Source organism: Polaromonas sp. YR568, from assembly GCF_943372955.1.
Lineage (GTDB): Bacteria > Pseudomonadota > Gammaproteobacteria > Burkholderiales > Burkholderiaceae_C > Polaromonas.
This window is the reverse complement of record NZ_CALSAL010000004.1, coordinates 170,477-228,147: the sequence shown is the minus strand read 5'-3', so window position 1 is coordinate 228,147 and position 57,671 is coordinate 170,477. Positions and strand designations below refer to the sequence as shown.

Genomic DNA, 57,671 nt, shown 5'->3' with positions numbered 1-57,671 from the left:
CGTTCTCGCTGCGCGGCCACGAGCAGGTGACAGGCATGTGGCACATGCTGTGCGACGCCACCAAAGCCCGCGGCATGGACGCGTGGAAACTCAGCTTTGACGGCATCGAATCCGACGAGCGCACGGGCAAGGCACACTGGCAGGCGTGGTACCGCTTCAGCGCCACCGGCCGACTGGTGCACAACCGCATCGACGCGCAGTTCGAGTTCAACGACCAAGGTCTGATTTACCGCCACCGCGACCGCTTTGATTTCTGGGCCTGGAGCCGCCAGGCACTGGGCCTGCCCGGCCTGCTGCTGGGCTGGACACCCTGGCTGCGCGGCAAGGTCCGGGGGCAGGCGGCAGCGAACTTGCAGAAATACCTGGCCCAACGCCGACGTTGAGCCTCAACCCGGGGAGAGCATCCATGACATGGTTTGACGGTTTCGATCAGCGCAGCTTCGAGGTCAATGGCACCACCATCAACGCACGGGTCTCCCGAACTGTTCTGGGTGAGCCGCTGCGCCCGCCCCTGCTGCTGTTGCACGGCTTCCCTCAGTCGCACGTGATGTGGCACCGCGTGGCAAAGCAGCTGGCGCCGCACTATTTTCTGGTCATGCCCGACCTGCGCGGCTACGGCGATTCTTCCAAGACCGCCGGGCTGCCCGACCACAGCAACTACAGCAAGCGCAACATGGCGCATGACATGGTGAGCGTGATGGACGCGCTGGGTGTGAGCACCTTCTTTCTCGGCGCCCACGACCGTGGCGGGCGGGTCGCGCACCGGCTGGCGCTGGACCACCCCACACGCGTGCAGAAACTGTGCGTGATCGACATCGCCCCCACGCTGGACATGTACGAAGGCCGAGGCATGACCGAACCCTACATGGCTTTTGCGCAGGCCTACTACCACTGGTTTCACATGCTGCAGCCGGCGCCGCTGCCGGAGATCATGATGGGTGCCAACCATCCCGAGACCGCGCGCGCCTACCTTCACGCCAAGCTCGGCGGCTGGGGCAGTGCCGGACTGAGCTACATCGAGCCGCAGGCGCTGGCCGAGTACGAGCGATGCTTCTGCAACGCCGAGGCACTGCACTCGGCCTGCGAAGACTACCGCGCCAGCGGCGGCATTGACCTGGAGCACGACAGGGACAGCCGCGCCCGCCACGCCAAGGTGGCCTGCGACATGCTGGTGCTGTGGGGCGAGCGCGGCGTGGTGCACCGGCTGTTTGATCCGCTGGCGCTGTGGGTTGCCCAGTGCAGCGGCGAAGTCTCTGGCCACGCGATGCCTGCAGGGCATTTCATTCCAGAAGAACTGCCCGAGGCCACAGCGAAAGCCCTGCGCCATTTCTTCAACTGAGCTGAATCATTGCAACCCTGGAGCCCTTGATGTCACGCTACACCGCAGAAGTCACCTGGAGCCGCGAGGGCGGCGACTTTTTGGGCAACCGCTACAGCCGCAAGCACCTGCTGCGTTTTGACGGCGGCCTCGAAATCCCAGGTTCCTCGTCGCCGCAGGTGGTGCCGCTGCCGATGTCTGATGCATCGGCACTGGACCCGGAAGAAGCCTTTGTCGCCTCGCTGTCGAGCTGCCACATGCTGTGGTTCCTGTCGATTGCCGTCAAGCACCGTTTCTGCGTGGAGCACTACACCGATGCCGCTGTTGGCGTGATGGAGAAAAACGCCGAAGGCAAGATCGCGATGACCGTTGTCACCCTGTATCCCGAGGCCACCTTCTCCGGTAGTCGCGTGCCGACAAAAGAGGAACTCGAAGCCATGCACCACGAAGCGCATGAGGCCTGTTTCATCGCCAGCTCCGTCAAGACAGAAGTGCGCTGTGAACCAGCGATGCGCACTGCATGATCTGACCCACATGAGCGCGCCCGCATGAACCGCTGGCCTCTGCTACTGGGGCTGAACCTGTCGGTACTGGTGGCGCTGGTGTGCTCAGGCCTCTCGCCACACGACCGTGCCACCTGGGCACTCGAAGTGGCACCAGCGGTGATTGCCGCACCCATCCTTTGGATGACTGGCAAGCGCTACCCCATCACCACGCTGCTGTACATCCTGATCGCTGCGCACATGCTGGTGCTGATCCTAGGCGGCACCTACACCTATGCGCGGGTCCCGCTGGGGTTCTGGCTCCAGGACCTGTTTCACCTGAGCCGCAACCCCTACGACAAGATCGGCCACTTCATGCAGGGGCTGGTACCCGCGATGGTGGCGCGCGAGGTGCTGCTGCAACGCGGCGACCTGAGCCACCGGGGCATGACGGCTTTCCTGTCAATTTGCGTGGCGATGGCAATCAGCGCGGTCTATGAATTGCTGGAGTGGTGGACGGCTCTGGCCATCGGCCAGGGGGCTGATGCGTTTCTGGGGACGCAAGGTGATCCATGGGATACGCAGTCCGACATGTTTCTGGCGTTGATTGGGGCGGTGGTGGGGATGGTTTTGTTGGCGCGGTGGCAGGATAGGCAGATGAGGGGGTTTGCCGTTACGTGGCGGCGGTCGTTGGCTTTGAACTGATTTTGGGTTGCTTGCTGAGGCCTGAGGCCGGGACTCGCCCCGGCGGGCGAGGCACTTTTCTTTGCTTCGCCAAAGAAAAGTTCCCAAAAGAAAGGCGACCCGAAGTCTGGGTCCCTGCGCTGCGCTACGGGCAACCTGTGCTGCTCGATTACGGCGGCAGTCCGCACAACTCGCCTTCGGCTCAAACAAGTGCGGCCTGACCCTCCGCCTCCATCTGCGCTGCTCGGCCCAGCCACACGGGGCAATCGGGAGCGGATACCCGAAAGCGAATACAACAAGGACACGCCAAGGCGTGTCCTTGGGAAGTTCGGTATTTGTCTTATGTCTTGTTGCCTCCAACCCTTGTGAATGCGCCGAGGAGCGGAGGTTCAGGCGGATCAGGGCTGGCGTTGTCTGAGCGAAGCGAGTTTAGCCAGACCCCGCCTGGACCGAGCACCGCAGGTTGCCCCGTAGCGCAGCGGAGGGGACGCAGGCACCAGGGTCGCCTTTTCTTTTGCTTACTTTTCTTTTGGCGACGCAAAAGAAAAGTGAGTTGCTGCCGGGCAACCCCCGGCTCCGAATCTCAGCAATGCACCGAGCCCTCGGACCCCCCCCAAAACCTAGGCCTTCAAAAACTCCGCCTTCCCCCCCAACCACCGCAAAACATGCCTCTGCGCCAGATCCCCCCGCTGATCCAGCATCACCGGCGCCAGCGCACGCGCCCAGGCCAGCAGTTCGGTGTCGGTCGCCAGATCGGCAAAACGCAGCAGGGGCGCACCCGACTGCCGGGCGCCGAGGAATTCGCCGGGGCCGCGGATTTCCAGATCGCGGCGGGCGATCTCGAAGCCGTCGTTGGTCTGGGCCATGGCCTTGAGGCGCTCGCGCGCCATCTCGCCCAGCCGGGGGGCGTCGCCAGTGGAATACAGCAGCACGCAGGCCGATGCCGCCGCGCCGCGCCCGACCCGGCCGCGCAGCTGGTGCAGCTGGCTGAGACCAAACCGCTCGGCGTGCTCGATCACCATCAGCGAGGCATTGGGCACATCCACCCCGACCTCGATCACCGTGGTGCTGACCAGCACGCCCATTTTTCCGCTGGTGAACTCGGCCATCACCGCCTTCTTCTCGGCCACCGGCATGCGCGAATGCAGCAGGCCCACCGCCACGCCCGGCAGTGCGGCGCTCAGCGTCTCATGGGTCTGAGTGGCATTGACAAGATCGATCGATTCACTTTCTTCAATCAACGGACAGACCCAGTAAATCTGTCGCCCTTCAGCGAGTTGTCCGCGGATACGTTCGACCACCTCATCGCGCCGCGCGTCGTTGACCACCTTGGTCACGATGGGCGTGCGCCCGGGCGGCAGTTCGTCGATGGTGGAAACGTCCAGATCAGCGTAATAACTCATCGCCAGCGTGCGCGGAATCGGCGTGGCGGTCATCATCAACAAATGAGGCTCCACCCCCGTTGTGGGCTCACTGCGTGTATCCGCCTCCCCCCTCGAGGGGGCGACACCCTGCGGCCCGGCTGAGCCGGTTCCGCGGTGTCCCTGGTTCAACTCCCCCACACCCACGACGTCTGTCATCTTGCTGCGCAGTGCCAGACGCTGGGCCACGCCAAAGCGGTGCTGCTCGTCGATGATGGCCAGCGCGAGGTTCTTGAACACCACCTTGTCCTGGATCACGGCATGGGTGCCTACCACCAGCGCGGCCGCACCGCTTTCAATCAGCGCCAGCGCTTCGCGCCGCTCCTTGGTCTTTTGGCTGCCGGTGAGCCAGGCGGTGGTGATGCCCAGCGGCTCCAGCCAGCTGATGAGCTTGCGGAAATGCTGCTCGGCCAGAATCTCCGTCGGCGCCATCAGCGCGCACTGCCAGCCGGCGTCAATGCAACGCGCAGCCGCCAGCGCCGCGACCACGGTCTTGCCCGCGCCCACATCGCCCTGCAGCAGCCGGTGCATGGGCACGTTTTTCTTCAGATCGGCCTCAATCTCGGTACACACCCGCTGCTGCGCCGCCGTGAGCCGGAACGGCAGGCGTTCGAGCAACTGGTCATGCAGCGTGCACTGGGTGCCACGCAGCGCGAGACCTGCCAGCGACGGTGCCCGCATGGCCGCGCGGATGCGCCGCGCCTGCAGCTGCGACAGCTGCTGGGCCAGCAGTTCCTCGGCCTTCAGGCGCTGCCAGGCCGGGTGGCTGCGGTCTTCCAGCGTGGCGAGCGACACGTCGGGCGTGGGGTGATGCAGAAACTGCAGCGCGTCGCGCAGGCTCCAGAGGGGTTGTTGCAAAGACGCGGTCGAGGGAATGGTTTCGCTCAGGTCGGCGCGGGCCACACCGCCCAGCACCGCCTTGCGCAGATAGGCCTGCGGAAGACCGGCGACGGTCGGGTACACCGGCGTCAGTGCGCCCGGCAGCTCACCGCCGGCCAGCTTGAAACTGGGGTGCACCATCTCGCGGCTGATGAAGCCGCCGCGAATCTCGCCGCGCACCCGCACATGCGCTCCCACGCTCAGGGTCTTCTGGTGCGAAGGGTAGAAGTTGATGAAGCGCAGCACGCAGGTATCGCTGCCATCATCGACCGTCACACGCAATTGGCGGCGCGGGCGGAAGGTGACTTCGCTGTGGGTTACCCGGGCTTCGATCTGCACCAGATCACCGTCGCGGGCGTCAGCCAGGCGGACGATGCGGGTTTCGTCTTCGTAGCGAAGCGGCAGGTGCAGGGCCAGATCAATATCGCGGCGCAGGCCGAGCTTTTCCAGTGCCTTCTGGGCCGGCGACTTGGGTTCAGCCTTCGAAGGTTTCGCGGACGTGTCTGCCGGCGGGGAAGGCTGCGCCCCGGCGGCGGGTACCGCTTTTTTTCGGGGGGAAGTGCCGGAAGGGGGCATGGGACAATTGTGCCGTTAACCCCATGTCGTTAACCCAGTGTTTATGAAGACGTCTTTCACCCTCAGCGATTTTGACTTTGAGCTCCCTGAGGAACTCATCGCCCAGCACCCCGCACCGCAGCGCAGCGCCTCGCGCCTGCTGGACGGCCGTACCGCCGGCGAGGCCCATGACCGCCGCTTTGCCGAACTGCCCGCCCTGCTCAACCCCGGCGACCTGCTGGTGTTCAACGACACCAAGGTAGTGAAGGCACGCCTCTTTGGCAAGAAGGCCAGCGGCGGGCAACTGGAGCTGCTGATAGAGCGGGTGCTGTCGCCGCATGCCGACGAGGGACACGAAGTCGCGGCCCACATGAAGGTCAGCAAGAAGCCGCTGCCGGGCGCGGTACTTCAGATGGACGGCGGCTTCACCGCCACCCTGCTGGGCCGCTGGCCGGCAGAAGACGGGCCGCTCTACCATTTCAAGCTCAGCAGCGACCCGTATGCGCTGATGGCGAAATACGGCCATGTGCCGCTGCCCCCCTACATCACCCACACCGACTCGGCCGATGACGAGCAGCGCTACCAAACGGTGTTTGCCAAGCACCCGGGCGCGGTGGCCGCCCCCACGGCGGCGCTGCATTTTGATGAAACGGTGCTGAGCGACTTGGCCGCACGCGGCATTGCCACCGCCAGCGTCACGCTGCATGTAGGCGCCGGCACCTTCCAGCCGGTGAAGACCGAACGCATCAGCGAACACACCATGCACTTCGAGCGTTTCGAGGTGCCGCAAGCCACCCACGATGCAATCGCCGCCTGCAAGGCCCGGGGGGGCCGCGTGGTCGCCGTAGGCACCACCACCGTGCGGGCATTGGAGTCCAGCGCCAAGTTCGGCCCCGGCTGTAACGACACCAACATCTTCATCACGCCCGGTTTTCAATTCGAAGTGGTCGATGTGCTGCTGACCAATTTCCACCTGCCGAAAAGCACGCTGATGATGCTGGTGAGCGCCTTTTCGGGCTACGAGCACATCATGGCGCTGTACCGGCACGCGATTGCGCAGCGTTACCGCTTTTTCAGCTATGGCGATGCGATGCTGCTGGCACGCCAGCCCACCCCTTTCGCCGGGCGCTGAGCCATCCAGGGCGGAAAACACACCTGCGACAATCACGGGATGCTCGAATTTGAAGTTTTGAAGACCGATGCGCCGGTGGGCGGCGGGATCGGAAGCCACGCCCGGCGCGGTCGCCTGACGCTCAACCACGGCGTGGTGCAGACGCCCATCTTCATGCCGGTGGGTACTTATGGCACGGTCAAGGGCGTGATGCCGCAGTCGCTGCACGACATGGGCGCGCAGATCATCCTGGGCAACACCTTTCACCTGTGGATGCGGCCTGGTCTCGACGTGATGCAGCAATTTGGCGGCCTGCACGGTTTCGAGAACTGGCACAAGCCCATCCTCACCGACAGCGGCGGCTTCCAGGTCTGGTCGCTGGGCGAAATGCGCAAGATTTCGGAAGAGGGCGTGAAGTTCGCTTCACCCGTCAACGGCGACAAGCTGTTCCTGACACCTGAAATCTCGATGCAGATCCAGACCGTGCTGAACAGCGACATCGTGATGCAGTTCGACGAGTGCACACCCTACGACACCAAAGGCCACATCACCACCGAAAGCGAAGCCCGCAGTTCGATGGAGCTGAGCCTGCGCTGGGCCAAACGCTGCATTGACAAGTTCACCAAGCTTGAGAATCCCAACGCACTGTTTGGCATCGTGCAGGGCGGCATGTTCGAGAACCTGCGCCAGGAATCGCTCGACGCGCTGGTGGCGCTCGACCTGCCCGGCTACGCGGTCGGCGGCGTCAGCGTCGGTGAGCCCAAGGAAGAAATGCAGCGCATCATGGCGCACACGCCGCACCGCCTGCCGGCCGACAAGCCGCGCTACCTGATGGGCGTGGGCACGCCGGAAGACCTGGTCGAGGGCGTGGCCTCGGGCGTCGACATGTTCGACTGCGTGATGCCGACCCGCAACGCGCGCAACGGCCACATGTTCACCCGCTTCGGCGACCTGAAAATCCGCAACGCCCGCTACAAGACCGACGATCTGCCGGTGGACCCGACCTGCACCTGCTACACCTGCCGTGGCCGCGCGCAGGCCGACGGCACCACCACCGGTGGCTTCAGCCGCGCCTACATGCACCACCTGGACCGCTGCGGCGAAATGCTGGGCCCCATGCTGGCCAGCATCCACAACCTGCACTACTACCTGAACCTGATGCAGGAAATCCGCGATGCGCTCGACGCCGGCCGCTTCGGGGAATTCGCCGCGCAGTTCCGCGCTGACCGGCAGCGGGGCATCTGAGCCATGAACATCAATCTTCAACGCTGGATTGACCGCTGGGCCGGCATTCCGCTGTGCGCGGCAGTCTCCGGCTTTGACGCCGTAGTGCGCACCCTCAGCCCCAAGGCATCAGCCGACCAGGCGCCGCGCGCCATCGTTGTGATCCTGCTTTCGGAAATGGGCAGCCTGGTGCTGGCGCACGACATGTTTGCGCGCCTCAAGCAACGCTACCCGCAGGCCGAGCTGCACGCCCTGCTGTTCGGCAAGAACCGCGAAATCCTCGACCTGATGCAGGTGATGGATCCGGCCCATGTGCACACGGTGGATGACAAATCGCTTTCCGGCCTGCTCACCAGCCTGTGGCGCGCGATTGGCGAATTGCGGCGCGCCAAGGTCGATGTCGCGATTGACTGCGAACTTTTTTCGCGCATCAGCAGCCTACTGTCTTATGCCAGCGGCGCCTCAGTGCGCGTGGGCTTTCACCGCCACACACAGGAGGGCTTGTACCGCGGCTCGCACATCAACCGGCCGGTGCCCTACAACCCCTATCACCACATCAGCGCGCAGTTCCTCACGCTCGCGCGGGCGATTGATTCCACGGCAGTGCCCAAGTCGAAACTGCCGGCATCCACACCACCGGTCGTCAGCACGGTGAAGCCCCCACCGCATGTGCAGCTGGATACGGCGTTGAAAGACGGCATCCGGCAACGCCTTGCGCAGGACTTCCCCGCGATTGCGGGCAAGCCGCTGGTGCTGGTGTATCCGGGCGGTGGCATCCTGCCGATTCGCGCCTGGCCGCTGGCCTCTTACACCGCGCTGTGCGAAGGCCTGGTGGCCGACGGCTGCGCTGTGGCGGTGATTGGCCTGAAGGACGACCGCGAACTGGCCCAGCAACTGGTCCGCGCAGTCCAGACAGGGGACGGCGTATCACATGCCGTTGGGAGCGCGGGGGCCAGTGGAGCCGCGGAACCGGCTTTGCCGGGCCGCAGGCGGACGGCCCCCTCGGGGGGCAGCGAACCACACGCAGTGGGGAGCGTGGGGGCCATCATTGATCTGACGGGTTACACGCGGTCTATTTCGGAGCTGCTGGCGCTGTTCCATGTGGCGCGCCTGCTGGTGACGAACGATGGCGGCCCTGGCCAGTTTGCGGCCCTTACGCCGATCTGGACGCTGATGCTCTTCGGCCCCGAAACACCCAGCCTCTACGCGCCACTCACGCCGAAGTGCTATTCGTTCTACAGCCAATGGCCCTGCTCGCCCTGCCTCACGGCCTACAACCACCGCGCCTCGTTCTGCGACGGTGACAACCAGTGCCTGAAGGTCATTGCACCCGACACCGTGCTGGCCAAGGCACGTGAGTGCCTTGCGGCGCCGGAAAGCGCCTGATGCCCACTTTGCGCGGCTTTGCCGAAGCGGTGATTCGCCGCCTGCCCGAGCGCCTGCAGCCCATGGTGCGCTGGCGCTTCATCAAGTTCGGCGTGGTCGGCGCCAGTGGCACCGTGGTCAACATCGCGGTGCTTTACCTGATGCAGGAGTTCCTGCTCAAGGGCATTGAAGACTTTCATGTGCGGCTCAACTACTCGATTGCGATTGCCATCACGCTGGCCACCATCAACAACTTCTACTGGAACCGGCGCCTGACCTGGCGCGACCGCCGGCACGAGGTGCACCACTCCACGCTGTACCTGTTCGCTAAATACGTGATGGCGGCCGGCCTGTCGATTGCCGTGCAGTCGCTGCTGACCAAATGGCTGGCGCTGCACATGCATTACATCCTGGCCAACCTGCTGTCCATCGTGCTGGCAAGTGTGTGCAACTTCGTGGCCAATGACCGCCTGACATTTCGCAAGCGGCGCGCCAAAATAGCCCCCAGCCCGGCCGAAACCCCTGTGCCCGCACCCGCAGCCCGGGACGACGCTCCCTGAAACCCGACGATGTCCACTCCGCAAGCCGACTCCATCTCATCCCGCTACCCGGTTCACCTGTTCTGGCTCGCCGCTGCCGTGCTGGTGGCGCTGGGCTATCTGTTTGGCCTTGGTGGCGACCACATTCCGCGCAACGGCGACGAACTGGTCTATGCCCACATCGCCCGCCTGACCGCCGCCACCGACCAGTGGCTGCCACTGGTCAGCTCCTACGACTTCATGCGCAACACCAAGCCGCCGGTGCTGTTCTGGCAGGCCATGGTGGCCGGTGGCTGGGGCGACCAATGGACGCTGCTCAACCTGCGATTGCCCAGTCTTGTTTACTCCTGGGGTATCGCGCTGATGGTCGGCTTGCTGACGTGGAAAACCGTGCGCGAGAGCGATTCGCAATCGACCCGCTCGGCGTTCAACGGCACGGCCGCAGCCGACCACGCCCACCAGGCCGTCATGCTCGGCGCGGTGGCCGCCATTGCCTACCTGTCCTTCTTCAGCAGCTACCGCTATGGCCGGCCTTACCTGACCAGCGCGCCTGAAACCTTCTGGCTGTTCGGCGTGTTCTTTGCCATCGCCTGGTCACCGACGAAGCTGCTGGCCTCGCGCTGGAAGTTCCCGCTGCTGGCGGGCGTGGCCGTCGGCATCGGCTGCCTCTACAAGTCGTTTGCCATGGTGGTGCCGGTGGGCCTGGGCCTGGCGCTGTGCTACCAGACGGTGGGCGCACGCAAGGCGCCATGGCAGGTTTTCCGGCGCGGCGTGGTGGGCGACGGCATCAAGGTGGCGGCCATCTGTGTGCTGGCCCTCGTCGTGTTCGGCCTGTGGTTCGCGGTGGACCCGCAGCCGGGCGAGGTGTGGCGCGAGTTTGTGGTCGGCGAGAACGCTGGCAAGTTCAAATCATCGCCCGGCTACTTCAATGTGGCTTTCAGCGGCAACAGCGGCTTTCTGGTGATCCTCACCGGCTACTTCTCCAACGCGGGCCTGCTGCTGCCGGTGTCGATTGGCTGCTTCTGGGCGGCGTGGCGCAGCTACCGGCAGGGCGCAGCGGTCAGCCCGGCCGAGAAGGTGCTGTGGCTGTGGATGCTGGCGCTTGCGCTGGTGTTCATGCTGCCCAACCAGCGCTCCACCCGCTACCTGATTCCCGCGATGCCTGCGCTCGGCATCCTGATTGCGCTGTACTGGCACCACATCGGTCGCATCTGGTTCGGCATCACGCTGGTGTTCTGCCTGATCGGCACGCTGGCCATGGTGCTGATTGCCTACGGCGCGATCCGCGCCACGCAAGACCCATGGCTGTACTCGCCGCTGTTCTGGATTTTTGTCGCGGGCACGGCCGTGGCCTGCGTGGCAGGCATCTTCCGCAAGGGGCTGACGAAACCCGTGGGCACACTGGCCAGCTTTGCGGTGCTGTTCTCGCTGGCCTGGGTGACCCAGCCTTTCAACGGCAGCATGGGCGAGTTCAAGCCATCGACGCTGCAGTTGCTGAAGGGGCAGGACGTCTCGGTGCCGAGCAACTTCAACGGCCACTTCGAGCGTTACGAGTTCATCATCACCGGCGCCAAAGTGGTGCCCTACTTTGCCGCGCAGCCGGTGGACTACACCGACGTCGACGCACTCTTCAAGAACACCCGCTACGCGCTGGTGCAGCGCCGCGTCGGCCAGAAGCCCTGCGAGGCCTGCCGCATCATTGACGAGCGCTGGGACTTGCGCTCACGACAGGACCAGAAGGAAGGCACGCTGGGCGCGTTCCGCTCGCCAGAGACCTACTGGTTTGCCAAAGAGTATCTGGTCGAGCGCGTAGCGCCCTGACGAGCACATCAGACTCACCATTTCTCCGGAAGGATTCCACATGCAGTACCGCCGATTGGGCAGCAGCAATCTCAAGGTCTCAGCCCTGTGCCTGGGCACCATGATGTTTGGCAAGCAGACGCCGTTCGAAGACGCAGCGCGCATCGTCGAGTCGGCGCGCGAACACGGCATCAACTTTGTCGACACCGCCGATGTGTACAACAAGGGCCAGTCTGAGATTGATCTCGGCCACATCCTGAAAGGCCAGCGCGACCACTGGGTGCTGGCCAGCAAGCTGGGCAACCCGGTGAGCGATGCACTGAACGAAGGCCACTACTCGCGGCGCTGGCTGATGCAGGAGACCGACGCCATCCTGGCGCGGCTGCAGACCGATTACCTCGACATCCTCTACCTGCACCGCGACTACCACGAGACCAATCTCGACGAAGCCGTGCGCGCGGTCGGCGACCTGATTCGCGCCGGCAAGATCCGCAGCTTTGGCCTGTCGAACTTTCGCGGCTGGCGCATTGCCGAAGTCGTGCGCCTGTGCGAGAAAGCCGGCGTGCCACAGCCCGTGGTGTGCCAGCCCTACTACAACCTGCTCAACCGCGAACCCGAGACCGACATCCTGCCGGCCTGCGGCCACTACGGTCTGGGCGTGGTGCCTTACAGCCCGCTGGCGCGCGGCGTGCTCACCGGCAAGTACCCACCGGGCCAGCCGCCAGCTGAAGGCACACGCGCCGGCAGCGGCGACAAGCGCATTCTGGAAACCGAGTTCCGTGAAGAGTCGCTGGTGATTGCGCAGAAGATCAAGGCCCGCTGCGAAGCCAAGGGCTGGGTGCCCGGGCAGTTTGCTGCTGCGTGGGTGCTGGCCAATCCGCTGATCAGCTCGGTCATCGTCGGGCCGCGTACGCTGTCACATCTGGAAGACGTGTACGGCGCGACCGACCTCACGCTGGACGCTGAAGACGAAGCCTTCATCAACGCACTGGTGGTGCCAGGGCATTCATCGAGCGCTGGCTACAACGACCCGGCCTATCCGTTCTTCGGTCGCCCGGTCTGAACAGGGGGCGTTGCCAGGCAACGCCCTGCCGCCCAAGCTCTCCCGCTTTAACCCTGCTTCTGGAACAGCACCAAGCGCGATTCGGTCTTGAGCGGCGCCTTGTTGGACACCATGTCAATTTCATAGCGCGTACCGGGCATCGGGAACCGTGGCGAGAACGTGAAGTTGAAGTTACCCGCACCGTCGGCCTGCACGCGCTCGTTCAGCACTTCCTGCGTCACGCCGAAAAGGCCAGCCAGCGGCGCAATCGCCTGCACCTTCACATCCACCGTGGCGCCGGGCGCCGTACGTCCGCGTACGGTCGTGCTGTTGCCTTCCACGATGGCGTTGTTGGCATGGCTTGTGGCTTCCAGTGGAAGGGTCACCGGCAGCGCGGCAGCCGCACTGGCCACCTCGAAGTTCCAGGCCCTGTTCACACTGTTGCCCACCATGTCTTTGGCCGACACATCAACGGTGTAGCGGCCTGGTGGCAGATCGGCACGGTAACTGAAGAACTGCGCCGTGATGTTGCTCTCGGCGGTCACGTTGCGGCCACCCAGCAGAATGCGGACGCTTCTCGGGTCCACGCCCACACCGCCAGCATCGTCGAACGAGGCAGACACCGAGGTGGTGGTGTTGCCCGCCAGCAATTCACCCTCACGCGGGCTGAGGTTGCGCAGCACCGGCGGCTTCGCATCGCTGGTGAGTGGCTGGCTCAAATTGGACGCCACGGCCTTGTCGCCCATGCGCAGCGTGGCCACGATGGGGCGCGAGGGCGCGATGACATCAAGCCGGCGGATGGTGTAGCTGCCTTCATACACGCCGGGCCTTACTTCGCGCATCGGCACGTTGTCGACCACACCGGGAATGCCGAAGCTGGCCACCGCACCGGGCATGCCGTTGAGCATGAAACGCAGTTCGGCACCGGGTTCGATTTTGTCCACCGGAGCCACGGCGAAGCGGTCAATCTTCAGAACAGCAGGCGCGGGCGCAGCAGCTACTGGCGCGCCCGAAAAGCCTGCAGGAAAACTGTAGACGCCGGCCACATTGCGATTGCGCAGCCGGGCTGTCGCGCGGATCTGGCTGGTGTCGGTGACACGGTCCTGCCGCTTGAGGGTGTACTCGGCGGTGTAAACACCACGCGCGGTTTCCTTCAGCGAAATGTTGCGCTGAATGCCCTGAATGCGCAGATTGACCTGCGCGCGCGGCGTGGCCTCCACGGTGAACTGCAGGTCGGCACCAGCCGTCAGGCCGCCATCCGAAGTAACCTGCAGCGAGCGCAGCTCAGGCCCGGCCTGCTGGGCGCGCACGCTGACGGGCGAGGCCAGCATCACGGCGGCGATGGGCAGCAGCACAAACGCCGGGGAGGCGATCCAGGCGGTGGACAAGGACAGGGCCGCCACGCGCTGACGAAGAAATGATTTCATGATGGAGACCTTTGACTTGTAAGTGAAGTCTCCAAATGTGCGCCCGCCCCCCGACCCCGTCTGTAGGCGGACAGGGCGAAGCAGGGTAAGGCTTCAGGGGCCGGGCCCCGTTGGACGAACAGGCGAGGCTCAGGGCGCAGACGCGGCAGGTGATCTGTGCTTGGTCATGCCGTCACCGTTGCCTTCGTCCGTGCGGTCATGTGGTCACGTAACCAGCAGGATCGCCACCCGTTCCCGCAAGACCTCTGGCTGAACGTCAGCCGCCTGCATGGGCGCGCCCACATTCAGCCCCACCCGGCTGAAAAGGCCGCGCCGGAACGGGCGCACCATGGCGTTGCCCTTTTCGACGCGGCTGAAGTAGCTGCCCCACAGGTTGGTGAGGGCCATCGGGATCACCGGAGCGTTCACGCCGTCAGCTTTGACGCGCTCCAGAATTTTCAGGATGCCGGCCTTGAAGGGCTGCAGTTCGCCGTCTTTGGTGATGCCGCCCTCCGGGAAGATGGCGAGCAAATCGCCCTCACGCAGCACTTGCGCGGCACGCTCAAAGGCGGCCTCGTAAACGGCGGGGTCTTCCTTCTGCGGCGCTACCGGAATCGCCTTGGCCAGCTTGAACAGCCAGCCCAGCACCGGCAGTTTGAAGATGCGGTGGTCCATCACAAAGTAAATCGGGCGCGGGCTGGCCGCCATCAGCAGCACGGCATCAACAAAGCTCACGTGGTTGCAGGCCAGCACCGCTGCGCCCTGCGTGGGAATGTACTCGTCGCCACGCACCTTGAAGCGGTACACGCAACGCGACGCCATCAGCGCGACGAAACGGATCAGGTATTCAGGCACCAGCATGAAGATGTAGAAGGCCACCACCGCATTGGCCAAACCGACGAACAGGAAGATCTGCGGAATGCTGAAATCAGCCTTGAGCAGCGCACCGGCCAGCATGGCGCTGACAATCATGAACAGCGCATTGAGGATGTTGTTGGCGGCGATGATGCGGGCACGATGCGTGGTCTGGCTGCGCAGCTGGATCAGCGCATACATGGGTACGCTGTAAAGCCCCGCAAACAGGCTGAGCAGCGCCAGGTCGGCCATCACGCGCCAGTGGACGGGCTGGGCGAGGAAGGCGGCGGCATTCATCACCTCTGCGGGCGGCAGGCCGCGCGATGAGAAATACAAGTCGACTGCAAACACGCTCATGCCGATGGCGCCCAGCGGCACCAGGCCGATTTCGACATGGCGGCGGCTGAGCACTTCGCACAGGAGCGAGCCGGTGGCGATGCCGATGGAAAACACCACCAGCAGCAGCGAGGCGACCTGCTCGTTGCCGTGCAGCACTTCCTTGGCGAAGCTGGGGAACTGGCTGAGAAACACCGCACCAAAAAACCACATCCAGCTGATGCCCAGCATGGAGCGGAACACCACGATGTTGTCGTGCGCGAGCTTGAGGTTGCGCACCGTCTCGGTGAACGGGTTCCAATTGATCTTCAGCCCCGGATCGGTGGCCGGGGCCAGCGGGATGAATTGTGCCGCCACACGCCCTGTCAGCGCCACCAGCACGCAGGCCAGCGCCACATAGTGCGGCCCGACACCCGGAATGGCCACGATCAGGCCGCCCACCACATTGCCCATCAGGATGGCGACAAAGGTGCCCATCTCGACCATGCCGTTGCCACCGGTCAGCTCGCGCTCGTTCAGCGCCTGCGGCAGGTAGGCAAACTTGACCGGGCCAAACAGCGTGGAGTGCAAGCCCATCAGGAAGGTGCAGGCCAGCAGGATGACCGCCTGCAGGTTGACATCAGACGCCAGGAAGCCGAAGGCTGCGACCCCCATGATGGCGATTTCGAGGTTCTTCACGAAGCGGATCACCCGGGTCTTTTCAAACTTGTCGGTGAGCTGGCCACTGGTGGCCGAGAACAGCAGAAAGGGCAGGATGAACAGCGCGCCAATCGCCAGCCCGGCCAGCGCTGGCGGCAACCAGCTCACGCTGAGCTGGTAGGTCACCATCACGGTGAAGGCGAACTTGAACAGGTTGTCGTTGGCGGCGCCGGAGAACTGCGTCCAGAAGAAAGGCGCAAAGCGGCGCTGCTTCAACAGGGCGAACTGGTTGGGGTGCTCTGAATGGGGAGGCGGTGCCGCTGACGCAGAGGCCGAAGTCGTAGCCCCCGCGGTGGCAGCCGATGGGGCTGAATCAACGCTCATGAAGGAATCCTCTCCGTGGTGCTGGATGGCAAGCGCTCTGACGGCGCTCTGGCGGCGGCCTCTGGGTGGTCTTTGCCCGGTGTGCGGATTCTGCCGGATTTACGTGTCATCCCCTGGACAAGCGCAGTAAGGAGTTCTGAGCCTTGGCCGCGCCTCAGTGTTGAAGCGCGAAGGCCCTAGCACCCCACCAGCGATCAGCGTGTCAGCGTGGTGCAGAGCGCAGCCTGCGCCTTGACACATCCGCCGGTGCACACCGCGTCGCCATACTGGCCCCGCGCGGCCGCACCGCCCGGCTCTTTGGAGCAGAAGGGATCACCGCGCACATCAAGCACGCAGCGGCCCGGGCCGCATTGCAAGCCACCATACCGGTCGGTAACGATGCCGCCGTCAACCGGCGAGCACTTCACCTGACGGCTGCTGCTGTCGAGCAGGCACAGCGTTTTGGCGGGTGGGCAGACGGTGTTGTTGTAGCGGTCGACCACGCATTCGCTGGACTGGGCCTGGCTGACTGCAGGCGCCACCGACAGCACCACCACGATAACCAACAGCAACACACTGCAGGCGATGGACTTCAAAGCCTTCATACTAGAGCCTTCACGTGCCGGCCTCTTCCAGTGAAGTGAATACCGTCAGCACGCCGGTGTAACCATACAAATGGTGGCGTGCAATTTCGCCGCCCGCAAAAAAACCAACCAGCGGCACATCACCCAGAGCGCGTCGCACGATCTGCAACTCGGCACTGGGCGCGCCGAAATGCGGGCCGCCACGGCCGGAGCAGCTGACGTAAATCGCGCCAGCAATGCGCCGCGCTGCGTGGGGGCGAGACTCTGCCTCGGGCGCGTTCAGCGCACCAGCCACTTCCAGCGTGACCTCCTCCGGTTCCAGCTCCTCACGGATCTCGGCACAGACCCGAATCAGGTCGGCGCGGGCGGCTTCGCGGTGGCGCTCGCAAAACGCCAGCGTCATGCCGACGGCAGGCACATCGGCAATCGCGATGCCCTTGCGTGATGGGTCCAGCCCGATCAGGTGGCGCACGAACACATCGGCGCCGAACTGACCGGCGCGCTTATGCGAGGCATCGTTGAGCCCCTCACCGGGCCGGCTCAGGCCCACCAGCGTGGTGCGCACTTTGGCCAGCGCTTCACGCGGCTGATCAAGTGAGACCTTCAGGTCAGCGAGCAGCACCTCCAGCGCAGGCTGGCCATCCAGCTCGGTGACCACGTTGGCGTCGCAGGCGGTGATGACATGGTCTGCCGAGACGGGTCGGCAGCCCTGGGTGACGCGCGACATCAGCCCGGTCTTGCCCGAAGCATCGCGCGCAAACGCCACGCCGCTCAGGCCACCGCTGAACACGCCGCCCGCCGCACCCTGCCCCTTCACATTGCCATGGCCGCTGAGCGCAAACTGCACCGTGCGCGAACGGCTGGAGGCCAGGCCACCGAACACATAGCCGCTGTCGGTGCGCTGGGCCATCTCGTCGATCAGTTCGGCCACATCGGGTGTGCTGGCATCGGCATGCACCAGCGCGGTATGCGCCTTGAAGCGGCCCGGGCCTGCGGCGGGCAGTGGCGACACGCCGGAGAAAACGCGGTACTGGTCATGCGGCAGCTCGCACAGCATCACCGCCATCGCGGGCTCGTCGAAGTACTCGACGTTGTTCGACGCAATGCCGACGCCAACCGTGCCGCTCCAGTCGGTGATGTCGGGCAGCTCGGCGCTCAGGTGGTCGAGGATTTCCTGCGCATCGCCCGCGTAATGGTCGGTGATGTAAAGCAGCGCCAGCGTAGGCGACTGGGCGTAATCGGGCAGTGCCAGATAGGCCCGCAGCTGGGCCAGCACCAGGCCGGCCGCCATCTGCCATTGCGGATGCGTGGCGTGGCCGTAGGGGAAGAGTTTCATGCCCCCATGTTAATGATTTCAGCCTGCTTGCGCAGCCGAAATCAGTGCGGTGGGGCGCCGGCCGTGCGGTTATTTTCGGGTCGTCGTGCGCGCGCGCTTGGCGGGCGCTTTGCGAGCAGGGGCTTTGGCAGCCACCTTGTTTTTGGCGGAAGCAATCGCCTTGCCCGGGGTGGGCCAGGCCTGGCTGGTGCGCAGCGCTGTGTTCATCGCGGCGCGGGCGCCACCCGCCATGGTTTTGCCCGCCGTCTCAGCCATGTTTTTCGCCATACCGGTGGCCATGCCCGTCGCGCTTTTCATCGCGTCCTTGGCCAGCCCCGTGGCCAGGGTCTTGGTGGTGTCCATGGCCGTTTTTTTGGCGGCGTCTTTCATGGCGTCGGCGGCAATGGTCTGGAACTGCTGCGTCAGCGCGCCCCACCACTGCATCGGGTCGACCACGCCACCAGCGGCTGGGGCTGCTGTGCTGGCCTTGGGTTGTGCCTTTGGTTTGGCCCGCGGCGCACGCGGCTTGGCCGCTGGCGCGGCGCTTTCGGCCTCAGCCCGGGCCGCGTCAAAAGCCGATGGGGGAATCTCCAGCCCGGAGAAGGTGCGCGCTTTGTCGGCGACTTTCTGCACCCCACCGGCCACACTGTCGGCCACCTTGAGCTTGAAGGCATTGGCCACATCGCCCATGTTGAAGTTCATGCCCTTGAGCGTGGCCAGCGTCATCTTCTGAACCTCCAGCGCCTGGATGGTGGCCTTCAGCGCAGTGGCGTTCTGGTCAAGCCAGAACTGCACGGCCTTCAGTTCGTCAATGCGCTTTTCGAGGTCTTCCACGTTCAGCGTGGGCGCTACCCAGTTGCCGAGGTTGGGCAGCTGCGGAATGCTCTGGCTGGCATTGCCCGCCGCCTGTTTGGCCAGGTTCTGCAGGAAGTCAAAGCCGGGAACCAGCTTGCCAAAACCTGCAAATGAAGAATTGTCAGCGTCGCTCATGGGTGTCTCCTGGCGTGGGCCTTGTTTTGTGCGGTTGCCCATTCATTGTGCAGTGCCCCACCGGCACGTCAACCGCTTTTTTCGCCGGGGCCGCTGGTTCTGCCGTTCTGACACCCCTGATAAGCTCGATGCCTGACTGAACCAGACGCACCCGTTCCGCCATGACCTACACCTTCGCTTCGGCGACCATTTTGCTGCTGCTGATCACCGACCCGTTCGGCAACATCCCTATTTTTGCCAATGCGCTCAAGAATGTGGCGCCGGCACGCCGCACCCGCGTCATCCTGCGAGAAATCCTGATCGCCTTTGCCGTGCTACTGGCCTTCATGTTTGTGGGTGATCGTTTTTTGCGCATCATGAATCTCAGCGATCTGTCGCTGCAGATTGCGGGTGGCGTGGTGCTTTTTCTGATTGCCTTGCGGATGATTTTCCCGCCCGCGACAGGCGAGGTTCAGGAAATGACTGGCGAACCGCTGATCGTGCCGCTGGCCATTCCAGCCATTGCAGGACCATCGGCAATGGCGACGGTGATGCTGCTGGTCAGCCAACAGCCCGAGCGACGTCTTGAATGGATGGCCGCTCTCACTGTGACCATGCTGGTCGGCGCGGTGGTCTTGCTGCTGGCTGAGCGTATTCAGCGGGTACTCGGCAGCCGTGTTGTGGTCGCCATCGAGCGGCTGATGGGCCTGATCCTGGTGGCGGTGGCGGTCGAGATGCTGCTTCGCGGCATCAAGGTGTTCATCGGGCAGATCGGTTAGGTGATCACTTAGGTGATCGATTGGGTGGCCTGAAACCTGCCGCCCCCACACTCAGCGCGCCGCGACCACCTTCTGCTCAATCGCGCCAAACAGTGACTGGCCGTCCTTGCCCTTGACCTCAATGCGGATGGTGTCACCGAACTTCATGAAGGCGGTCTTGGGCGCGCCGTTCTCGATGGTTTCAATCGCGCGTTTTTCGGCAATGCAGCTGTAGCCGTGGCTCCAGTCCTTGTTGCTCACCGTGCCTGAGCCGATGACGCTGCCAGCGCGCACATTGCGCGTCTTGCACAGGTGGGCAATCAGCTGGCCGAAAGAGAACGTCATCTCGGGGCCGGCCTCGCACATGCCGACCTTGCGGCCGTTCCAGGTGCTTTGCAGCGTGAGGTGAAGGCGCCCGCCCGTCCACGCGTCGCCCGCTTCGTCAGGCGTCACGGCGACCGGGCTGAAGGCGGTGGCCGGCTTGCTCTGCACAAAGCCAAAGCCCTTGGCCAGCTCGTCCGGAATCAGGTTGCGCAGCGATACGTCATTGGCCAGCATCAGCAGGCGAATGCCGTCCAGCGCCTGCTCGGGGCTTGCGCCCATGGGCACGTCGCTGGTGATCACGGCCACTTCGGATTCGAAATCAATGCCCCAGGCTTCGTCGGCGGCGACGATGTCGTCGCAAGGCCCCATGAAATCGTCGCTGCCGCCCTGGTACATCAGCGGGTCGGTGTAAAAGCTCTCGGGCACCTCGGCATTGCGCGCCTTGCGCACCAGCTCCACATGGTTGATGAAGGCCGAGCCATCGGCCCACTGGTAGGCGCGCGGCAGCGGCGCCATGCACTGCGCCGGCTCGAACGGAAAGGCGTGCCGGGCCTTGCCCTGGTTCAGCGTTTCGTACAGGTCCTGCAGCTGCGGCGACAGGAAGTTCCAGTCGTCCAGCACCTGCTGCAGTCTGGTGGCGATGCCGGTCGCGTAGTGGGCGGTGGACAGGTCGCGCGACACCACCACCAGCTGGCCGTCACGCGAAGAGTCTTTGTAGGTTGCGAGTTTCATGGGGGTCCTGAGGAGTGGGCTTGGCGCTTAGTGCCCATTGTGCCGCGCCCTGTAAAGCCTCAATCAGAGCGTCCATCAAGGGCGGCGGGTTACGATGATTGCTGGACGCCACCAGGGCGCTACCCGGTCGCCATTCCCGAAAATTTTCCTCAAATTCTAGTCACGCCTGTTCACACCTTCTCATGAGTGCCACGCTGTCCCTGCCCACACCGCATCACGGCGCTGCCATGTCCGGCCCGCCCTGGCGGACATTGGCCTGGCTGGGCAGTGCGGTACTGCTGGCGCACGTGATGGTGCTGCAGACCGACCCCTCGGTGATTGGCCTGTCGGCAGAGCCACCCGCCCCGCGTGCCACGCCCCTCATCACTCGCCAAATCACGCGCCAGATCACGCCGCCGCCGGTCCAGGTGGCCGCGCCCACCGTCGCTCCACCAGTGGCCAAACCCGCCGTGCGTAAAAAGCCACCGGCCAGGGCTTCTGAAGCGCCCCCGCTCGCCGCCGAGACGCTGGCGCCCAGCGTTGCAGAAGTGGCACCCCCGACAGTGCCTGAAGGCGCAGAAACGGCGGCGCAGTCCGCTGCAACGCCCATTCCGCAGACACCCGAGCCTCCAGCCAGTACAGCCAGTGCGCCTGCGGCGCCCACCGGGCCGGTGCACACGCCTGTCACCGCGATGAGCCTGCCGCCCAGTACGCAACTGGCTTACACCATGACGGGCAATGCCAAGGGCTTGACGTACCACGCCAACGCCACGCTGGTGTGGAACACCTCAGGCACCCAGTACGACGCCCGCATGACAGTGAGCGCGCTATTTCTGGGCTCGCGCAGCATGGCCAGCACCGGACAGGTGGGGGCCGAAGGTCTGGCGCCGACGCGCTTTTCGGACAAGTCGCGCTCTGAAGTCGCGGCGCACTTTGAGCCTGACAAGGGGCAGATCACCTTCAGTGCCAACACGCCGAGCGCGCCGTGGACCCAAGGCGCACAGGATCGCGTGAGCGTGTTCATGCAGCTGGGCGGCATGCTGGCTGGAAACCCAGCCGCCTTCCCCCAGGGCAGCACGATTTCGGTTTACACCGTGGGGCCGCGCGATGCAGACACCTGGACTTTCGCCGTCGAGGCGCCTGAAACCCTGCAGTTGCCGTTCGGCGAGCTGTCCACACTCAAGCTCAGCCGCCAGCCACGGCGCGAGTTCGACCAGAAGGTGGAGATCTGGTATGCCCCATCGCTCGGCTATCTGCCGGTGCGCAACCGGATCACCCAGGCCAATGGCGATTTCATCGACCAGCAGCTGAAAAGCGTGACGGCGCCCTGAATTGCGCCCAAAGACCCTCGAACCCTTGAGGAAATGCTGCGCTTCGCCCGGCGGCGTGACATTCGCCTCGTTTTGACCGGACCAGTCCCTTTACATTCTGCTTACGCTCCACCCAGTCCTCTTGAAAGCGGGCACCCACGTTGCTATCTGATGGACAGTCATTCAACGGACAACACCATGCACATGCTTTACGACTCGGACTCCTTTGTGGTTGTACAAATCCACGCCAACGCGACCGAAGAGTCCGCGCCGGGTCCGGCTGCGCCGCAGCTGGCGCTTTACGGCTTCGAGATTGTCGACAAGCGCTCTGGCAAAGAGGTCTACCTCGACGGCTCCTGGGCCGAGATGTTCCAGCAGCGCCTCAGCGCGTGGGCGCAGAACACGCCCACCCAGCAGGAGATCGAGGACACGCTGGAGGGCTACACCGGGCTGGCCAACACCCCCGTTTCCTTGCATTAAGAGCCCAACGATATGGCTCCCACGGCCGCTCACCTGGCGAGGTCGGCCGTATTCCCATACAACCACCGGTAAGCCGGCTCCACCAGCAGCAACACAGCCGCAAGCCGCGTGACGTGGAACGCGGTCACTACCGGCACGCCCAGCTGCAGCACCTTGGCGGTGATCGCCATCTCGGCGATGCCGCCAGGTGAGGTGCCCAGCAGCAGCGTGGCCCAGTGCAGATCGGCGAAACGCCCGACGGCCCACGCGAAACCGGCGCACAACACGATCATGGCCACCGTGGCAACCGCGACCGACGCCAGCCAGCGCGGCGCCATGTGGGCGAAGCCCGGCGTGAAGCGCACGCCCAGGCTGATGCCGATCACCAGCTGGGCCGCATCGCTCAGCCACTGCGGAATCGCCGAGAGCGTGACGCCCGACGCAGTGAGCGCCAGCGCCACCACCAGTGCGCCGATAAACCACGGGTTGGTGCGTTTCAGAGCCACCATCAGCGCGCCACCCAGACCAGTCAGCAATGCCAGCAGCGCCAGCCCCTGCCACTCCACCACGCGGGCGCCGGGCAGCGTGGCGTCCAGCCCGCTGAGCCCGGCCCACTGAAAACCGAAGGGAATGATCAGCGTCACCAGCAGCACGCGCAGGCTGTGCGCCGACGCCACCAGATCGGGCTGCGCGCCGTGGCGCTCACCCATCAGCGTCATTTCCGAGGCGGCGCCAATCGGCGAAGCAAAGTAAGTGGTCACCCGCGACAAACCCTTGACGTGCATGGGCCCGGGGCCATGGTGCACACGGTACAGCCACGCACCGAACAGCAGCCCCAACAGCAACGCCCAGACGATATTCAGCACCACAGCCCACCACAGACCGGCGACCAGCGCGACCACCTGGGGCGTGAAATAAAGGCCCAGGGCGCAGCCAATCGTCCACTGCCCGATGTTGCGCAATGGCGTCCAGCTGGCCGTCGGGCCGCCCCACATCGACACCACAGCCGTGGCCAGCAGCGGGCCAATCATCCATGGCAAGGGCGTGCGCAGCGCCACGCACAGCAGCGCGGCAGCCCAGGCCAGCAGCAGGGTGAACACGACCCGCGCAGCAGCCTGTGCGAACCAGCGGGGAGACCATCGTGAAAGAAGAGGTGAACGCACGGGGCGGTATTGCTAAACAGCAGCTGGGTAGCGGCCGTGTGACGGCCGGACCAGCCAGATCAATCGAACAGATGGCGTTTGCTCCGTGAAACCGGGAACAGGACGCGGACACCTCCAAAGCTTTAGTATCCACCCATGCACCCGCCATTGCACTCAACCCCGGCGGGCCGCCGTGCGGCCCGGGTTCCCATCGCAGCTGTCTGTGCGCTAGCTATCGCGTTATCGGTCGTGGGGTGCGCAGGCCGGCCCGAAGCACCCATCATCGAGCCACCGCTGGGCAGCACGGCCGGCCAGACCGCCGAACGGCTGAACGCAGTGTTGCCGGCCGACGTGATCTTGCTGGGCGAGCAGCACGATGTGCCGGCTCACCACGAGATCAAGCAGCAGGTGGTGGCCTTGCTGGCAGCGCGCGGGGTACTGGCCGCAGTGGCACTGGAAATGGCGGACTCCGGTGTGAGCACAGCCAGCCTCAAGCCCAGTGCCACCGAGCAGCAGGTTCGCAACGCGCTGAAGTGGTCTGACAAAGCCTGGCCCTGGGCCGACTACGGCCCTGCCATCATGACCGCCGTGCGCGCCGAGGTACCAGTGGTGGGTGCCAACCTGCCGCGCGAGCAGATGCGCAACAGCATGTCGGATGCCCAGCTCGATGCCAAGCTGCCCGGCCCGGCCCTGAAGGCCCAGCAGCAGGGCATCCGCATCGGCCACTGCAACCTGCTGCCCGAAAGCCAGATCGCGCCGATGACGCGCATCCAGATCTCCAGAGACATCACCATGGCGCACACGGTGCACCAGGCTGCGGTTGCAGGCAAGACCGTTCTGCTGCTCGCCGGCAACGGCCATGTGGACCGGCAACTCGGCGTGCCGCAGCACTTGCCCATTGACCTGAAGGTCAAGGCGATTCACCTGCGCGCAGGGGACGCCCGCCCGGAAGAAAAGGCCGACGCGTTCGACGCGGTGTGGCAAACACCCGCGGTGCCGCCGGTGGATTACTGCGAGCAGTTCAAGAAGCAGATGGCGCCACGGCCAGCGTCCTGAAGCTGGCGCTGGCTGCGTTCAGCCGCGACTTCTTCAGTCGCGACTTCAGGCGTTCTTGCGAATCGAGTCCGCCACCACGCTGACGATGCGCTCGATGTGTTCTTTTTCCACAATGTAAGGCGGGCAGATCACGACGTTGTCGGCCGCGGGGCGCACCAGCACGCCATGGTGGAAGCAGTCCATGAAGATGTCGTAGGCCCGCTTGCCCGGTGCGCCGGCAATCGGCGCCAGTTCCACCGCACCGGCCAGACCCAAACTGCGGATACCGACCACATTGGGCAGGCCCTTGAAGCTGCTGTGCATCGCATCACCCAGCACCGTGCCCATGGCGCCAGCGCGCTCGAACAGTTTGTCCTGCTGGAACAGCGTGAGCGTGGCAATCGCCGCCGCACAAGCCACCGGGTGGCCGGAATAGGTGTAGCCGTGGAAAAACTCGACCGCATGCTCGGGGCTGCCGGCGTGCGCGTTCATCATGCTGTCGTAGATGCGGTCCGAGCAGATCACGCCGCCCAGCGGAATCACGCCATTGGTCACGCACTTGGCGAAGTTCAACATGTCGGGCACCACGCCGTAGTAGTCAGCGCCGAAGTTGCAGCCCATTCGGCCAAAGCCGGTGATGACCTCGTCAAAAATCAGCAGGATGCCGTGCTTGTCGCAAATCTCGCGCAGGCGCTTCAGATAACCCTTGGGCGGCAGGTACCAGCCCGCGCTGCCCGCCACCGGCTCGACGATGACGGCCGCCACATTGCTCGGATCATGCAGCGGCAGGATGCGGTTTTCCAGCTCCAGCAGGATGTCTTCCTGCCACACCGGTTCCTGGTTGTGGATGTAGGCGTGGTTCACCGGGTCGTGGATGAAGCGCATGTGGTCCACCCGTGGCAGCAGCGCCGTGCCATAGACCTTGCGGTTGGCCGGAATGCCGCCCACGCTCATGCCGCCAAAACCCACGCCGTGGTAACCGCGCTCGCGGCCGATGAACACATTGCGGTGCCCTTCGCCACGCGCGCGGTGGTAGGCCAGCGCCACTTTCAGCGAGGTGTCAGCCGCCTCGGAGCCGGAGTTGCAGAACAGCACCTTGTTCAGGTCACCCGGCGCCATCGCGGCAATCATGTCGGCGGCGATGAAGGCCTTGTCATTGCTGGCCTGGAAGGCGGTGGCGTAGTCCAGCGTGTCAAGCTGCTGCTTGATCGCCTCATTGATCGGCTTGCGGTTGTGGCCGGCCCCCACACACCACAGGCTGGAGATGCCATCGAGCACCTGACGCCCATCATGGGTGGTGAAATGCATGCCATCGGCGGCGACGAAGACGCGCGGGTCCTTCTTGAAGCTGCGGTTCGGGGTGAAGGGGAGCCACTGGTGCTCCATGTTGAAATCCTGATAGGCCATGACGGACTCCTCGGTCGAAAACAGGGGATGGGCGGGGTATCGGTGGGGCCAAGGTACTTTGGCCCGTCGTTCCTGCATTCTGGCACTCTTGCCCGTGGAGCGCACCCGTCTGCCACCCTGCCTGGCGTGGCCAGACGTGCCTCCTGCGACAATTCACCCCTTATGAATCACGCTTATATCCTCACCCTGTCCTGCCCGGACCGGCGCGGCATCGTGCACGCGGTGTCGGGTTTTCTGTTCGACAACGGCGGCAACATCGAAGAAGCCGCGCAGTACAACGACCCGGACACAGGCCTCTTTTTCATGCGGGTGCGCTTTGCCTGCGACCAGCTCAGCCACGCCGAACTGCAAGCCCAGTTGGCCACCTTTGCGGCACCCTTCCAGATGAGCTGGAAGCTGCACGCCACCACCCAGCCGATGCGCACCGTCATCCTGGTCAGCAAGGAAGGCCATTGCCTCAACGACCTGCTGTTTCGCTGCAAGTCGGGCCTGCTGCCTCTGGACATCCGCGCCATCGTCTCCAACCACCGCGAGTTCTACCAGCTGGCGGCCAGCTACAACATCCCCTTTCACCACCTGCCCGTCACGCCCGCGACCAAGGCGCAGGTCGAGGCCCGGCAACTGGAGATCATCGAGGCCGAAGGCGCCGAGCTGGTGGTGCTGGCCCGCTACATGCAGATTCTTTCGAACGACATGTGCGGCAAGCTGGCCGGGCGGGCGATCAACATCCACCACTCCTTCCTGCCCAGCTTCAAGGGTGCCAAGCCCTACTACCAGGCGCACGACCGCGGCGTGAAGCTGATCGGCGCCACCGCCCACTATGTGACGGCCGACCTCGACGAAGGCCCGATCATCGAGCAGGACGTGGCCCGCGCCGACCACAGCAAGACAGTGGAAGACCTCACCGCCATGGGCCGCGATACCGAAAGCCAGGTGCTGGCCCGCGCGGTGAAGTGGCACAGCGAGCACCGGGTGCTGCTGAATGGCCATAAGACCGTGATCTTTAAATAAGCCCGACCTCTTTCATGGCCCTGTGTATACTGTGTTTAATTACAGATAAAAGACTCATGCCAGCAATTGGGAAACCTGCCCGTCGTCCTATCGGCATTGACCTTTTCGCAGGTGCTGGCGGACTCTCGCTGGGGTTTGAGCAAGCAGGATTTGATATCGCTGCGGCAGTAGAGATAGATCCGATTCATTGCGCGACGCACGAGTTCAACTTCCCCCACTCCAAAGCCGTTTGTGCCTCAGTCGTTGACGTGACTGGCGACGAAATCCGGCGTATAGCGGCCATCGGCAATCTCGATGTCGACGTCGTGTTTGGTGGCGCGCCTTGCCAGGGCTTTTCAATGATTGGCAAGCGTGCGCTGGATGATGCACGCAACCAGTTGGTGTTTCATTACGTCCGACTGGTGAGTGAGCTCAGGCCCAAGTATTTTGTCTTTGAGAATGTCAAAGGCTTGACCCTCGGAAAACACGCCAAGTTTCTTGATGAACTGATCGAAGCCCTCGCTGCTGCTGGATACAAGATCCTGCTTCCGTACGCCGTGCTGAATGCCGCCGACTTCGGCGTGCCCCAAGACCGAAGGCGCCTGTTCTTGATGGGGGCTCGCTCGGACCAGTTGATGCCCACCTATCCTGAAACATTGAATCATCGGGTTTCGGTTTGGGATGCGATTGGTGACCTGCCTGATGCGGACACGTTTGCAGAATTACTTGAATCCGATGCAATATCAGCAAAATGGACAACCCAAGCGCTTTACGCCAAACGCATGCGAGGTATGACGCAAGACCCCATGGACTTCAGCCATGCCCGCCAATTCAATAAGAATCTGCTGACCAGTAGCCTGCGTACTGACCACACAAATGTATCGAAAGTGCGCTTTCTGGAAACGCCAAGCGGAGATACGGAGCCGATCAGCCGCTTCAAGAAATTGCACCCTGACGGCCTGTGCAATACGCTGCGCGCAGGTACGGACAGCGCACGCGGCGCATTCACTTCACCTCGGCCCATTCATCCATTCCTGCCGCGCGTCATCACTGTTCGCGAGGCGGCGAGGCTGCATTCGTATCCAGACTGGTTTCGCTTTCACGCTACCAAATGGCATGGCTTCCGACAAATAGGTAACAGCGTCCCCCCCCTTTTGGGGCGCGCTGTCGGTGGGCAAATTATTCGAGCGCTTGGCATTCAGCCATTCAAACCTGAAACATCGCTGGAGTTGGGTGAGCCCTCTCTTCTGAATTTTCAGATGCTTCATGCGGCACGCTATTTCGGAGTAGCCCGCAATGTCATTGCTCAACGTACGCGCACGGCCAGTCGGGACCTCTTCACCCGGGACATCGAAGAAGCCTATGCTTAAGCCAAATACTTCAGCCGTCAAGGCCAAGTCAGATCAGAACCTGAATCGCTACGCGGCCATCATCGAAAGGATTTTCAAGAAAAACTATCGGACAGGGCTGGATTCTTTCGAGTTCTCGCGGGAGGAAATAGCGGTCGTTGCCGAAGAGCTTGGGTTGAAACTACCCAAGAACATCGGTGACGTGATCTACTCCTTTCGCTACCGCAATGAGTTGCCATCTAACGTTTTGCAGAAGGCAAAACCAGGCTTGGAATGGATCATCGAAGGCGCCGGACGTGCCAAGTATCGCTTTCGCCTCGTTCCGCTAAACCGTATCCTTCCTCGCAGCGAGTTGCTGACGATCAAGGTTCCTGATTCAACGCCTGAAATCATCGGTGCCTACGCTCTGGGTGATGAGCAGGCTTTGCTGGCCAAGGTCCGGTACAACCGATTGGTGGACATATTTCTTGGTATCGCCGCGTATTCACTGCAGAACCACCTGCGCACGACCGTCAGTGGTATTGGTCAGATCGAGATTGATGAAATTTACGTTGGCATGGATCGTCAAGGTCGCCAGTTTGTTGTGCCTGTGCAGGCGAAAGGCGGCTCCGACAAGCATGGTGTCGTGCAAACGCAGCAGGACATCGCCCTCTGCGCCCAAGCGTTTCCTGGTCTCATTTGCCGACCTGTTTCCGCTCAGTTTATGGACGACGAGCGTATTGCCATGTTCGAGCTGACGGTCATTGAGGGCAGTGTGAAGGTTGTAGACGAGAAGCACTACCAATTGGTCAACGCTAGCGAAATCACAACTTCCGATCTGCAGCGATATTCCGGCTCAGGCGCCTGATACAAGCTCGGGCAGCAGCAATGACGGCGCGCATCCCGCCCATCCAGTGCCTGCTGACCTTCGAAGCGCTCGCCCGTTTGCGCAGCGTGACGCAGGCTGCCGAGGAGCTGTGTGTCACGCCGAGCGCGGTGAGCCACCGCGTCAAGCAGCTCGAACAGATCATCGGCACCAAGCTGTTTGGCCGGGCTGATTTTTCGCTCACCACCGAAGGCAGCGAGTACCTGGCGCATGTGCGTGAGGGACTGGCCACGCTGCAGAAATTTCCGGGTGCAGCGGGCCAGAGCGGCACACCCGGCAAGCGCAAGCTTCGCCTGGCAGTCACTCCTACATTCGCCCGCTCGCTGTTGATTCCGCGCCTGCGCCAGTTCACCGAGGCCTACCCTGAGATCGATCTCACACTGCAGGTCTCGATTCCGCTGCTCGACGTGGTGGCCGAGGACGCCGACCTGATGGTGCGCTTTGGCACCGGCCGCTACGCCGATGTGGAGCACGTCTGCCTCAGCCGCGACGATGTCACGCCACTGGCCTCGCCAGCGTTTGTGCGTGAGCGCGGGCCGTTCGAAACCGCGCAGGACCTGGAAGGCGAAAGCCTGTTGCGCTCGCCGCTGGAGCCCTGGCGCACCTGGTTTGCCGCGCACCAGCTCGACTGGCCGGAGCCGGTGGATGGCTCGCAGTTCAACGACATCGGCCTGATGTGCGACGCAGCAGCGGCCGGCATGGGGATTGCGCTAATCCGCCTGAAGCTGGGCGCGCCCTGGCTGGAAAACGGCTCACTGGTGCGCCTCGGCAACAACGCCGTGTTCGGCGGCCATGTGCCCAGCCCGCATGCCCATTACCTGTGCTGGCGCACCGGCACCATGGACCGCTGGGAATGCGCCGCCTTTGCCGACTGGCTGCGCAACAGCCTGGGTTAGCGCTCCTGCGAGCCTCCCCGCGAGACCGACCCAATGACAAGATGAAAATACACAGAGATCGACACCGCCTCAGAGAAGACCGCTGCTGTGATTCGAAGCATATTTCAACGCCAGTTGGCAGCAATTACCGGATTCAAGGCGTCCGCATAGCCGATCGGCAACGTCGTCTGACCAGCAGCTGGCGGTGAAAAGCTGGCCATGGCTTGCACAAGATTTTGTACTTGACTGTCCAGTAACGTTGCGCCATCACTGGTCTTGAACTGTTCTACCTGGTACTGGCTGCCCAAGTACCAGTTTGCGACAGTGAAAGAGTCAGTAGACCCGATGACTCTAACCTCTAGGTTATTGCCAACCTGCCGAAACCAAAGTTGGTCAGCAGCGATTCCGACGTCGAACCTAGCCAAATCGGTATTTCCGGCAGTGAAGTCGTCTTCCTGAATGGTATCGGCGCCGTATCCCAAGGCCATTCGGTAAATATCGTCCCCGTCCCCTCCCGATAAGACATCGGCACCAATACCACCGGCCAGATTGTCATTACCTGAGCCGCCTTGCAAAACATCGTCGCCTGCCAAACCATCCAAGCTGTCAGCACCGTCACTGCCCCAAAGGGTATCGTTGCCAGTGGTCCCACTCTTCAGAATAGCAATAGATTGACCGGCTAGATTCAGTCTCGAGTCACTCAAAATTGCGCGCTGCTCATCTATTGAAACCGCATCAATACTGCCTTGTGTTCCATATTGATACGCGATAGCGCCGCCTAACGCCTCTGTATCGCTACTCCAGGCAATATGTCGTCGCAGCCCAGCCATCAAATCCCAAGACCGATTACTCGTGGCTGTGCTGTAGAAATCTTTGCCGAACGCATCAAAATCAATCACTACCACCTTTTTGTTCTTCAGCACGTCGCCCGAAGCGGGGTTGTAATCCGCTGCAGCAACAATGAACTGCAGGTACTTGGTAGTGTTGAGTTGAACCTCGCCATTGTGGTACTGAGCGCCTGAAATTTGGTTGCGTCCAGCAGTCAGGAACAAGTTCGACGACCCCACACCTCCGCTGATGCCAAGCTTACTGTAAGCAGTTTTCCCCACTGAGACGACGTCATTTGTTGTCCAGCCCTCACCACCCTGAACAAATGCAGAACCATCACCGTAATTCCATAACAAGGCTTGACGCCCGACAGGTAACGGCGCTCCGCTCCTCGGTGTGTAGTAATCCTCATTGAATGAGGGACTCTTTCCCCCAATCAAAATATTGTTGCCGGTGTTTGAGAACGAGAACCACGAATAGCTCGAACCTCCGTACAGCAAGTTATTGCCCGTGCCGCCGTAAAGAGCTCCACTTCCCACAATCACGTCGTTACCCGTACCCCCATACGCGTCAGCAGGAGCATTGCCGACCAGTATGTAGTCGTCCCCATCGTCGCCATAAAGCGTATTCCGATAAGTAATTTTCCTGGAAGTATCAACGCCCCCGCGAATCAAGTCGTTGCCCGCACCGCCATAAATGACATCGGCTCCAGCCCCACCATCCAACACGTCATCCCCACCGTAACCATACATAGTGTCAACTGTTCCGTTGGCGCTACCGTATGCGGTAATGACATCGTTTGCATTAGTTCCCACCAAGGTATCGGCACCGGATGTCCCGTTGATTGATAGCAACTGCGCGATAGTTACTTTGGTCCAAACGGTACCGTCGATGAATTTAATCTGCTCAAAATCTCCCCGCGAGTAGTACCCCCTGATGTTCACCTGGTCGTTGCTATTGACCGTCAAAAGCAGATCGTTGCCTTGTCGACTTACGGCCACGGCGGAAGTAAAAATACCATCGCCAAAGCTTACCGAATCAAAACCACCGCCACCCGTTACCGGATCGACATCATCTACAACGTCGTACCCATCTCCTAATTGAAAAATATATGTATCGTCACCTAACCCACCATACAGCGTATCTGCCCCTGCACCACCACGGAGGTAGTCGTTTCCTCCCAGGCCATAGACGGTATCGTCGCCACTTAACGCATCAATAGCCTCGCTGGTGTTATCGCCCCTGAGGATATCGTCACCCGCCGTAGGACGCTGAACCTCCAGCTTCAGCGCACTACGATCCAATGTTTGACCATTTGCAAATATGACTTGTTCTACCCCGTTGGCATTAAGGTCTACTCCAAACTGCCCCGCCACACGCGTAGTTAATCCTTTGCTGGCACTGGCAATGAGCAAATCGACACCACTCTGGCTAAAGGTGACATCTGCGTAGTTAATGTCGTCCGAAAAAACCAAACGATCAAAGTCTGAGACCACGCCCCCAACAGCTTCCGTTATGACATCGTTACCGGCGTTCACACCGACCACATAGACATCGTCACCTGCACCGCCTTCCAGGTTATCGTCCCCTCCAGCGCCTGTGAGTGTGTCGTTACCACCACCGCCGAAGATCGAATCATTGCCACTCAGCCCATCGATTACGTCGTTTTGCGAATTGAATCCGAACAGCAGGTCATTGGCAGACGTGGCCGTTGAAACCTTTGTATTGATCGTTTCCTTTTCCCATATCGTTCCGTCAGCCAAGAACTGTATGCGCTCAATACTGTCGGCACCCAGACCATCGTTGACGAACTGATACGGTACTGTGATCACGCTCGTCTCACCAGCAATACGAATTTCAAGAGCATCGAAACTGACTCTACGCAGTTGAACGTCTGCCGGCAGGATGTCTGCAGCAAACTGGATCGTATCGATACCGCCGCCTGTCAAATCCCCATCAATCACAGTGTCGAAGCCATCTGTACGATCAAAAACAAATACATCATTGCCTGCACCGCCTTGAAGGGTGTCATTGCCTGTGCCTCCGACCAGGGTGTCGTCACCGTCATTTCCGAAAAGCGTATCGTCATCACCAAAGCCTTGGAGCGTGTCGTTGCCTGCATAGCCCACGAGGGAGTTGTTACCCTCAGTGCCCAGCAAAGCCATTTGCTTAACGGCTTCCACATCCCAGACAGTTCCATCATTCAAAAACTTGACCTGCTCAATACTGCTTGGAGAGGCACCATCGTTCAAGAAATAGTTTTGAACCTCGACTACATCGATAGCGCTGACATTCAACCGCAAGTTATTGCCAGTGCGGGATACCCGTACGTCTGATAGTGCGATATCGGCACCAAAAACAATCTTGTCGACATTACCTTCTGTACTGTCGTAATCACTGATGAAGTCAGCCCCGTCACCACGGAAGTAGCGGTAGGAGTCATCCCCAGCACCGCCCTGCATGATGTCATTACCCGTGCCGGACTTGAAGCTGTCAGCGCCAGCCGTGCCACTCAGCCAGTCGCTGTCCCACGTGCCCTGGACCAAGATCGGCATCGTTTCTGGCGTCCAGACTGTTCCGTCGGCAAAGCGGATTTCTTCGACTTTGTCAGCGGCGCTGAAGTAGTAATTGGAAATGGTCAAGGCATCCGTCGTACCGTCAATCTCCAGCCTCAGGTCGTAGGTGCCGAACGGCTGGAATGCGCTGACTTCGTCGGTTGAAATGCCGGCGGAGAATTCAACCCAGTCGATACTGCCAACCGTAGCGTCGTTGTCATAAATCCGGTCTTCGCCATCCCCCCGGGTAAACCGATAACCGTCATTGCCCAGACCGCCTTGCAGTAGGTCATTGCCAGCGCCGCCAGCCAATATGTCATCACCCGCCTCTCCCCACAGCACATCGTTGCCAGCGCCGCCTTGCAGTGCGTCGCCTCCGTCACCGCCTATCAGCTGGTCAGCGCCTTCGCCACCCTCCAGCGCGTCGTTACCACTCTGACCAAAAAGGGTGTCATTCCCGGCGCTTCCGTCGAGTGCATCATCACCATCACCGCCCTGCAATTCGTCATTTCCACCAAATCCGTTGATACGGTCAGTGGTGTTGGTCCCAATCATGAGGTCGTCACCCTCCGTGCCGTTCAGATCAAAGCCGCGCGCCAGTAGTTCGGCTGTGCTCAGGCTTCCACCATCGGCAAACTCAAAGCCATCGAGTGAAACGCTGTTGAACACATCGTTCTGGTCAAAGCCCTCAATATGCACCGCATCGCCATTGCCTAGGTCCAGCATCAGCGAGCCCAGGCGCAGCGTGAGGTTGTCTTGGTTCACACCCACGCCAAAGCGAATGATGTTGTTTTCGCTCTTGGTGTCGATGATGGTGTCCACCCCGTCGCCGACGTTATAGATGTAGGTGTCCTGTCCAGCGCCGCCGTCCAGGGTGTCATTTCCAATGCCACCGATCAGGATGTCCTTGCCGCCGTTGCCATAGAGCGTGTCCTTACCTGATCCGCCGTCCAGGTAATCGTTGCCATGAACTTCAACAGGTGTGTTGGCGTTGTCACGGTCATCTCCATAAAGCGTGTCGTCGTCGGCACCGCCAAACAGGATGTCGTCGTTTCCCTGGCCCAACAACAGGTCGTTACCCGCGCCGCCTACCAGCACGTCGTAACCGTGCTGCGCAGGGGGCGTATAGCTCACTTCCCGTGTGTTGTCATTCGGCCCATCGCCGTAGATGCGGTCGTTACCGCCATCGCCAAACAGCAGGTCATTACCAGCCATTCCCTTCACATCATCTGAGTCAGCGCCTCCGTGCACCACATCAGAGCCATTACCGGCATATATGGAATCTTGCCCCGCACCGCCATCGATCAGGTTTCCGTCGTCATTGGCCTGCTGATCCCGGCCTATCGTCGTTGTCAATGTCCCGGCATTAGCACCGGGGAGGATGCCATCCGCATCCGGGCCAGGTGAAGACCAGACCCAGTTGTAGCCCTGCCCCAGAACAGTGGGATGAGGTGAAGGCAGCGGCGCCCAGTTGGTAAACACCGAATAGGTCAAAAAGCCATTACTTGACCCATAGATGAGGTCGTTCCCGCTGCCGCCACTGATGGTGTCGCGCCCGAGCCCGCCTTGCAGGATATCGTTGCCGTCGCCACCATCGATCACATCGTCGCCAGCCAGACCCAGTAAGGCATCGTCACCACCCAGACCCTGAATCAGATCAGCCCCTGTGCTGCCGGTGATCAGGTCCAGCGCGTTAGCCTGCACCCCTCCGTTGACGTAGTTGACGCCATCGACACCCAGCAGTAGGGCGGTGCCGGCTTCGTTGATTTTCTTGATGAAGTCGCCTCTGAGGATGTTGGTCGTTACGGGTGCTGAGGCTTCGCCTGTCAGCTCAATGCCCAGCTGGCTCGCGCTCCAGTCTTTAACCACTATGGCCCCGTTCAACGCGGACCCACTGGCTGCGTTCAGGCTTACGATGAGCTGACCCTCGACTTGGGTGTAGCGGTACTTTTTGTCTTCAGATTCCCACACGCTGTCTGCAATGTATTTGCCGCCAGACAGGGTTGCGCTTTCTCCCAGTTTCAGGCTGCCCTGGCCGTCACTGTCAAGCACCGTGTCCAGCCCAAACAAGTCTCTAAATTGATAGGTGTCTGAGCCCTTGCCACCCAGCAGGGTGTCGTTGCCGGCACCGCCTGTGAGTATGTCGCCGCCCCCGTTACCCACCAACAGGTCGACGCCAGTGCCGCCAGTCAGGGTATCGGCGCCACTGCCGCCAAGCATGAAAGCACCTCGGTCGAAGGTGTCGGTAGCACTCATGCCGCCTGAGCCTGCCTGCACATACCAGTCGTGCATGTAGGGCAGCAGGCCCTGAATCAGGCCGCGCTCGACGGCACTGAAGTTGTCGCCAGCCAGGTAGTTTTTGAAGTACAGGTTGAAGCCTTTGGCGTCGCTCAGCTTGAGCTTGTTCCCTTCTTGTAGCGCAGGCAGGAAAGTCTTGGATACATTGGTGATATCCAACTTAACACCGCCCGTGACTTTTTCAAACAGCTCTTTTTTGTAGCCCGCGCTGGTTGCCGTCTCTTCGTAGTACTTCTGCATCGCAAACGCAATGAGGGTCTTGCTTACGTTGTTGGTAGCGCTGCTGAAAAACCCTGCGTTATCGTCGGTCAGGGTCAGACCAAGACCGTTGTCTTGGACTAGCCTCCACAGATCGGCTGTGAAGCGGGTGATCATGGCATCTGCAGCGATGCGCACTTCACCCGGAACCAACCCCTCAACACCGTACTGATGGCGAACAAGGCGTTCGATGAAGTTTTCATCCGTCACATTGCTTTTTGCGGTCGAATGGAGAAACAAATTTTTATCAAAAATTATCCTCACTAAATCTGGTAGCTTGAATGTGACATCGCGTAGCGATTGCTGAGCTGGACTCGTTTGACTGCTTTGTAAAAAAGCAGTGAGCAGTGCTTGCGAATGCAGATCAATAGTCAGCAGCAAGTCGGGAGCGCCGTGTGTCAAACTGGTGGGCGTGCCTATTCTGAGTCCTGATGCAGCGCTCAGAATTTCCCCTTGAACGCTGAAATCACGAACATTGCTTTCACCGGGTATCGCACCACTTTCCGCTGTATTGATAAAACTGGTAAGCCCCTGCAGTACCGCCTCGCTGTACCCTCGTTGATTTAGTAAATAATCTTTAAGGGTGGCCGCAATCGCAGCATTGGCAGAATTTCGAAATGGTGCTTGGTCAAAGGTCGTAGCATTCTGACCAAAAAAAACTGCCATCAATGAAGACAGTCCACCACCCAATGAGTGGCCAGTGAAACTAATTACGGCCTTGGGATTGGCAGTTTGGACTTGAAGGTAATAATCCGCCGCTTGCCTTAACTGATCCGAGGTTACACCGAAGAATCCTCCCGCATTAGCCCACCAGTCCACGCCAGAACCCGTTCCAGCGAAGGAAATGACAATTTCGTCGCTCTTCTGAAATGAAAGAGCCTCAAAACCACTAGATTCTTGCTGGGGAAAAAATTCAGTCCAACCCAGCGATTGGAGATCGGGCAGCCAATTTACTTGACTACGAGTGCTTTGATACACCCGACCTGCCATGAGCGCGTATTCGATATCCGTAGCCATAACAACTCCCTTTTTTTACTATTTATTTAAGTTTTAATGCGACTTACTTTTTGCTATTCGTCGTACTGGGCGGCGAAATCGGATGTGGAGCTTTGGGGCCCGAATGAACCGGGCGCGGCTTCCAATGATCCAGTGGTAGGCGATATATGGTTTTGTATTCGGACTGGTTATAGCTTTCGTAGAGCTCCTTGATCCTCTCTGCCGGAACAACGCGCTGTCCGAATCTTTTCGCTTCGCTGTCGGGTGAGGAGAAAATCAAATTTGGCGCTTTCAGTTCTGCCGGCAATTCTTGTAAAGTAATGCGCTCCCATAGCTTTGCCTCATACTTGAATACGACATATGGAGGATTCGGTTGTCCCCATTTGACGTAAGACACGCTTCCCATTGGATGGGCCACCAAATATGCCGTGCCTTTGCGAATTTCTAACTGCATCGGTAGAAAATTCGCGCCCCCAACATCTTCTGTGAATTTATCCTCCCACACTACTTTTTCATTGGTGATGGGCAGCGTAAAAGCCAAGCTCTGCTGCTTGATAGGCACTTGCTGCCCAATTTCACTTTTTCCGCCACGCTCGACAGTTCGCGTTGCGATTATTTTTTTTCCATCGTGCAACAGCACTTCTTCTTTCCATGTAAACGTACCTGTTGCACACGCGCTCATATTCACTCCTAAAATTAGTATCAAAGCAATTATTTCGAATGCTCTAAGCAGCAAATATCTGTTCTTCACGCTGCGTCCCTTTCAAATGAATAGTTTTTTCGTTGGCTGCTTCTCCCACAAAAGCATGCAATGGATCACTGCCAGAATAGTTAAAGGCGTGTCTCATACCATCACTGGTGATGTGGTCGTTGCCATCGCTGCCTCTGAGCACGTCGCCACCGTCGATCACTTCGTCGCCAGCCAGAGCCAACAAGGCATCGTCACCACCCATACCCTGAATTAGATCGGCCGCTGCGCTGCCGGTGATAAACGCCCGCTTATTCCGAATAGACGCCATTCTGGAAGCCTCTTTTATATTGATGCTTAACGTTCCCGTAAGCTTTCGCTGCCCGCGCGCTGAATCGGGCTCAGTAAATACTCGATTACTCGCCTTTTGCCAGTCTTGATCTCTGCTGTGATATTCATGCCAGGGCTGAGCGGTACTCGCTTCCCATCAATATTCATGTGCCTGTTCTCTAACGTCAGCGTGGCCGGGTAGAAGGAGCCCTTCTTCTCGTCTGTCACGGCATCTGCAGTAACGATGTCGACGCTGGCAGGCACAGTTCCGTAACGGGTGTATGGAAAAGTCTCGATCTTCGCCGCCGCTTTCTGCCCTGCGTAGACAAATCCGATGTCCTGATTAGCGATACTGACTTCTGCTGTGACCCGTGCCGAATCGGGCACGATGACCATCAGAGCTTGGGCAGAGGTGACCACTCCGCCTGCAGTGTGAATAGCCAGTTGCTGAACAACACCATCTACAGGTGACGTGAGCTGTGTCAAGCGTTGGCGCTGGCTTGCCTTGCTTTGATCCTGGCTGAGTTGCTGCACTTTAGACGCGGCTGCAGCATGTCGGTCATTCAGGTTGCGCCGCGTTTCGGCGACGAAAGCTGTACTGGCACGCTCAGATTCAGTCAACGCAAACCGAGCTTCGAGCAGCCTGGCTCGCTGAGTGGCCAAATCGCGCTCAAGTTCTACCCGTTCGCGGGTCTTGTCTTGGGTGGCGTGTCCGGAAATGAAGCCTTCCGTCACCAATTTTTTGAAGTCAGCCTCTCTCGCAATCGCCATGGGAACTACGACTTCGAGTTTTGCGATAGTCTCATTGACAGTCGCGATTTCGGCTTTGCGACGTAGCACCTCTGCATCAAGTCTGGCTTTTCTTGCAATGATGTCTTGCCACTCAGCGATAAGCTGCCGCTGAGTATCACTGGGAAAATTTTTGGCACGAGCGAGGCCGTTGACGCCGGTTTCCTCGGTGGAGCCCGTTTGCAGTGCGTTGAGGAGGAGGGTTGTTCGCTCTGCTTCGCTTGTGGCCACGTTCAACTGCTCGACGACACTCGCCTGGTCAGCACTGGTTATTGTTGGGTCCAGCTCGACCAGCAGCTGACCGGCTTTCACCCGATCACCGTCCTTGACCGATATTCGACGGACCACACTTGCTTCGAGTGGCTGGATGACCTTGGTACGGTCACCAACAATGATGCGCCCCGGTGCGACAGCCACAATATCTATCTTGCCAAAGCAGGCCCAAGTTACCGCAATGACAAACAGAACCATAAGCGCCCAAGCCAGGCGGCGGGGCGCTGGATGAGCTGGAGTGTCTTGCAGACTTAGCGATGCGGGCAGGAAGGCTGCTTCATCGGCCAGGCGCTTGGGGCCAGCCAGTTCATATCGGGCCTCCCATGCGGCGGCAAAGACGGTTTTGTAGCGTGCCAGCAGCTCGCGGGCTGCAGTGGTGGGGGCTGCGGGCGTAGCAGCCTGAGTCTTTGGCTCGGACTCACTCATGGGGCAGTCTCGTCCGTCGGCTGCACGTCGCCCTGCATCTTCCACAGCCGCGTATACAGTCCGTCGGTCTTCTGAACTAAAGCGTCGTGATTGCCAGCCTCGACGATCTGGCCTTTTTCCATGACGATGATGCGGTTGGCATTGCGTACTGCAGACAGACGGTGCGCGATGATGAGCACAGTGCGGCCCTTACATATCTGGGCCATGTTGCGCTGAATGATGGCTTCACTTTCATAATCCAGAGCACTAGTCGCTTCATCAAGGATCAGAATTCGCGGATTGGTGAACAATGCGCGGGCAATTGCGATGCGTTGGCGCTGCCCACCAGAGAGGTTGCTGCCCTGTTCGCCAACCAAAGTGTCGTAACCCTCAGGTAGCTCGCTGATAAAATCATGGGCACCCGACAACTGGGCGACGCGTACGACGATCTCGATGGGAGATGCGGGGTCGGTAATGGCGATGTTTTCGCGCACACTTCGGTTGAAAAGCAGGTTTTCCTGCAAAACCACGCCCACTTGTCGCCGCAGCTGGGCGGCGTCGATCAGGCTGATGTCAAGACCATCTACCAATAACCTACCTTGCTCTGGCACATAGAGGCGCTGCACCAATTTGGTCAATGTGCTCTTGCCTGAACCAGAACGGCCGACGATACCGATGATCTCGCCAGGGCGGATGTCTAGGCGGACACCGTTGAGCACGGGGGCTGCTTCTGGGCGATAACGGAAAGTGACGCTGTCGAAGCTGATACGCCCCTTCACGGGTGGTAACTGGGCAGTGCTGCTGGGTGGGACTTCCGTACGACTATTTAAGATATCGCCCAACCGAGCAATGGAGATGCCCGCCTGCTGAAAGTCCGTCCAGAGCTGCGCCATGCGCATAATTGGCTGAGTCACCCGCTGCGCGAACATGTTGAAAGCAACGAACTGGCCGACCGTCAAGCCAACACCTGTAAGATCGTTCTCCATCACTAGATGGGCGCCATACCAAAGTGTCGCGGCATTGACGAGCTTGCCGATCAGGTTGATTGCCTCGTGAGCCCACGATGCAAGGTTCTGCGTCTTGAAGCTGGCCGAGACGTACGCTGCCAGTTGGTCGTCCCAGCGCTTGGCCATGGAGGGTTCGAGCGCACTGGCCTTGACGGTCTGAATGCCGGTAATCGTCTCCACGAGCATAGACTGGCTCTCGGCCCCGCGCGCAAACTTGACGTCAAGGCGCTTGCGCAGAGTAGGCAAAACCACGATGCTGACACCGGCATACAGCGGGAGGCTGATTAGCACAATCAGGGTCAGTGGCACGCTGTAGAACAGCATGATTCCTATGAAAACGACAGAGAAGAAGACGTCCAACAGCACGGTCAATGCGTTGCCGGTCAGAAAACTACGAATGTTCTCCAGCTCGCGCACGCGAGCCACTGAGTCACCCACTCGACGCGCCTGGAAGTAGGCCAGGGGCAGCTGTACCAGGTGGCGAAACAGGCGCGCACCGAGTTCTACGTCAATGCGGCTGGTGGTGTGGCTGAAGATATAAGAACGCAAGCCATTGAGCAGACTCTCGAAGATGACAACCGCCACCAAGCCGATCACAAGTACATTCAGCGTGATCATCCCTTTGTGGACCAGCACCTTGTCCATTACGACCTGAAAGAACAGCGGGCTGACCAACGCAAAGAGCTGGAGCATGAAAGAGATCAGTAGCACTTCTCCCAGCAGTTTGCGGTACTTGATGAGGCTGGGGATGAACCAAGAGAAGTCAAATCGGGCCAGTTCACCAGCCAGGCTGGCACGGCTGGTGATGAGAATCAGTTCGCCAGTCCAATGGCCCGCGAAAACCTTCAGAGGCTCTATGGTGGGCCGTCCACCAGGGGCGCCCGGGTCTTGCAAAAGAACACGCTGACCATCGCATTGCGCCAAGATCATGGTACGGACATCTTCAGTCGCATCGTTCGAATTGACTCGTACCAATGCGGGCAGTGGCGTTAAGGCCAAGCGCTCAGGGACAGCATGGGACAACTTAGCCTTGAGGCCCAGATGCCTGGCAGCACGCAACAAATCGTCAATCGAGATCGAAGCGAAGGCGGACAGTCCGAGCTGATGCGCCAGGCTGGCAGGATCAGCCTGGATTTGGTGGAAGCGAGCGATGGCGCACAGTGCAGCGAGGGCCAGTGACGGACTGGCATTTGCTGCGCCCGCTGCTGCTGCGGCCGAAATGGCAGGCGGTACTACCGGTAGATCCGGGCAGCCCTCCTCCCGGAGGCTATCTCCACTTTGCTTCACAGACACTCCCTTGCCTTCTTATTTGATTTGATCAATTAGGCTTTGGCGGACTATAGTAGAAAAGCGGGGCGTCTCAAGTTTTGAATAAGCGTGATTAATCCCTACCCGGCAGGGGAAGACCTGATGCATCCAAATCTCGCACGGTTACCGACTCACAGTCTTCTGACTGCGATCTTTTGTTTGGTTTAAGTCGCTTATGCAGCGGACGCGTCGCCAAGTACGACCTTAGGCAAGGCCGGCAGCTTCTGCACCATCCAGAACGCCAAGCCATGCCAGAGCGAGGTGAGTGCGCAGCAGGTGCTGCAGCGTTTCAAAGCCGGCAATGCCCGCTTTGTCGCCGGCCGGCCGTTGCAGCAGAAGCACCTCCAGGAAGTTCGGGCCACGGCGGCCGGCCAGTACCCGTTGGCCAGCGTGGTCTCGTGCATCGACTCGCGCGCCCCGGCCGAGATCGTTCTGGACCAGGGCATTGGCGACCTTTTCAATGCCCGGGTGGCGGGCAACATCGTCAACGAAGACATCCTCGGCAGTCTTGAATTTGCCCACAAGGTGGCTGGTGCGAAGCTGCTGGTGGTGATGGGCCACACCAGCTGCGGCGCGATCAAGGGCGCCTGCGACGGCGTGGAACTCGGCAACCTGACGGGTCTGCTTGGCAAGATCAAACCCGCTGTGGCCAAAGTGCCCCCCGACGTACTGGAGCGCAGCTCCAAAAACGCGGCCTTTGTCGAGATGGTGGCCGAGAACAATGTCCACCTGACGGTGCAGACCATCCGCGACAAGAGCCCCATCCTTCGCGAGATGGAGCAAAAGGGCGAGATCATGATCGTCGGCGCGATGTACAACATCCAGACCGGCAAGGTGACCTGGTACGACAGCCCGCCGGCCAGCACCGCCAAAACCCAAACCTCCAAAACCTGACCTTTGCACGGCCCGGGGCGTGACCCCGGCATTTCACGCCGGGCATTAAATTTCTTCAACCGGGGGCGGCTGGCTTGGACTACAGTTTGAGTTCACCGCAGGACACCCCATGAACGCACCCGTTTCCCCCCTTCAGCAACAAGCCCTGGCCCAGCAGGAGCGGGCTGCGCGCCTGGCCCAGGTCACCCAGGCCCTGCTGGCTGTGCTGCCCGCGCACGCCCTGCTCTGGCAGAAGGAAGACACCACGCCTTACGAGTGCGATGGCCTGACGGCCTACCGCCAGCGCCCGCTGGCCGTGGCGCTGCCCGAAACCTATGAGCAGGTGCAGGCCGTGCTCAAGACCTGCCACGCACTCGATGTGCCGGTGGTCGCGCGCGGCGCCGGCACCGGCCTGAGCGGCGGCGCCATGCCGCACCAGCTGGGCGTGACGCTGTCGCTCGCCAAATTCAACAAGATCCTGAAGGTCGATCCAGTCAGCCGCACGGCACTGGTGCAGGGCGGCGTGCGCAACCTCGCCATCTCGGAAGCCGCCGCACCGCACGGCCTGTATTACGCGCCCGACCCATCCAGCCAGATCGCCTGCACCATCGGCGGCAACGTCGCCGAAAACTCGGGCGGTGTGCACTGCCTCAAGTACGGTCTGACGGTGCACAACGTGCTCAAGGTCAAGGGCTTCACGGTTGAAGGCGAGGCGGTCGAGTTCGGCAGCGAGGCGCTGGACGCCGCAGGCTACGACCTGCTGAGCATCATCATCGGCAGCGAAGGCATGCTGGCCGTGACCACCGAAGTCACCGTGAAGCTGGTGCCCAAGCCGCAGCTGGCGCGCTGCATCATGGCCAGCTTCGACGACCTGCGCAAGGCTGGCGACGCGGTGGCGGCGGTGATTGCGGCGGGCATCATTCCCGCCGGTCTGGAGATGATGGACAAGCCGATGACCGCCGCGGTCGAAGACTTTGTGCACGCCGGCTACGACCTCAACGCCGCCGCCATCTTGCTGTGCGAAAGCGACGGTACGCCGGAAGAAGTCGAGGAGGAAATCGGCCGCATGAGCGAAGTGCTGACGCGCTGCGGCGCCACCGCGATTGCCGTGAGCCAGAGCGAGGCCGAGCGCCTGCGTTTCTGGAGCGGCCGCAAAAATGCCTTCCCCGCCTCAGGCCGCATCAGCCCCGACTACATGTGCATGGACTCCACGATTCCACGCAAGCGCCTGGCCGACATCCTGCTGGCGATTGCCGAGATGGAAAAGAAGTACCAGCTGCGCTGCGCCAATGTGTTCCACGCGGGCGATGGCAATCTGCACCCGCTGATCCTGTTCGATGCGAACGATCCCGACCAGCTGCACCGCTGCGAGCTGTTCGGCGCCGACATTCTGGAGACCAGCGTGGCGATGGGCGGCACCGTGACTGGCGAGCATGGCGTGGGCGTGGAAAAACTCAACTCCATGTGCGTGCAGTTTTCTGCCGAAGAGAACGAGCAGATGTTTGGTGTGAAACGCGCTTTCGACAGCAAGGGCCTGCTCAACCCCGGCAAGGTGATTCCGACACTGAACCGCTGTGCCGAGTACGGCAAGATGCTGGTGAGGGGTGGAAAAATCAGTCACCCGGACCTTCCAAGATTCTGATGACCCTCACGCTTTTTGCCCAGCGCAGGTCTGGCTGAAGCATGCAGGCACTGCGTGGCCTCGCCTGGCTGCTGGCGCTGCAATCGGCCGGTGAGCTGCTGGCGCGCGGCCTGCAACTTCCGCTGCCGGGGCCGGTGATTGGCATGATCCTGCTGCTCATCGCGCTGCGCTGGCAGGCGGTACAGGAGCCGGTTTCGGTGGCGGCCAACTTTTTGCTCTCGCACCTTTCGTTACTCTTTGTGCCGGTGGGCGTGGGCGTGATGACCCATTTGTCGCTGGTGACTCGCTACGGTTTCGAGATGCTGGCGGTGGTGGTGCTCTCCACACTGGTGGGTTTGTTGGTCACCGTGCTGACGTTGCACGGCCTGCAACGCAGGCCCCCCGCAGCGAATCAGGACACTTCAGGCGGAGACCCGCATGCCTAAATTTGTCGAGCTGTGGGTCTATCTTTCAGCCACGCCGCTGTTCGGCCTGACGGCCACGCTGGTGGTCTATGTGCTGGCGCAGACGGCTTATGCGCGCGTCAATCAGGCACCGTGGGCCAACCCGGTGCTCTGGACGGTGGTGGTTCTGGCCAGCACGCTGCTGCTGACGGGTGTGCCGTACCCCACCTATTTCTCAGGCGCGCAGTTCATTCACTTTCTGCTGGGCCCTGCCGTCGTTGCGCTGGGCTGGCCGCTGTGGCAGCGGCGCGCCGAGTTGCGCGAGCGTTGGGGCCGTTTGCTGATTGCCGCGCTGGCGGGCGGCATCAGTGCCGGCGGCAGCGCGCTGCTGTTGGGGTGGGCGTTTGGTTTGCCGCAGGAGGTCACGCTCTCGCTGGCACCCAAGTCGGTCACCGCACCCGTGGCGATGGGCATTGCAGAGCAAATCGGCGGCATTCCAGCGCTGGCTGCCGTGTTTGCGGTGATGACCGGTCTGGTCGGCGCACTGTGTGGCAAGTACCTGTTTGACGCACTGCGCATTCCCACCGACGCCGACGGCTGGGCGGCGCGCGGCTTTGCACTGGGCACCGCCGCACACGGTATCGGTGCCGCGCGCGCGCTGCAGGTCAATGCAGATGCCGGCGCCTACGCCGGTCTGGCATTGGGCCTGCAGGTGGTGCTGGCCTCAGTGCTGATTCCGCTGATGTTCAAGCTGCTCTGACCTGCGCAGAACAGCCGCGATTCACATCAGGCCGCCTGCAGTCCAGGCTTGGCAGGCACCACTGGCTTGACGACCGCGCCGAGTGCACCGAACAGGATCTCGCCAGAGAGCTGGCCGCCCTCTTCAATCACCAGCTTGCCGTACCGGATGATGCCGGTGACCTTGCCAGTGGAATAAATCACCAGCTTCTGCCGTACCGTGAGGTTGCCGTTGAACTCGCCACGGATTTCCGCCACATCGATTTCAGCAGAGCCCTTGAACGCGCCCTGCTCCGAAATCTGGATCACGCGCGAGTCCATCGTCGCCTCGACCAGACCTTCCACCACCAGCGTGTCGCAGTCGGTGATCTCCACGCCCTTGAGCTTGATGTTGGGGCCCACAGTGAGTTTGCTGCCGCCTTCACGCGCCGGGGCGGTAGCCGAATTGGCAGCCGCATCGACCGGCGCCTTAACGGCGGCCTGCGCTGCGCTGGCTGCGCCATTGCCTGCAGAATTCACACCTCCGTACGCACCCGTGGTGCCAGTTCGCAGTGCGGTCGGGGTCTCGTTCTCACGCTTGCCAAAAAACGGTGTTGCCATGTGACTTCCTTCAAAAAAGAACGCATGGTACGGGCGGGAGAAATTAAAAGCTTCGCCTCGATGCAAGAGAGGTAACGAAATTAATTCTTACATTCGTCCAGAAGGCTCAAGTGGTCGCATCAAGCGGTGCATTGCTCACGGCCCATGAATACAGCGCTACGAACACCAGCGCATCAAACACCGCACCAAAGCAGATGTAGAGCACCGGCATGAACAGCACCGAGAGGTGCTGCATGATGAAAGCCTGCGCCAGCACTTGGTGCGGCACCATCACCATGAAGAAGCCGAGGATCAGCGCCGTGTGGAACAGCTTGATGGCCAGGTTCTGCCTGAGGATGTAGTAGCCCATGCCCAGCATCACCGGTGTGGCCAGCATGACCACATAGCCGATGGTCATCAGCTCCTCGCTGTGCCGGCCGATGCTGTACGGGAAGGCCGTGGGCGACAGCCAGAAATAGGCCACGGTGATGAGCTGGATGATGGCCACAATGCGCACCGGGTACTTGAGCGGCAGCTGCGCGCCCTTCATGCGCAGCGAGGCGCCCAGCGCCAGCAGCATCACCAGCGCCGTCACCACCAGCGTGGTGCGACTTGGCATCAGGTTGGCCCCGTTGCTGGCGGCCAGATCCAGCCCGTATTCGCCAGAATCATTGGCCTGTGTCGCCAGGCTGAACGACAGGTCCAGCCCGCTGGCCCAGAACAGGATGCAGTCGCGCCAGAAGTCGAGGATGAAGGGCTTGCCCCACAGCAGCAGTCCACACAGCAGCAGCGGCAACACCACCGCCTGCGCGAGCAGAAAGGGCGTGACGTTCAGCGGCGTGATCGAGCGGTGCGGCCGCACCGTCACCAGCGAGGCACGGGCCTTGCGGGCGGCGGAGAACGCCACATGGAACACGCGGTCATGCTCGCGGGCCTGTGCGGAAACAGAGTTGTCAGGGGTGGGCATGGTGGCTCTCAGAATGCGTGAAACACGCCAACGGTGATGCCACTGCGGCGGTACGACGGGTTGGTATAGCGGTTAAGCGCCACCAGCGCACCAGTGCGCGGGTTGAACCAGTGGCGCCATGACAGGCTGGCCTCGTGGCTCTTGAAGTTCACCAGCTGGGTATTGGCCGCAATCGCGAGATAACCCTCACTGCCCCAGCCGTAGCGTGCAGTCACGAGGTCCTGCTTGTCGCGCCCGTAGGTCAGCGCCACAAACTGCTGCTGGGTGCGCACGCCGCCCGGGTTGCTGTGGTTCAGCCGCACACCGCCCTCCAGCACCCACGGCGCCTCGAAGTAATACGCGGCGCCGAGCGAGAGGCTTTTGTCGGTGTGGCCGTCGGGTGCGTCGTAGTAACCCACGCCCACCGAGGTGACGAGGCGCCGGTCGGCCAGCAGCTTGCGGTACAGCGTGGCATCGGCACGCCAGCGCGGCAGGAAGAAAGCCCCATCGCCAACACCAATTGCCACCGAGCCGAACCAGTCTTCATTGAAGGTGTAGGTGTCGCTCAGGCCGAGAAAGGTGCCGTCTGTGTTGAAGCGGCGGTGCTGCGAGACCTCGCCCTGCAGCAGATGTGGCCCGATGCCGTAGGCGCCGCGCAGCGCAACCTCACGCCAGTTGCCCAGACCGGCAGTGAGCCGCTGCGCGCCCATGGTCAGCTCAAGACTGCGCACCTCGCCATCACCCGCAGCAACGGGCGGTGCGACCACCACCGAGTCGGGTGCCCGCACGGTGGATGAAGGCATGGCCTGGGCCACGGTTTGAGCCATCGGCTCTGCTGCGGTTTCTGCGGCAGCTTCTGTGGTCGATTGCGCCCTGACGGCGGGCGATGCGCTGGTGAGCGCCATCACAGTGGCTGAAGCGATGGCGGCGGGGTGACCCCAATACCTTGGTCTGGACATGAAAGCTCCTCTTGAAATGATTGTTGTGGGCTGGGCGCTCATGCGCACGCCGTAGTGGTCGTGGCGGGCTTCAGGCCCCGCGCGGTCAGGATCTGGTGCGCGGCCTCGTCGGTTACCGCCCAGCGTGCGGAATGCCGCAGCGGCGACGCATCACGCAGCCAGCAGCGCGCGCTGGTGGTGTCTTTCTGGTTCAGCGCCAGCACCGCCAGCAGGCCCCAGGGGTAATCGGCCTCACTGTGCTTGAGCCACTCGGCGCGGTGCACGCCCATCCAGCGGCGGTAGTACGCGGCGGAGGGTTCAGGCAGATCGGTGTAGCCGACCAGCAGCGGAAAAATCTGCGCCACGTGGTCGGGGTAGAAGGCCGGCTTTTGTGTGCGCTGCTCCAGCTGGGTGGACACCAGAAAACGCTTGTTCACCGGGTCCCAGAAGGTGTCGTGAATCGCCTTCGAGAGCTTCGCCGCTTCAGCCGGACTGCCTGCGCCCTTCTGATGCGCCTTCAGCGACCAGACCTCCAGGTTGTCCATGAACAGGCCGTGCAGGTACACCGGCGACACCATATAGATGCCGCGCGAGGGTTGCAGCAGATGGTTCAGCGACGCGGTCGCGATCTGGTGACTTTTGGCCAAGACCGGCTTGGCACGCAGCTGCGTCGGCATGGTTTCCAGCAGCTTGATCCAGATGGCCAGCAGCGAATCATCGGCGTCGGCGGTCTTGCAGGCGCGCCAGCTGGCGGCAGCGCCACCACTGCCACCCACGCTACTGATTCGGCAGAAGCGGTCAAACGTGCCGTCAGGCTTTTGATGCGGCACCAGCCAGTCGGCAAACTGGCTGGCCGGCACGGAAACGTCCATGCCGTTCTCGTGCGCCAGCAGCAGGGCCTGCATCGCAAAGTAGGGGTCGGTGGAGTCACCGCCGCGCAGCACCGTGATGGCGCCGCCGCTGTCCTGGTAGCCGGTCAAGTCCAGCCGTGGGGTGGTGTTGGCCAGCACTGTGAAAGCCACCAGGGCGGTCAATGCGCCTGCCGAGACAAGTCGCTGCCACTTCATGCGGGCTTGACCATGCCGATCTCGTGCGCCCAGATGGCACCGTGGACCTGCACACCGTCTTCGACAATCACGTTCAGGCCGCTCACCGTGGTCGGCGCCTCGGGCAGGCCGACGATGGCGCTGGCGCCGATCAGCACATCGCTTTCCGAAATCACCGGGCCCCAGGCTCTTGCGTCCGGGAACATGTAAATCCGCTTCTCGCAGGTGATCGCGCCCAGCACTGCCGAGCGATGACCCAGGCTCACGCCGTCGCGTGCCTTGATGTCGCCGTGCACCGTGGTGGCTGCACCCACCGTCAGAAAGCCAGTCACCACCAGCGAACCCCGAAAGACCCGCGCGGCAGGCAACACGCAGTCACCGCGAATCAGGTACAGCGTCGGGGTCTGTGCCACCGCACCCGGCAGGTCGGCATAACTGCCGGGCGTCTGCTCGATGGCAGTGGGCGGCAGCACCTTGCTGGCGCGCTGGCCGAAGCGCAGCAGCGGCGCGCTCAGGCGTTCAAACCAGGCGTCAACATCCAGCTCGATCGACTGGCCGGCAGAGATGCGCCGCAAGGCAATGCCACCCTGACCCACGCGAAGCACACCATCGGCATGGGCCCAGTCCGTGACCCGGCTGGCGGCCCCGAGCGCGATGTCTCCAGTGGCGTACAGCGCCAGCACCGATGAATCGCCGCCCGCCACAAAATCACCATCGACATACACCGGCTGCGTGGTGCGCACCGCTTCCGGCGTGTGGATGCTGCCGGTGGTCATCAGGCGGCGGCTGGCCTCGCTCCACTCCTTGGCGCTCATCTGCTCACCGACCATCTGGAAGTCTTCGTGGCCGGTTGCAGGGCCCGTGCCCAGCCGTGCCATGGCGTCACCACGCAGCCGCCGCGCAAAGTGGTCAATGTCGGCGGCGTAGTTGGCCGACACCGGCAGCGGCGCGATGTCGGTCGGCCACATCCATTCGCGGAAAGCCGGAATGAAGGGCAGCGTCAGGATCAAGAGACACACGCCGAAAAAGGCGAGGTAGGTCAGATAGTTGCTGCTGTTCATTTGGCGGCTTCTCCACGGTAGCGAATGGTTTTGTCCCAGACCATCTCGCGGCTGAGCACACGGTCAAGCACCAGGCTCCAGACGGCGCCCGAGATGGCAAACAGGCTGACCAGAAAGCCCAGCAGGTTGAAAGGCAGAAGACGCAGGCGGCGGCGATTGCCGTCAATCAGCACCGCGATCACGATCTCGAAGAAGGCCGCGAAGTTGCCCAGCGTGCCGTAGGCCATCAGCGCAAACAGCGGGATCAGCTTGGCCAGCAGCGAACCGGCATTGAGGAAGTACAGCCCCAGCGCCAGAAACCAGCCCAGCAGCATGACCAGCGGAATCACGAACACAAAGAGCAGCAGCACGCCGTCCAGCCGCTGCGCGAAGTTGAGGTAGGGGCTGGTCGCGAACTTCCAGCCGTAGCGCGCCATCACCTGGTTGTGGCCCTTGGCCCAGCGCGTCACCTGCTTGATGCGAACCGCCCAGTCCTCGGGCACTTCTTCGTAGCATTCCGAGCGGTTGGTGTAGACCGTCTTCCAGCCGTTGAACATCAGGCGGAAGGTGATGTCGGTGTCTTCGGCCAGGGTGTCGTCGTGCCAGCCGCCGACAGCCTCCACCGCCGACAGGCGCACACCGCCCACGGTGCCGCCGTACTGCGGCAACAGGTTCATGTTCATGCGCGCCTGCTGATCGACCTGGTAGCCACCCGAACGCTCCAGGTCGAGCAGCCGCGTCAGCAAATTGGCACCGCTGTTCATCGGCACCACACGGCCCATCACTGCGCCCACTTCGGGGTCGAAGAAGGGCGCCACCAGTTGCTTGAGCAGGCCACGCCCGGGCACATAGTCAGCATCGAAGATGATGGCGATGTCGCCCTCGGCGAAGGCCAGTGCGTCCTTCAGGGCGGCCGACTTGCCCGCCTTGCCGCTGGTGCGGTGAAACGGCGACATGCGCGACGGAAAGCGCGCCACATAGCTGTCGATGATGGCGCCGGTGCCGTCCTTGGAGCGGTCATTGACCGGGATGATCTTCAGCCGGTCGGCCGGGTAGTCGGTGTTGAGCAATGCCTCGATGCAGCCGGCAATCACCTTCTCTTCGTTGTGGGCCGCAATGAACACCGTGATCATCGGCCAGTTGGCCACCACGATGTCGATGTAGGGGTGGCGCTGCCTTGCAGTGAGCCGGTTCATCGTGAACACAAAGTGCCGCACACCGTAAACCATCATCAGACCGACGATGACAAACAGCATCACCGCCATCACCGACGCCCCCGGATAGTCCTTGAACGAAGGTACCAGCGCACCCTGCGGCAGCATCACCCCAGTCTGGGCGGCAACGGGCAGTGCGACGACCAGCGCCGCCGCCAGCCCGCCAACACTGCGAACACAACGAACAGCCCTCAGCGCCATTCGCTGCAAGCGCTGGGGAGACTGAGGCCTGGGGGTCCTGGGGATTAAAGCAACGGGCAGCATAGGGGGCCTTCGAGTGGCTGAATGGAACGGATCAGGTGAATCAGGCGGCAGCAGCCATCGGCGCGGGCTCGGTGGCAAAGTGATGCGCCAGCACATCCACGATGCGCTGCGCGGCCGTGCCGTCGCCAAACGGGTTGCCCGCCTGCGCCATGCGCTGGTAGGCCGCTTCGTCACCCGACAGACGCGTGACCTCCCGGACGATGGCGGCGCGGGTCGGGCCGATCAGCAGCGCGCAACCGGCATCCACCGCCTCGGGCCGCTCGGTTTCTTCGCGCAGCACCAGCACTGGCACACCGAAGGTCGGCGCCTCTTCCTGCAGGCCGCCGGAGTCGGTCAGCACCAGCCAGGCATCGGCCAGCGCCTGCTGCATGGCGGTGTAGTCCAGCGGGGCCGTCAGGCGCACATTGGCGATCTTGCCCAGAATGTCATTGACCGGGCCGCGCACCACCGGGTTGAGGTGCACCGGAAACAGCACCTGCAAGTCAGGCTGCAGCGCGGCGATCTCGGCAATGGCGTGGCAGATCTCGGCCACGTCGTGGCCCCAGTTCTCGCGGCGGTGCACGGTGACCAGCAGATGGCCGCGCCCCTCGACATTGCGCTTGACGCCGCGGTGCTTGCAGGTCCACTGCTGGGCATCGATCACGGTGTTGCCGGTCAGGCTCACCTTCTCGTCGGCAATGCCTTCGTCGGCCAGCGCCACCTGCGAGCGCACGGTGGGCGGGAAGTGGAACTGCGTCAGCCGGCTGATCATCTGGCGCAGGCCTTCCTCTGGGAAAGGGCGGTTGAGGTTGTAGGTGCGCAGGCCTGCCTCCACATGGGCCACCGGAATGCCGTTGTAGAACGCTGCAAGCGCGCCCTGGAATGCACTTTCGGTGTCGCCCTGCACCATCACCAGCGACCATGGCTGCTGCTTGAGCACGGCATCCAGTTGCTGCCGGCAGCCAGTGCTGAACTCGATCAGGCTGGTGCCCATGCGCTTGAGCGTGATGTCCGGCGTGATGTCAAAACAGGCCAGGATCTGCTGGGCCATTTCATCGTGCTGGCCGGTGTGCAGCCAGCGCACCCGCGCCCAGTCGGCCTCGCACAGCGCGTGGTAGACCGGGGCGAGCTTGATGATTTCAGGACGCGTGCCCGAGACGATGAGGATGGGATGCATGGCTTGTTCTATGACCTTGGTAGTGAGTGGCAGCCTCCGCAGGGGAGGCAGAAAGGGAGACGGAATCGGAATGTGAGGTGGAATGTGAAGGGGCGCGTGAGGAAGCAGCAGGCTGTACAGCAGCACTTGAGGGCTGCAGGTCCACCACCAGCACCAGGTCGCCGCCAAACCGGCCCATGCCCAGCTCGCGCATCATGCGCAGCTCCTGGTCGTCGGAGTCCATGCGCAGAAAGCACAGCGCCTGGCGCTTGCCGGACTGGCTGGCCGACACGATGTCCAGCCGGGCGACGGGCCCGAAGGAACTGCACAGGATGAGCAGGGCCTGCCGCAGCGCATGGATGTCTGCAGACTGTTTCAGTGATTCAAGCAGGAGTCTCATGGGCACCATCGCTTCGTTGAAAAACGTGAGTGGAAGAAACCGGTAGCGCCTTTTGCAGAAGTGCAAGAAGGCCGGGTATGGGGTGGGAGACCCAATGTAGGAGCGATGCCAGGGCCTGCACCTGAGGCAATGCCGTCGCCAGTCGTAGGACGTTCGCGCGGTACCGCGCCACTGTGTACGGCAGCACACACACCAGGCTCGCAGGTGTCGGGTTCAAGGTCAGCAGAGTGGGCATTGGGTCCGATCTCAAACAGCCATGAAACAACCATCAAGCTGCCTGGATGACCACGCGCAAGCGTGACGTGCATCGCACCAGACAGGACCTCCGTCGAACCCCTCACTGCTTTTTTTGGGGCCGTCAATTCAACGGCTTATCCACCCATCAATACGCTGGTTCGGCTGACGCAGAGAATGCGTGGCTCGGCTTGCCCGGTCTGTGCGGTATCGAACGCCTTCAGGAGGCATCGCAACGCATGGACACACCAGCACCATGGCAAACCTGACACCCGGTTCAACGCCAAGATGGATGTCCGTTCCACCGTGAAACCACGCAGCGGCGTGTAGGCGAAAGCCAGAGGAACATCAGGCAAACGTGCGCCGGAATGGGGACAAATGGGTGTAAACAGGCTCGAACGGGTGTGAATGCAGCGAATGTGAGCACCATTGCTTCGTCGAAGGCCCGTTTACACCGCACACCCTGAACAACGTCCTACCCGCACCGGCGCCATCGGCTGTCAGTCCTCAGTGGCTCAGCGTGGTCTAGTGGAGGGTATAGACACAGCGCCGTGGCCGACCCGCGACAGCCGCGCGTTCGACCACCACTTTTGACCATGAACCCAAGGGCCATCTCATGCCGCTGATCACCTACCTCGTCGAGGACAACCAGACTGTTCTGGAAAACCTGATGGAGGCCCTGCAGGAGATCACCGACGTGAAGGTGCTGGCCCACTCGGACACGCAGGCCGAAGCCAACCACTGGCTGACGCTGCACAACGGCGACTGGCACCTGGCCATCGTCGACCTGTTCCTCAGGGAGGGCAACGGGCTCGGCGTGCTGGCCGGTTGCCGCCACCGCGAGAGCTACCAGAAGGTGGTGCTGCTGACCAACTACGCAACGCCTGATATCCGCCAGCGGGCCGCAGAGCTGGGCGCCGATGCGGTGTTCGACAAATCCAGCGAGCTGGAATTGCTGTTTGCCTACTGCCAGGAACACACCCGCTACCTTCAGACCGAGCCAGGCCAACGCGCAGAACGCGAAGCGCTGGCACGCCGCCAGAGCACCATAAGCAAGTAAGCCACACGCCAGCGGCTCCAGGCGCCGCCTGGGGCGGAGCCACGTCTGTGTGATGCGGGTTCAGCGCAATACCGTCTGTTCGATAGCGAACATTTCGCCAACCGTTCGTCGGTTTGTTCGGTAGCGAACATACATGGTGCATCGCCCTGCCTATACTGCAAAGGCGGTGCGAGACCTCTGTCAGAGGCATTACTCAGAGCCATCATGCACTGGAGTTCTGCCTTGACCACCCCCCACGACCCCAAACGAAACCAGCTCCTGGCCGCGCTGCCAGAGTCTGAGTACCAGCGCTGGCAGCCGCGCCTGGAAGCCATCGACATGCCGCTGGGTCAGGTGCTCTACGAGTCGGGCGGCAAGATGGCACATGTGTACTTTCCGACCACGTCCATCGTCTCGCTGCTCTACGTGATGGAAAACGGCGCCTCGGCCGAGATTGCCGTGGTGGGCCACGAGGGCCTGGTGGGTGTGTCACTCTTCATGGGTGGCGAATCGACTCCCAGCCGCGCGGTGGTGCAAAGTGCGGGCAAGGGCTTCCGGCTGCCAGCCAAGTTCCTCAAAGAGGATTTCAATCGCGCACCCGTGCTTCACCTGCTGCTGCGCTACACCCAGGCGCTGATCACGCAGATGTCGCAGACCGCCGTGTGCAACCGCCACCATTCACTCGACCAGCAGCTGTGCCGCTGGCTGCTGCTGAGCCTCGACCGGCTGCAAGGCAACGAGCTGCTCATGACACAGGAGCTGATCGCCAACATGTTGGGCGTGCGCCGTGAAGGTGTCACCGAAGGCGCGCTGAAGCTGCAGAAGGCGGGCCTCATCACCTACACCCGCGGACGCATTCAGGTGACAGACCGCCCGGGCCTGGAGCAACGCACCTGCGAGTGCTACGCCGTCGTGAAGAAAGAGTACGACCGGCTGCTGCCAGCACCCACAGAGACCTGAGCTTTCACTGCGAGTGATGCGGTACTGAGTCACCCGAATCAGGGCACTGCCACGCCGGTGTTCGGCAGCGCACAGGCACCCCGTTGGCCCATGGTGCATACTGGGACACCGAATTGAACTGCCATCGACAGTAGCGCGGCCGAAATTTCGCCCCTTTACGCTGGAGGGGCTCGCCCGCCACCGGAGAGCCTGCTTGGCTTCTGTCGACAACCACCTTCTCGAAGTTTTTCCTGCGACCGTGCGCGCGCGCGTGCGTGCCGCCTGCGAGCCGGTTCATCTGGAACTGGCGCAGATCCTGAGTGAGCCCGGCGAGGCGACGCACTACGTTTATTTTCCGGTCGACAGCTTTGTCTCGCTGGTGGCGCTCGTTGAAGGCAGCCCCGGTGTGGAAGTGGGCATGGTCGGGCGTGAAGGCATGCTGGGCGCGCACCTGGCGCTGGGCATTGCACGGGCACCGCTGCACGCGCTGGTGCAGGGCGAAGGCAAGGCCTGGCGCATGAGTGCCACTGCATTCCGGCGCGAGCTCCGGCGCAGTCCGGTCATGCAGCAGGCGATGAACCGCTACCTCTATGTGCTGATGGCGCAGCAGTCGGCGGCGGCTGCCTGCCTGCGCTTTCACCTCACGGGCCAACGGCTGGCCCGCTGGCTGCTGATGAGCCAGGACCGGGCGCACTCCAACCAGTTTCATGTGACCCACGAGTTCCTCGCCTACATGCTGGGCATGCGCCGTGTCGGCATCACCACAGCGGCCAGCGCACTGCAACGCGACGGCCTGATCGACTACCACCGGGGCGATGTCACGGTGATTGACCGCAAGGGGCTGGAGGCCGCTGCCTGCAGCTGCTACGCCACCGACCAGCGAACCTATGCCGAACGACTTTTGTAAAGATACCGGTCGCCTGGCGCCGATTCACCGCGTCCGCAATGCACCGCCTTTTGAGGGGTGCGCTAGCGTACTGACGTCAGACCACAGCAAACCTATAAAGAATATTTGCGAGTCCCCTTCGAGCACAGGTTTTCGCCTCAACAGAATCAGTGAGGAGCTTTTCATGGTTCTCCCGCCGCGCCACTCCAACGCACACCATGACGCTGGCCGCGATGCCAGCGGGTCATCTGCCGGCCGCTACGGACCTGCGGCAACCGCATTGGCTGATACCTTCCCGCCTGCTGGCGTGGTGCCCGCAACGCTTCAAATCGAAGTGCAGGACTGGGACCTGCTTTTTGAAGCCATCCAGGCCTACCTTTGCGCCACGATCGAGGGGCGCGAAAACGCCCTGACCGGCACCTTTGACCTGAAGCACGCGCCTGCCAACATCCGGGAGCACGTGTTGAACAGCGTAGACGCCCTGGAGAAGCTGCACCGCGCACTGCACCACGAGCGCAGCCTGCAGCCGCATCCGTAGTGGAAGAGTTCCCCCTCCCAGCGCCTGCCATTGCGGGCATGTCCCACCCCTTGCAGGGCCTGCTGGAGCGAACCGCCAGCGCCGGCGCCTGGGCCATGCACCTGCCGAAGCAAACCGTGAAATGGACGCCGCGCCTGGCGGTGCTGTTTGGTGTGCCAGGTACCTCACCCCCGCCGTTTGACCAGCTGTTCTCGCTGTACGCCCCGGAGTCACGGGTGACGATGCGCATGCTGCTGAACGATTGCCTCACGTACGGCGACGCCTTCGACGAAGAGGTGCAGGTCGAAGTTGCTGATGGCCAGCGCATCTGGGTGAGAAGCGTGGCCGAAGCGGTGCGCGATGCCCGGGGCGAGATCACCGGCCTGCACGGCGTGGTGCAGGACCTCACCGAGCGCAAGCAGGCCGAAGCCGCATCGGTGCGGCTGAACATGCGCCTGAGCACCACACTGGCCAGCATCACAGAGGCCTTTGTGACGCTGGACACCGACGGCCGCTTCACCTACCTCAACGCGGAAAGTGAGCGACTGCTGGGCCGCGCCAGCGCCGACCTGTTCGGCAAAACACTGTGGTACACCCTGAGCGGCATGTCTGGCGGGCGGCTGCGCCGCGAGCTGCGCATGGCGCTCAACAACGGGCACCCGGTGGAGTTCGAGGAGTTTTACGCCAGCGTCGGCAAGTGGCTGGAGCTGCGCGCCTACCCGTTTGAGGAAGGTCTGGCGGTTTACTTTCGCGATGTCACCGAGCGCCGTGTCGCCAAGGAAGACGTCGAGAAACTGGCGTTCTACGACACGCTGACCCAGTTGCCCAACCGGCAACTGCTGATGGAGCGGCTGGAGGCGATGCTGTCGCAAAGTGCCGTGCCTCCGCGCATCGGTGCGCTGATGTTCATCGACCTCGACCACTTCAAGGTCATCAACGACACGCAAGGCCATGCCAAGGGCGACCTGCTGCTGCAGAAAGTCGCCAGCCGGCTGACCGCCTGCGTCCGGC

At 61.9% G+C, this 57,671-nt stretch carries 49 protein-coding genes (2 of these 49 running past the window's edge); 27 read left to right on the top strand and 22 right to left on the bottom strand.

Annotation, left to right across the window (positions count from 1 at the left end):
- The 4 genes in view from AAG793_RS12695 to AAG793_RS12680 are tightly spaced (at most 29 nt apart) and all read left to right on the top strand, a layout consistent with a single transcriptional unit that may run on beyond the window.
- Positions 1–383: the 3' portion of a nuclear transport factor 2 family protein gene (locus AAG793_RS12695; protein WP_341908652.1), read on the top strand. Its footprint begins 109 nt before the window's first position; only the last 383 of its 492 coding nucleotides appear in the window; its start codon lies beyond the left edge, outside the window; it ends in the stop codon at positions 381–383.
- Between the two features lie 23 nt (positions 384–406).
- Positions 407–1,339, top strand: coding sequence for an alpha/beta hydrolase (locus AAG793_RS12690; RefSeq protein ID WP_341908651.1), 933 nt, complete (start codon positions 407–409; stop codon positions 1,337–1,339).
- Positions 1,340–1,368: 29 nt separating this feature from the next.
- The gene (locus AAG793_RS12685; protein WP_341908650.1) at positions 1,369–1,842 is read left to right on the top strand and encodes an OsmC family protein; all 474 of its coding nucleotides are present in this window, start codon (positions 1,369–1,371) and stop codon (positions 1,840–1,842) included.
- Between the two features lie 24 nt (positions 1,843–1,866).
- Entirely contained in the window at positions 1,867–2,505 is a 639-nt protein-coding gene (locus AAG793_RS12680; protein ID WP_341908649.1) for a DUF2238 domain-containing protein, read from the top strand.
- 599 nt (positions 2,506–3,104) lie between these two features.
- On the opposite strand, the gene recG is transcribed toward AAG793_RS12680, so the two are convergent.
- Entirely contained in the window at positions 3,105–5,360 is a 2,256-nt protein-coding gene (gene recG / locus AAG793_RS12675; RefSeq protein ID WP_341908648.1) for an ATP-dependent DNA helicase RecG, read from the bottom strand.
- A 43-nt stretch (positions 5,361–5,403) separates the two neighbouring features.
- Here recG and queA point away from each other — a divergent pair, with 43 nt between their 5' ends.
- Genes queA through AAG793_RS12645 form a run of 6 tightly spaced genes read left to right on the top strand, consistent with a single transcriptional unit; the run spans position 5,404 to position 12,441 of the window.
- Positions 5,404–6,471: a tRNA preQ1(34) S-adenosylmethionine ribosyltransferase-isomerase QueA gene (gene queA, locus AAG793_RS12670; RefSeq protein WP_341908647.1), complete on the top strand. Its 1,068-nt coding sequence runs from the start codon at positions 5,404–5,406 to the stop codon at positions 6,469–6,471.
- 39 nt (positions 6,472–6,510) lie between these two features.
- Positions 6,511–7,695 carry a tRNA guanosine(34) transglycosylase Tgt gene (tgt, locus tag AAG793_RS12665; protein ID WP_341908646.1) on the top strand — a complete coding sequence of 395 codons (1,185 nt, stop codon included), beginning with the start codon at positions 6,511–6,513 and terminating at the stop codon, positions 7,693–7,695.
- 3 nt (positions 7,696–7,698) lie between these two features.
- Positions 7,699–9,060 (top strand): glycosyltransferase family 9 protein, encoded by a 1,362-nt coding sequence (locus tag AAG793_RS12660; protein WP_341908645.1) that lies wholly within the window; start codon positions 7,699–7,701, stop codon positions 9,058–9,060.
- Positions 9,060–9,599: a GtrA family protein gene (locus tag AAG793_RS12655; RefSeq protein WP_341908644.1), complete on the top strand. Its 540-nt coding sequence runs from the start codon at positions 9,060–9,062 to the stop codon at positions 9,597–9,599. The genes AAG793_RS12660 and AAG793_RS12655 overlap by 1 nt, the downstream gene beginning before the upstream one ends.
- A 9-nt stretch (positions 9,600–9,608) precedes the next feature.
- Positions 9,609–11,399, top strand: coding sequence for a glycosyl transferase (locus tag AAG793_RS12650; protein WP_341908643.1), 1,791 nt, complete (start codon positions 9,609–9,611; stop codon positions 11,397–11,399).
- Positions 11,400–11,439: 40 nt separating this feature from the next.
- Positions 11,440–12,441 (top strand): aldo/keto reductase, encoded by a 1,002-nt coding sequence (locus AAG793_RS12645; RefSeq protein ID WP_341908642.1) that lies wholly within the window; start codon positions 11,440–11,442, stop codon positions 12,439–12,441.
- A 47-nt stretch (positions 12,442–12,488) separates the two neighbouring features.
- On the opposite strand, the gene AAG793_RS12640 is transcribed toward AAG793_RS12645, so the two are convergent.
- The 5 genes from AAG793_RS12640 to AAG793_RS12620 form a co-directional block, all read right to left on the bottom strand.
- A complete protein-coding gene (locus AAG793_RS12640; protein ID WP_341908641.1) occupies positions 12,489–13,847 on the bottom strand; it encodes a hypothetical protein in 1,359 nt (452 codons plus the stop codon).
- Between the two features lie 204 nt (positions 13,848–14,051).
- Entirely contained in the window at positions 14,052–16,040 is a 1,989-nt protein-coding gene (locus AAG793_RS12635; protein ID WP_341908640.1) for an MFS transporter, read from the bottom strand.
- Positions 16,041–16,234: 194 nt separating this feature from the next.
- Positions 16,235–16,624 (bottom strand): hypothetical protein, encoded by a 390-nt coding sequence (locus tag AAG793_RS12630; protein ID WP_341908639.1) that lies wholly within the window; start codon positions 16,622–16,624, stop codon positions 16,235–16,237.
- 10 nt (positions 16,625–16,634) lie between these two features.
- Entirely contained in the window at positions 16,635–17,939 is a 1,305-nt protein-coding gene (locus AAG793_RS12625; protein WP_341908638.1) for an FIST N-terminal domain-containing protein, read from the bottom strand.
- Between the two features lie 69 nt (positions 17,940–18,008).
- Entirely contained in the window at positions 18,009–18,908 is a 900-nt protein-coding gene (locus tag AAG793_RS12620) for a PhaM family polyhydroxyalkanoate granule multifunctional regulatory protein (RefSeq protein WP_341908637.1), read from the bottom strand.
- A gap of 161 nt (positions 18,909–19,069) precedes the next feature.
- Between AAG793_RS12620 and AAG793_RS12615 the strand changes: the two genes are divergently transcribed.
- Positions 19,070–19,666: a MarC family protein gene (locus tag AAG793_RS12615; RefSeq protein WP_341908636.1), complete on the top strand. Its 597-nt coding sequence runs from the start codon at positions 19,070–19,072 to the stop codon at positions 19,664–19,666.
- A gap of 51 nt (positions 19,667–19,717) precedes the next feature.
- On the opposite strand, the gene AAG793_RS12610 is transcribed toward AAG793_RS12615, so the two are convergent.
- A complete protein-coding gene (locus AAG793_RS12610; RefSeq protein ID WP_341908635.1) occupies positions 19,718–20,701 on the bottom strand; it encodes a fumarylacetoacetate hydrolase family protein in 984 nt (327 codons plus the stop codon).
- 182 nt (positions 20,702–20,883) lie between these two features.
- Between AAG793_RS12610 and AAG793_RS12605 the strand changes: the two genes are divergently transcribed.
- Both AAG793_RS12605 and AAG793_RS12600 read left to right on the top strand, forming a co-directional pair.
- Positions 20,884–22,011 (top strand): DUF3108 domain-containing protein, encoded by a 1,128-nt coding sequence (locus AAG793_RS12605; RefSeq protein ID WP_341908634.1) that lies wholly within the window; start codon positions 20,884–20,886, stop codon positions 22,009–22,011.
- 177 nt (positions 22,012–22,188) lie between these two features.
- Complete coding sequence (locus AAG793_RS12600; RefSeq protein ID WP_341908633.1) at positions 22,189–22,470, top strand: DUF3567 domain-containing protein; 282 nt, start codon at positions 22,189–22,191, stop codon at positions 22,468–22,470.
- Positions 22,471–22,499: 29 nt separating this feature from the next.
- Here AAG793_RS12600 and AAG793_RS12595 read toward each other — a convergent pair whose 3' ends face one another.
- Positions 22,500–23,612 (bottom strand): AbrB family transcriptional regulator, encoded by a 1,113-nt coding sequence (locus AAG793_RS12595; protein ID WP_341908632.1) that lies wholly within the window; start codon positions 23,610–23,612, stop codon positions 22,500–22,502.
- A 135-nt stretch (positions 23,613–23,747) separates the two neighbouring features.
- On the opposite strand from AAG793_RS12595, the gene AAG793_RS12590 reads away from it, so the two are divergent.
- The gene (locus tag AAG793_RS12590) at positions 23,748–24,647 is read left to right on the top strand and encodes a ChaN family lipoprotein (protein ID WP_341908631.1); all 900 of its coding nucleotides are present in this window, start codon (positions 23,748–23,750) and stop codon (positions 24,645–24,647) included.
- A 45-nt stretch (positions 24,648–24,692) separates the two neighbouring features.
- On the opposite strand, the gene AAG793_RS12585 is transcribed toward AAG793_RS12590, so the two are convergent.
- Complete coding sequence (locus tag AAG793_RS12585) at positions 24,693–26,033, bottom strand: aminotransferase class III-fold pyridoxal phosphate-dependent enzyme (protein ID WP_341908630.1); 1,341 nt, start codon at positions 26,031–26,033, stop codon at positions 24,693–24,695.
- 162 nt (positions 26,034–26,195) lie between these two features.
- Between AAG793_RS12585 and purU the strand changes: the two genes are divergently transcribed.
- The 4 genes from purU to AAG793_RS12565 are packed head-to-tail and all read left to right on the top strand — an operon-like array spanning position 26,196 to position 30,133.
- Complete coding sequence (gene purU / locus AAG793_RS12580) at positions 26,196–27,044, top strand: formyltetrahydrofolate deformylase (RefSeq protein WP_341908629.1); 849 nt, start codon at positions 26,196–26,198, stop codon at positions 27,042–27,044.
- A 56-nt stretch (positions 27,045–27,100) separates the two neighbouring features.
- Complete coding sequence (locus AAG793_RS12575; protein WP_341908628.1) at positions 27,101–28,393, top strand: DNA cytosine methyltransferase; 1,293 nt, start codon at positions 27,101–27,103, stop codon at positions 28,391–28,393.
- A complete protein-coding gene (locus AAG793_RS12570; RefSeq protein ID WP_341908627.1) occupies positions 28,386–29,219 on the top strand; it encodes a hypothetical protein in 834 nt (277 codons plus the stop codon). Before AAG793_RS12575 ends, AAG793_RS12570 begins: the two co-directional genes overlap by 8 nt.
- Before the next feature lie 20 nt (positions 29,220–29,239).
- A complete protein-coding gene (locus AAG793_RS12565; RefSeq protein WP_341908626.1) occupies positions 29,240–30,133 on the top strand; it encodes a LysR substrate-binding domain-containing protein in 894 nt (297 codons plus the stop codon).
- 104 nt (positions 30,134–30,237) lie between these two features.
- Here the strand turns inward: AAG793_RS12565 and AAG793_RS12560 are convergent, their stop codons facing one another.
- The 5 genes from AAG793_RS12560 to AAG793_RS12540 are packed head-to-tail and all read right to left on the bottom strand — an operon-like array spanning position 30,238 to position 41,760.
- Positions 30,238–37,068, bottom strand: coding sequence for a calcium-binding protein (locus AAG793_RS12560; RefSeq protein WP_341908625.1), 6,831 nt, complete (start codon positions 37,066–37,068; stop codon positions 30,238–30,240).
- A 43-nt stretch (positions 37,069–37,111) separates the two neighbouring features.
- Complete coding sequence (locus AAG793_RS12555) at positions 37,112–37,798, bottom strand: hypothetical protein (RefSeq protein ID WP_341908624.1); 687 nt, start codon at positions 37,796–37,798, stop codon at positions 37,112–37,114.
- A complete protein-coding gene (locus AAG793_RS12550) occupies positions 37,773–38,066 on the bottom strand; it encodes a hypothetical protein (protein ID WP_341908623.1) in 294 nt (97 codons plus the stop codon). The genes AAG793_RS12555 and AAG793_RS12550 overlap by 26 nt, the downstream gene beginning before the upstream one ends.
- Before the next feature lie 26 nt (positions 38,067–38,092).
- The gene (locus tag AAG793_RS12545) at positions 38,093–39,553 is read right to left on the bottom strand and encodes an HlyD family type I secretion periplasmic adaptor subunit (protein WP_341908622.1); all 1,461 of its coding nucleotides are present in this window, start codon (positions 39,551–39,553) and stop codon (positions 38,093–38,095) included.
- Positions 39,550–41,760: a type I secretion system permease/ATPase gene (locus AAG793_RS12540; RefSeq protein WP_341908687.1), complete on the bottom strand. Its 2,211-nt coding sequence runs from the start codon at positions 41,758–41,760 to the stop codon at positions 39,550–39,552. Before AAG793_RS12540 ends, AAG793_RS12545 begins: the two co-directional genes overlap by 4 nt.
- A gap of 348 nt (positions 41,761–42,108) precedes the next feature.
- On the opposite strand from AAG793_RS12540, the gene AAG793_RS12535 reads away from it, so the two are divergent.
- The 4 genes from AAG793_RS12535 to AAG793_RS12520 all read left to right on the top strand — a co-directional run bounded on the left by AAG793_RS12535 (position 42,109) and on the right by AAG793_RS12520 (position 45,505).
- Positions 42,109–42,741, top strand: a complete 633-nt coding sequence (locus AAG793_RS12535) for a carbonic anhydrase family protein (protein ID WP_341908621.1) — start codon at positions 42,109–42,111, stop codon at positions 42,739–42,741.
- 109 nt (positions 42,742–42,850) lie between these two features.
- A complete protein-coding gene (locus AAG793_RS12530) occupies positions 42,851–44,362 on the top strand; it encodes an FAD-linked oxidase C-terminal domain-containing protein (RefSeq protein WP_341908620.1) in 1,512 nt (503 codons plus the stop codon).
- Positions 44,363–44,403: 41 nt separating this feature from the next.
- Positions 44,404–44,787 (top strand): CidA/LrgA family protein, encoded by a 384-nt coding sequence (locus AAG793_RS12525; protein ID WP_341908619.1) that lies wholly within the window; start codon positions 44,404–44,406, stop codon positions 44,785–44,787.
- Positions 44,780–45,505 (top strand): LrgB family protein, encoded by a 726-nt coding sequence (locus AAG793_RS12520; protein ID WP_341908618.1) that lies wholly within the window; start codon positions 44,780–44,782, stop codon positions 45,503–45,505. The genes AAG793_RS12525 and AAG793_RS12520 overlap by 8 nt, the downstream gene beginning before the upstream one ends.
- 26 nt (positions 45,506–45,531) lie before the next feature.
- On the opposite strand, the gene AAG793_RS12515 is transcribed toward AAG793_RS12520, so the two are convergent.
- From AAG793_RS12515 to AAG793_RS12480, 8 genes are all read right to left on the bottom strand, one after another.
- Positions 45,532–46,083 (bottom strand): polymer-forming cytoskeletal protein, encoded by a 552-nt coding sequence (locus AAG793_RS12515; RefSeq protein WP_341908617.1) that lies wholly within the window; start codon positions 46,081–46,083, stop codon positions 45,532–45,534.
- 106 nt (positions 46,084–46,189) lie between these two features.
- The gene (locus tag AAG793_RS12510) at positions 46,190–47,029 is read right to left on the bottom strand and encodes a hypothetical protein (RefSeq protein ID WP_341908616.1); all 840 of its coding nucleotides are present in this window, start codon (positions 47,027–47,029) and stop codon (positions 46,190–46,192) included.
- A gap of 8 nt (positions 47,030–47,037) precedes the next feature.
- The gene (locus tag AAG793_RS12505; RefSeq protein WP_341908615.1) at positions 47,038–47,967 is read right to left on the bottom strand and encodes a YaiO family outer membrane beta-barrel protein; all 930 of its coding nucleotides are present in this window, start codon (positions 47,965–47,967) and stop codon (positions 47,038–47,040) included.
- Between the two features lie 38 nt (positions 47,968–48,005).
- On the bottom strand, positions 48,006–49,013 hold the full coding sequence (locus AAG793_RS12500) for a hypothetical protein (RefSeq protein WP_341908614.1): 1,008 nt from the start codon (positions 49,011–49,013) through the stop codon (positions 48,006–48,008).
- Positions 49,010–50,053: a polymer-forming cytoskeletal protein gene (locus AAG793_RS12495; RefSeq protein ID WP_341908613.1), complete on the bottom strand. Its 1,044-nt coding sequence runs from the start codon at positions 50,051–50,053 to the stop codon at positions 49,010–49,012. Before AAG793_RS12495 ends, AAG793_RS12500 begins: the two co-directional genes overlap by 4 nt.
- Positions 50,050–51,447, bottom strand: coding sequence for a glycosyltransferase (locus AAG793_RS12490; RefSeq protein WP_341908612.1), 1,398 nt, complete (start codon positions 51,445–51,447; stop codon positions 50,050–50,052). Before AAG793_RS12490 ends, AAG793_RS12495 begins: the two co-directional genes overlap by 4 nt.
- Positions 51,448–51,550: 103 nt before the next feature.
- Complete coding sequence (gene wecB, locus AAG793_RS12485) at positions 51,551–52,666, bottom strand: UDP-N-acetylglucosamine 2-epimerase (non-hydrolyzing) (RefSeq protein ID WP_341908611.1); 1,116 nt, start codon at positions 52,664–52,666, stop codon at positions 51,551–51,553.
- Positions 52,629–53,045, bottom strand: coding sequence for a hypothetical protein (locus AAG793_RS12480; RefSeq protein ID WP_341908610.1), 417 nt, complete (start codon positions 53,043–53,045; stop codon positions 52,629–52,631). The genes wecB and AAG793_RS12480 overlap by 38 nt, the downstream gene beginning before the upstream one ends.
- A gap of 850 nt (positions 53,046–53,895) precedes the next feature.
- Here AAG793_RS12480 and AAG793_RS12475 point away from each other — a divergent pair.
- The 5 genes from AAG793_RS12475 to AAG793_RS12455 form a co-directional block, all read left to right on the top strand.
- Entirely contained in the window at positions 53,896–54,339 is a 444-nt protein-coding gene (locus tag AAG793_RS12475; RefSeq protein ID WP_341908609.1) for a response regulator, read from the top strand.
- A 222-nt stretch (positions 54,340–54,561) separates the two neighbouring features.
- A complete protein-coding gene (locus tag AAG793_RS12470) occupies positions 54,562–55,278 on the top strand; it encodes a Crp/Fnr family transcriptional regulator (protein ID WP_341908608.1) in 717 nt (238 codons plus the stop codon).
- A gap of 193 nt (positions 55,279–55,471) precedes the next feature.
- On the top strand, positions 55,472–56,164 hold the full coding sequence (locus AAG793_RS12465) for a Crp/Fnr family transcriptional regulator (RefSeq protein ID WP_341908607.1): 693 nt from the start codon (positions 55,472–55,474) through the stop codon (positions 56,162–56,164).
- 163 nt (positions 56,165–56,327) lie between these two features.
- Entirely contained in the window at positions 56,328–56,681 is a 354-nt protein-coding gene (locus AAG793_RS12460; protein WP_341908606.1) for a hypothetical protein, read from the top strand.
- A 38-nt stretch (positions 56,682–56,719) separates the two neighbouring features.
- Positions 56,720–57,671: the 5' end (the start) of an EAL domain-containing protein gene (locus AAG793_RS12455; RefSeq protein ID WP_341908605.1), read on the top strand. Its footprint extends 1,097 nt past the window's final position; 952 of the gene's 2,049 nt are visible here — the first part of the coding sequence; it begins with the start codon at positions 56,720–56,722; its stop codon lies off the right edge, out of view.

Bases quoted from the DNA above. Each gene is read 5' to 3' on its own strand.
- AAG793_RS12690 (WP_341908651.1), top strand. From the start codon at position 407: ATGACATGGTTTGACGGTTTCGATCAGCGCAGCTTCGAGGTCAATGGC.
- AAG793_RS12685 (WP_341908650.1), top strand. From the start codon at position 1,369: ATGTCACGCTACACCGCAGAAGTCACCTGGAGCCGCGAGGGCGGCGAC.
- AAG793_RS12680 (WP_341908649.1), top strand. From the start codon at position 1,867: ATGAACCGCTGGCCTCTGCTACTGGGGCTGAACCTGTCGGTACTGGTG.
- recG (WP_341908648.1), bottom strand. From the start codon at position 5,360: ATGCCCCCTTCCGGCACTTCCCCCCGAAAAAAAGCGGTACCCGCCGCC.
- queA (WP_341908647.1), top strand. From the start codon at position 5,404: ATGAAGACGTCTTTCACCCTCAGCGATTTTGACTTTGAGCTCCCTGAG.
- tgt (WP_341908646.1), top strand. From the start codon at position 6,511: ATGCTCGAATTTGAAGTTTTGAAGACCGATGCGCCGGTGGGCGGCGGG.
- AAG793_RS12660 (WP_341908645.1), top strand. From the start codon at position 7,699: ATGAACATCAATCTTCAACGCTGGATTGACCGCTGGGCCGGCATTCCG.
- AAG793_RS12655 (WP_341908644.1), top strand. From the start codon at position 9,060: ATGCCCACTTTGCGCGGCTTTGCCGAAGCGGTGATTCGCCGCCTGCCC.
- AAG793_RS12650 (WP_341908643.1), top strand. From the start codon at position 9,609: ATGTCCACTCCGCAAGCCGACTCCATCTCATCCCGCTACCCGGTTCAC.
- AAG793_RS12645 (WP_341908642.1), top strand. From the start codon at position 11,440: ATGCAGTACCGCCGATTGGGCAGCAGCAATCTCAAGGTCTCAGCCCTG.
- AAG793_RS12640 (WP_341908641.1), bottom strand. From the start codon at position 13,847: ATGAAATCATTTCTTCGTCAGCGCGTGGCGGCCCTGTCCTTGTCCACC.
- AAG793_RS12635 (WP_341908640.1), bottom strand. From the start codon at position 16,040: ATGAGCGTTGATTCAGCCCCATCGGCTGCCACCGCGGGGGCTACGACT.
- AAG793_RS12630 (WP_341908639.1), bottom strand. From the start codon at position 16,624: ATGAAGGCTTTGAAGTCCATCGCCTGCAGTGTGTTGCTGTTGGTTATC.
- AAG793_RS12625 (WP_341908638.1), bottom strand. From the start codon at position 17,939: ATGAAACTCTTCCCCTACGGCCACGCCACGCATCCGCAATGGCAGATG.
- AAG793_RS12620 (WP_341908637.1), bottom strand. From the start codon at position 18,908: ATGAGCGACGCTGACAATTCTTCATTTGCAGGTTTTGGCAAGCTGGTT.
- AAG793_RS12615 (WP_341908636.1), top strand. From the start codon at position 19,070: ATGACCTACACCTTCGCTTCGGCGACCATTTTGCTGCTGCTGATCACC.
- AAG793_RS12610 (WP_341908635.1), bottom strand. From the start codon at position 20,701: ATGAAACTCGCAACCTACAAAGACTCTTCGCGTGACGGCCAGCTGGTG.
- AAG793_RS12605 (WP_341908634.1), top strand. From the start codon at position 20,884: ATGAGTGCCACGCTGTCCCTGCCCACACCGCATCACGGCGCTGCCATG.
- AAG793_RS12600 (WP_341908633.1), top strand. From the start codon at position 22,189: ATGCACATGCTTTACGACTCGGACTCCTTTGTGGTTGTACAAATCCAC.
- AAG793_RS12590 (WP_341908631.1), top strand. From the start codon at position 23,748: ATGCACCCGCCATTGCACTCAACCCCGGCGGGCCGCCGTGCGGCCCGG.
- AAG793_RS12585 (WP_341908630.1), bottom strand. From the start codon at position 26,033: ATGGCCTATCAGGATTTCAACATGGAGCACCAGTGGCTCCCCTTCACC.
- purU (WP_341908629.1), top strand. From the start codon at position 26,196: ATGAATCACGCTTATATCCTCACCCTGTCCTGCCCGGACCGGCGCGGC.
- AAG793_RS12575 (WP_341908628.1), top strand. From the start codon at position 27,101: ATGCCAGCAATTGGGAAACCTGCCCGTCGTCCTATCGGCATTGACCTT.
- AAG793_RS12570 (WP_341908627.1), top strand. From the start codon at position 28,386: ATGCTTAAGCCAAATACTTCAGCCGTCAAGGCCAAGTCAGATCAGAAC.
- AAG793_RS12565 (WP_341908626.1), top strand. From the start codon at position 29,240: ATGACGGCGCGCATCCCGCCCATCCAGTGCCTGCTGACCTTCGAAGCG.
- AAG793_RS12560 (WP_341908625.1), bottom strand. From the start codon at position 37,068: ATGGCTACGGATATCGAATACGCGCTCATGGCAGGTCGGGTGTATCAA.
- AAG793_RS12550 (WP_341908623.1), bottom strand. From the start codon at position 38,066: ATGGCGTCTATTCGGAATAAGCGGGCGTTTATCACCGGCAGCGCAGCG.
- AAG793_RS12545 (WP_341908622.1), bottom strand. From the start codon at position 39,553: ATGAGTGAGTCCGAGCCAAAGACTCAGGCTGCTACGCCCGCAGCCCCC.
- AAG793_RS12530 (WP_341908620.1), top strand. From the start codon at position 42,851: ATGAACGCACCCGTTTCCCCCCTTCAGCAACAAGCCCTGGCCCAGCAG.
- AAG793_RS12525 (WP_341908619.1), top strand. From the start codon at position 44,404: ATGCAGGCACTGCGTGGCCTCGCCTGGCTGCTGGCGCTGCAATCGGCC.
- AAG793_RS12520 (WP_341908618.1), top strand. From the start codon at position 44,780: ATGCCTAAATTTGTCGAGCTGTGGGTCTATCTTTCAGCCACGCCGCTG.
- AAG793_RS12515 (WP_341908617.1), bottom strand. From the start codon at position 46,083: ATGGCAACACCGTTTTTTGGCAAGCGTGAGAACGAGACCCCGACCGCA.
- AAG793_RS12510 (WP_341908616.1), bottom strand. From the start codon at position 47,029: ATGCCCACCCCTGACAACTCTGTTTCCGCACAGGCCCGCGAGCATGAC.
- AAG793_RS12505 (WP_341908615.1), bottom strand. From the start codon at position 47,967: ATGTCCAGACCAAGGTATTGGGGTCACCCCGCCGCCATCGCTTCAGCC.
- AAG793_RS12500 (WP_341908614.1), bottom strand. From the start codon at position 49,013: ATGAAGTGGCAGCGACTTGTCTCGGCAGGCGCATTGACCGCCCTGGTG.
- AAG793_RS12495 (WP_341908613.1), bottom strand. From the start codon at position 50,053: ATGAACAGCAGCAACTATCTGACCTACCTCGCCTTTTTCGGCGTGTGT.
- AAG793_RS12490 (WP_341908612.1), bottom strand. From the start codon at position 51,447: ATGGCGCTGAGGGCTGTTCGTTGTGTTCGCAGTGTTGGCGGGCTGGCG.
- wecB (WP_341908611.1), bottom strand. From the start codon at position 52,666: ATGCATCCCATCCTCATCGTCTCGGGCACGCGTCCTGAAATCATCAAG.
- AAG793_RS12480 (WP_341908610.1), bottom strand. From the start codon at position 53,045: ATGAGACTCCTGCTTGAATCACTGAAACAGTCTGCAGACATCCATGCG.
- AAG793_RS12475 (WP_341908609.1), top strand. From the start codon at position 53,896: ATGCCGCTGATCACCTACCTCGTCGAGGACAACCAGACTGTTCTGGAA.
- AAG793_RS12460 (WP_341908606.1), top strand. From the start codon at position 56,328: ATGGTTCTCCCGCCGCGCCACTCCAACGCACACCATGACGCTGGCCGC.